Genomic DNA, 57,671 nt, shown 5'->3' with positions numbered 1-57,671 from the left:
AATTAACATTTACAACGAAGAAAATTGAAGCACTTGTAGCAGGTATAAAACAGATTGTAGCAGGCAATAAGGACGCACTTAGCAATATTCATCAGCTTGAAAGTAACGCCAAACAAGTTGAGAATATCATCCAATTGGTTGGTGATATTGCCGCACAGACAAATCTGCTGGCATTAAATGCCTCCATTGAAGCGGCGCGTGCAGGGGAGCATGGAAAAGGTTTTGCCGTAGTTGCTGAAGAAGTACGTCAGCTAGCTGATCAAAGTGCAGCAGCTGTGCAAGGTATTACTGGACTGATTCAAACGATGCAATCAGATGTACATAATGTTGTAGAACAAATGACATCTCAAGTATCTTTTGCGGTGAAAGAAGCCGAGCATGTATCAGAAACGACAAGTGCTGTAGAAGGAATGGCGACGATTGTTCATGAAATGGCCGATTCGGTTGTAGATATTTCACAATTCGTTGAAAAACAATTACGTAATATCGAAACGACTGCACATCAGTCTCAAGAAGTTGCAGCTATAGCGCAAGAAACATCAGCAGGCGCACAAGAAGTTCGTAGTGCAACTGAGGAACAAGCGAAGTCGATTGAAGAAATTGACCAATTATCCAAGCATTTAAAGCAGCAGTCAGAAGAACTATATAAAATGATTTTGCAATTTGATCGCTCTTAACAATATTGGACGGTACATAGTAACTATCACGACAGTCTTTAACGATGCTGTTGTGATAGTTTTTTTTATAATCCAATGAATTTGAATGCCGAGTTATGTCTATATCCGAATTTAAAAGGCTAAAAGGTTAATATATATTCGGTAATTGTCTATAAAATGCTGTGAAACTTACTGTAATGATGAAAAACATTCGTATTTTATGTAATACTTTTATTTAAATAAGGTGAAAAATATGTCTTTCTTTTGCTAGAAGTGGTAAACTATTGTTGAATAAAATTATCGAAAAGAGGGAACTCATTGAAAATTGCGATTTCATCGGACCATGGTGGTAACAATTTACGTAAAGAGATTATGGCACTGCTAGAAGAGCTGGGCATAAACTATGACGATTTTGGTCCACAATCTTCTGATTCAGTTGACTATCCTGACTATGCACTACCTGTTGCAGAAGGCGTTGCAAGTGGTAAATATGATCGAGGTATTTTAATTTGTGGAACAGGCATTGGTATGTCTATCGCAGCTAACAAAGTGAAGGGTATTCGTTGCGCATTAGTACATGATGTATTCAGTGCAAAAGCGACGAGATGCCATAACAATTCCAATATGTTAGCAATGGGAGAACGTGTAATTGGCCCAGGTCTTGCGCGTGAAATCGTGCAAACTTGGTTATCTACAGACTTTGAAGGCGGTCGTCACGTACGTCGTGTTGAAAAAATTGCTGAGATCGAAAACGACTAAGAGGTCCTAACAAAATGAACTTACAACAAACGACAGAGCAACTCCAACAGCTTCTAACTGAGCTAGAGCAACAAGTAACATTCCGTAAGGGGCAACTCTTTGTGGTCGGTTGTTCAACCTCAGAAGTCAAAGGACAAAAAATCGGTACAGCTGGCGGCTTAGAAATAGCAGAAGCGCTTTTTAAACCGTTACATGCATTTGCAGTAAGACACGAATTATCTCTCGTGTTTCAAGGCTGTGAGCATCTCAACCGTGCCTTAACATTAGAACGTCAAGTAGCGGATGACTACCGACTTGAACCCGTTTCAGTTATACCTGTTCAAATAGCAGGAGGCTCCATGTCTACTTATGCTTATGGACAACTTATGGACCCGGTTATTGTAGAAGAAGTACAGGCTCATGTTGGTATAGATATCGGTCAAACGTTAATTGGTATGCATCTTAAAAGAGTGGCAGTTCCTGTTCGCACTTCCGTATCCCATATAGGTGAGGCAGTTGTGACAGTTGCGATAACACGTCCCAAATTAATTGGTGGCGAAAGAGCAGTTTATAATATGAACTAGATTATAGGGGGAATAAGTTAAATGGAAAAACTTGCAGCACGAGACAAAGTAGTATTTGAGGCAATGGAAGCAGAAAAAGCACGTCAACAAGCTAATATCGAATTGATTGCATCAGAAAATATCGTTTCAGAAGCAGTAATGGAAGCACAAGGCTCAGTATTAACAAACAAATACGCTGAAGGCTATCCAGGCAAACGCTATTATGGTGGATGTGAGCATGTTGATGTTGTTGAGAATATCGCACGTGACCGACTAAAAGAAATTTTTGGCGCAGAATATGCTAACGTACAACCACACTCAGGTGCACAAGCTAACATGGCTGTATACTTCACAATTCTTGAGCAAGGCGATACTGTACTAGGTATGAACCTATCTCACGGTGGTCACTTAACTCATGGTAGCCCTGTAAACTTCTCTGGCGTACAATACAACTTCGTAGAATACGGCGTGACAGAAGATACAAATGTAATCGACTATGAAGATGTTCGTCAAAAAGCACTTGAGCACAAACCGAAATTGATTGTTGCAGGTGCATCTGCATACCCTCGTCAAATCGACTTCGCGAAGTTTCGTGAAATCGCTGATGAAGTAGGCGCATACTTCATGGTAGACATGGCTCATATCGCAGGTCTTGTTGCTGTTGGTGAACATCCAAACCCAGTACCATACGCTGACTTCGTAACGTCTACAACACACAAAACTTTACGCGGACCTCGTGGTGGACTTATTCTTTGTAAGGAAGAATTCGGTAAGAAAATCGACAAATCGATCTTCCCGGGTATCCAAGGTGGTCCATTAATGCACGTAATCGCTGGTAAAGCGGTAGCATTCGGTGAAGCACAAGAACCAGAATTCAAAGAATATATTGGGCAAGTTGTGAAAAACGCAAAAGTATTTGGTGAAGCACTTCAAGCTGAAGGCATCAAACTTGTATCAGGCGGTACAGACAATCATCTACTATTATTAGATGTTCGTTCTCTAGGATTAACTGGTAAAGTTGCAGAAGCATTACTTGATGAAGTACAAATTACAGCGAACAAAAACACAATTCCTTATGAAACAGAAAGTCCATTCGTAACTTCAGGTGTTCGTGTAGGTACAGCTGCAGTTACTTCACGCGGGTTCCAAGAAGATGATATGAAAGAAGTTGCTTCAATCATAGCAGACGTTCTGAAAAACCCAGAAGATGAAGCCGTTAAAACAGCAGCACAAAAACGAGTTGCAGCATTAACGTCTAAACATCCTTTATACGTATAATCTAGTTAAGCAAGATAATTTGTTTAATACTAAAACTACTTTTGTTCATACAAAAGTAGTTTTTTTAGTAGATTGTAAGAGAAGTAGCAAAAGAATATATCAAATACGAGATTATTTAAAAAGACGGCTCTGTATTTAAAGGGAAATTTAATTTTTATCCATTAACAAATAGCGACAATTCAGTACAATATATTGCTTGTGTTATTGATCATTTAACATAGAGCATTCAAGACAATTCTTTTATTGGAATTTCAAAACTAGTAGTGGGAGGAATAGAGAATAAAGAAGGGCCAGTAACAATACTTAATCAACTATGTAATATAATAGAAGGAAAAAGTGAAGAAGATATCGGTTGTGGTATTTATTCGAACATAATGATTCAACGCTTCTATCTTTATCAAGCAAATTTTCAATACTAGTTTTTGATTATTGTAAAAGTTGGGTATGTCCGTTTGATAAAAAATGCCGATTGTAGAAAGTGTTCGTGGAGCGGAACAGGCATCAACTATCACCAGTAAAAAATAGGTAGGGTTGTTGGAATTTTTGATGAAAAAAATAATGCAACTAGAAATTGTCGAAGAACTACTCGACAAAATGTGACAAATTTAAAAAACGCAGGTGACTAATAGTCAAACTGCGTTTTTCTGTTATAATAGTCAAGATAAATAAAAGTAGGGAGTGGAATAAATTGGGTAAAGTATACGTATTCGACCATCCATTAATTCAACATAAGCTAACATACATTCGCGACAAAAATACAGGAACGAAAGAATTTCGTGAGCTTGTAGACGAAGTAGCAACACTTATGGCATTTGAAATTACGCGCGAATTACCAACAGAAGAAATTGAAATTAAAACACCAGTAACAACAGCTAAAACACAAGTATTATCAGGTAAGAAAATGGCTATTGTTCCAATTCTACGTGCTGGTATTGGTATGGTAGAAGGAGTATTAAAACTAATTCCTGCTGCAAAAGTAGGCCATATCGGTTTATACCGTGATCCAGAAACTTTAAAACCAATCGAATATTATGCAAAGCTCCCTGCTGATGTAGAAGAACGTGATTTCATCATCGTTGACCCAATGTTAGCAACTGGCGGTTCTGCAATTGAAGCGATTAACTCATTGAAAAAACGTGGCGCTAAAAGTATTAAATTCATGTGCTTAATCGCAGCTCCAGAAGGTGTAAAAGCGATTCATGATGAGCATCCAGAAATCGATATTTACATCGCAGCATTAGATGAAAAATTGGATGATCATGGTTATATTGTTCCTGGTTTAGGTGATGCAGGAGATCGTTTGTTCGGCACAAAATAATTAAAAGGTGGTGCAAGGTCATTGCGTAACAAATGGAAAGTGATGGCTATTTTTGGGACAAGACCGGAAGCGATTAAAATGGCCCCCCTCGTTTTAGAACTGCAAAAGCATTCAGATCAAATCGAAACAATCGTGACAGTAACAGCGCAACATCGACAAATGCTTGATCAAGTGCTAGACACATTCAAGATTACACCAGATTATGATTTGAACATCATGAAGGATCGCCAAACACTTGTTGATGTCACAACTAGAGGTCTAGAAGGTTTAGACCAAGTTATGAAAGAGGCTAAGCCTGACATCGTTCTAGTTCATGGAGATACGACAACAACATTTATCGCAAGCCTCGCAGCCTTTTATAACCAAATTGCAATAGGTCATGTAGAAGCAGGACTTCGAACGAGTAACAAATACTCGCCATATCCTGAAGAGATGAATCGTCAGCTCACTGGCGTTATGGCAGATATTCATTTTTCACCGACCGAACAGTCTAAGCAAAATTTATTGAAAGAAAATAAAGCGGAAAGCACGATTGTTGTAACAGGTAATACAGCAATTGATGCATTAACAACAACCGTTAGCTCATCTTACAGTCATCCAGTACTCGAACAGGTCGGCCAAGATCGTATGATTTTATTAACTGCACATCGCAGAGAAAATCTCGGTGACCCAATGCGTCATATGTTTAGGGCTATAAAAAGACTATTAGTTGAGCATGATGATATACAAGTTGTTTATCCTGTTCATATGAACCCTGCAGTACGCGAAATTGCCAACGAAATACTTGGAGATGAGCCGAAAGTTCATTTGATTGAACCGCTTGAAGTTTTTGATTTCCATAACTTTGCAGCTAATTCATACATGATTTTAACGGACTCAGGCGGTGTTCAGGAAGAAGCGCCTTCTTTAGGGAAACCAGTGCTAGTTCTCCGTGATACGACTGAACGTCCAGAAGGAATCAAAGCAGGTACACTGAAACTGGCAGGAACGGATGAAGAAACTATTTATCGCTTAGCAAAAGAGTTATTAATAGAAGAAAATACGTATAATGCAATGGCGCATGCTTCTAATCCATATGGTGATGGACATGCCTCAGAAAGAATTGTAGAAGCTTTGATCACCTTTTTACAAAAATAACATCAATATAATATTAATAGAAAACTACCTTATGACATGTTATTGACATTTTTGTAAGGTAGTTCCTATTTTAAAGTCCGGAAAAGATAGAAATTTGACAAGACACAATATTGTTGCAAATTTGTCGACAATTTGACAAGGTTTACACCTTTGTGAAGTTTTTCACTCTAACCAATTGACATGAAATATTCACTATTGTATGCTAACTAAGGGTAAGAATGATAAGGGTTTCATGATTGATATAACATTCCGTCACTTCTTGAGTTATCAAGTTTCTACTAGATTTACAACTTAAGCATATCTTGTAAATTTATGCGGTATTGTGCATTATATTAGATGTCCTTATATGCGGTGGTTCTCCATTATTATCTTATCTCTCACATTAATATGGATTCCGATTCATCTCATTTTGAGAGTAGATTACGGCTTCCGCCCCCCGCTAGTAGTTTTGATAACTACTTATCCGGTATCCAACCGGTGGTCAGCTATTACTTCCGCCATTCGAAAATAAGATTCAGGAGATCAAAGACCAATGCTAGAATTGCATCAGATTTTTGCTAAGCAGAAAAGAATGCTATTTTTTTTGCTCGCATTTTGTGCGTTAGGCTGGGCCTTTACACCATATCAAACAGTGTTCGCTGGTCTCGCATTAGGTGCGCTTTTTGGTCATTATAACTTTTGGATTCTAGTCCGAAGAATGGAACGATTTGATCGCTCTATTAGCGAAGGAAAGAAAGTGGCATCACTAGGTTCGGCTTCTCGCTTTGCATCAGGTATTGCTGCAGTGGCGTTTGCTACTATGTTGCCAAAGTATTTTCATTTAATTAGCACGGTCATAGGGCTAATGATTCCGTACGTTCTGCTTTTAGTAGACAGGATCGTATTTCATGTAAAATACCAATAAGCGCATTTGAAAGAGAGGTGAATGCAAAGTGCAACATAAAAATCCACATGAGGAACTGTGGGGATTAAGTTATAACCCAGGTAATGTTTTAATGTTAGTTGTTGCGGCCGTAATTGTTTTCTTAATTGCTTATATTTCGACACGCAACCTAAAATTGAAACCTACAGGTATGCAAAACTTTATGGAGTGGGTTATGGACTTCGTAAAAGGTATCATCAGTAGCAACATGGACTGGAAAACAGGTGGTAAGTTCCATATACTTGGAATCACACTACTTATGTTCATATTCGTGTCGAACATTCTTGGTCTTCCATTCTCAGTCGTAATTTATGGAGAGCTATGGTGGAAATCGCCAACAGCAGATCCAGTCGTAACAATGACACTTGCGGTTATGATTATCGTATTATCTAACTATTACGGTGTTAAAGCGAAAGGAATTAAAGGTTATCTTGGAAGTTTCGCAAAACCAATGTTTTTCTTATTCCCGCTGAAAATTATTGAAGAGTTCGCAAATACATTAACTCTTGGTCTACGTCTTTACGGTAATATCTACGCAGGTGAAATTCTTTTAGGATTACTTGCAGGTTTAGGTACGATGTGGGGAGGATTAGGTTTCTTCGCAGCAGTAATACCAACAATGGTTTGGCAGGGGTTCTCGATTTTCATCGGGTCAATCCAAGCGTTTATTTTCGTTATGTTAACAATGGTTTATATGTCTCACAAAGTGAGCGAAGACCATTAAGTATAAAATGTCTAATTTAATAAGTTAGGCAGCTGGCACACTAAAACAAAAATTACATTTCCAAGGAGGAAACATTCAATGGGTTTATTAGCAGCAGCAATAGCAATCGGTTTAGGAGCACTTGGTGCAGGTATTGGTAACGGTATGATCGTTTCAAAAACAGTAGAAGGTATCGCGCGTCAACCAGAAGCACGTGGCGTTCTTCAAACAACAATGTTCATCGGGGTTGCATTAGTTGAGGCCCTTCCGATTATCGCGGTAGTAGTAGCTTTCATCGTAATGAACAAATAATCGTCTTTAATTGTTTTATGAAAAAAAAATGGCGGAGAATCTTTGTTATAAAGGACAACTTCGCCATTCCTTTATGCCCTTGTGGTATAAGATTCCTTTAGACAATACATCTTACTAAGATTCAATCATATAAGATTTGAACTCTAAGCTCTTGAAGGGAGTGAAACAATCGTGTTTTTAGACTATCTAGTACTAGGAAGTTCTGACCAATTTATTAATGGCGGAGATATCCTTGTAACGTTAGCGGTCTTCGTTATCCTAATGATCGCTTTGAAAAAAGTAGCGTGGGGTCCTTTAATGGGAATCATGCAACAACGTGAAGAATTAGTTGCTAGTGAAATCGAGTCAGCTGAAAAGAGCCGCCAAGAATCACAACAACTATTAGAAGATCAACGTAGCCTTCTTAAAGAAGCGCGTTTAGAAGCACAAACGATTGTTGAAAACGCGAAGAAACAAGGCGACTTGCAAAAAGAAGAAATTACTTCTGCTGCTCGCGCTGAAGCATTGCGTTTGAAAGAATCTGCTGTGCGTGATATCGAGACTGAAAAAGAAAAAGCTATTGCTGCTATTCGTGGAGAAGTGGTTTCACTATCTGTACTTGCTGCATCAAAAGTTCTTGAAAAACAAGTCTCTGAAGAAGATAATCGTGCTCTAATTGAAGAAACGATTGCGAAGGCAGGGGAAACTCTATGAGTCAATCGACTGCAGCGAGTCGCTATGCCAAAGCATTGTTCCAATTGGCACAAGAAAAACAATTACTAGCACAAGTAAATGAAGATTTACGTGAAGTGAAACTTGTTTTTGAAAAAAATCCAGAAATTTTTCAACTTTTGGATTCTCCAAAATTAGAAGACAAAGAAAAGAAAGAACTTGTTTCTAAAGTATTTGCTTCTATTCAACCAATTATTGTGAATGCAATTAAAGTCTTAATCGACAAAAAACGTATTCACGAAGTAGTAAGTATGATTGAGGAGTTTATTCGTCAAGCAAATGATACGCAAGGCGTTGCAGATGCAATCGTATATACTACTCATCCGCTTACAGCAGAAGAAACTGGGCGCATTTCCACAGCATTTGCTGCAAAAGTGGGTAAAAATGCACTTAATATTACAAACGAAATCGATCCAACTTTAATTGGTGGAGTTCGACTTCAAATCGGTAACCAAATTTTTGACAGCAGTCTTTCACATAAACTAGCTGGCTTAAAACGTACGTTAATCGGTTAATTATAAAGAATTTGAGAGGTGAGAAACATGGGCATCAAAGCTGAAGAAATCAGTGGACTTATTAAGCAGCAGATGGAGAATTACCAATCTGCAATGGAAGTTAGCGAAGTAGGTACAGTTATCACAGTTGGTGACGGTATCGCTCGTGCTCATGGCCTCGACAACGTCATGGCTGGAGAATTGCTTGAATTCTCTACTGGTGTACTTGGTATGGCACAAAACTTGGAAGCGAACAACGTAGGTATCGTTATCCTTGGACCAACTAAAGGCATCAATGAAGGCGATGAAGTGCGTCGTACTGGCCGTATTATGGAAGTACCTGTTGGTGATGAATTGATCGGTCGTGTTGTCAATTCACTAGGACTTCCTGTTGATGGTTTAGGACCAATCAACGCTACTAAATCTCGTCCAATCGAAAGCCCAGCTTTCGGTGTAATGGATCGTAAATCAGTACATGAACCATTACAAACAGGTATTAAAGCGATTGACGCATTAGTTCCAATTGGTCGTGGTCAACGTGAGTTAATCATCGGTGACCGTCAAACTGGTAAAACAGCTGTTGCAATCGATACAATTTTAAACCAAGCAGACCAAGATATGATTTGTATCTATGTTGCAATTGGTCAAAAAGAATCTACTGTACGTGGCGTAGTTGAAACACTTCGTAAACACGGTGCTCTAGATTACTCAATCGTTGTAACTGCATCTGCATCACAACCATCACCATTATTATACTTAGCTCCTTATGCTGGTATCTCAATGGCAGAAGAGTTCATGTTACAAGGTAAACATGTGTTAATCGTTTATGATGATTTATCTAAACAAGCATCTGCTTATCGTGAACTTTCATTACTTCTTCGCCGTCCGCCAGGTCGTGAAGCTTACCCAGGGGATGTATTCTACTTACACAGCCGCTTATTAGAACGTGCTGCTAAGTTGAACGAAAAATATGACTGTGGTTCAATCACAGCACTTCCATTCGTTGAAACACAAGCAGGGGATATCTCAGCTTATATTCCAACAAACGTAATTTCTATTACGGATGGACAAATTTTCTTACAATCAGATCTATTCCACTCAGGTGTACGTCCAGCGATCAACGCAGGTCTTTCTGTATCACGTGTAGGTGGTTCTGCTCAAATTAAAGCAATGAAAAAAGTTGCGGGTACACTACGTCTTGACTTAGCTGCATTCCGTGAGCTTGAAGCATTTGCTCAATTCGGTTCTGATCTTGATAAAGCTACTTTAGGTAAATTAGAACGCGGTAAACGTACTGTTGAAGTTCTAAAACAAGATCTTAATAAACCGATTAAAGTTGAAAAACAAGTTACAATCCTATATGCATTAACAAAAGGATTCTTAGATGATATTCCTGTACAAGACATCGTTCGCTTCGAAGCTGAACTATACGCTTGGTTAGATGCAAATGATGAAAGCCACAAAAACGTTTTAAATCATATCCGTACTACTAAAGGTCTACCAGCTGATGAAGATATGGCAGAAACTTTAAATACTTTCAAAAAAACTTTTGCTAAATCAGAATAAGATCTGATAGTTTTACGTCAATATAAAAAAAACGGTAAGGTGGTGAAATACCAGTGGCATCATTACGCGACATAAAAAAACGTATCACATCGACTAAAAGCACTAGTCAAATCACGAAAGCGATGCAGATGGTTTCTTCTTCTAAAATGACACGTGCTGAAGCAAATGCTAAAGCTTACGTACCATACATGGAGAAAATTCAAGATGTTGTAGCTGCAATTGCAGCAGGTACTACAGATGGGTCACACCCAATGTTAGTATCTCGTCCAGTTAAGAAAACGGCTTATTTAGTCATTACTTCTGACCGTGGTCTTGCAGGTGGTTATAACAGTAACATAATTCGTGCTGCTAAAAACGCTATGGAAGAACGACACAACTCAAAAGATGAATTAGTTGTTATCGCTATCGGCCGTATGGCAAGTGAATTCTTTGCGAAACGTGGATATAACGTAGTAGATGAAGAAATTGGCCTACCTGACCAACCTTCATTTGCCGATATTAAACAAATTGCTCGTAAGGCTGTTGGTATGTTCACTGACGGTACGTATGATGAACTTTATATGTACTATAGCCACTTTGTCAGTGCCATTCAACATGAACCAACTGAGAAAAAGGTACTGCCAATTACAGACATCGCAACATCAAGCACAACTGCATCATATGAATTCGAACCATCTGGTGAAGCAATTCTTGAAGTATTGTTACCACAATACGCAGAGAGCTTAATATATGGTGCGTTGCTCGACGGTAAAGCTAGTGAACATGCTTCACGTATGACAGCAATGAAGAGCGCAACCGATAATGCAAACGAACTTATTGGTTCGTTAACACTTGTTTATAACCGTGCACGTCAAGCGGCTATTACGCAAGAAATTACAGAAATCGTTGGTGGAGCTGCGGCCTTAGAATAGGCCCTCTCCAAATGACTGTAATGCAAGTACGATAGGAGGGGAAAAGTATGAACACAGGACACGTTCTTCAAGTAATGGGTGCCGTTGTTGACGTTCAATTCGACAACTCAACATTACCAGAAATTTATAACGCGCTTACTGTAGTAATCAATCGCCCTGGTGAAGAGCCACAAACACTTACTCTTGAAGTAGCACTTCACCTAGGAGATAATGCTGTCCGCACGATCGCTATGTCATCTTCAGATGGCTTACAACGTGGCGCAGTAGTAACAGACCAAGGTGCTCCAATCTCAGTTCCAGTTGGTGACATCACTCTTGGACGTGTATTTAACGTACTTGGTGAAACAATCGACTTAGCGGAAGAAATTCCAGCATCTGAACACCGTGATCCAATTCACCGTGAAGCACCTACATTCGAAAACCTTTCAACAGAAGTTGAAATTCTTGAAACAGGTATCAAAGTAGTAGACTTATTAGCACCTTATATTAAAGGTGGTAAAATCGGTCTATTCGGTGGTGCCGGTGTAGGTAAAACTGTATTAATCCAAGAACTTATTAACAACATCGCTCAAGGACACGGTGGTATCTCCGTATTCGCTGGTGTAGGTGAACGTACTCGTGAGGGTAACGATTTATTCTACGAAATGAGCGATTCAGGCGTTATTAAGAAAACAGCAATGGTATTCGGTCAAATGAACGAGCCACCAGGTGCACGTATGCGTGTAGCTTTATCTGGTCTTACTATGGCTGAACATTTCCGTGATGTACAAGGTCAAGACGTACTTTTATTCATCGATAATATCTTCCGTTTCACTCAAGCAGGTTCTGAGGTTTCTGCGCTATTAGGTCGTATGCCTTCTGCAGTAGGTTACCAACCAACTCTTGCTACTGAAATGGGTCGTTTACAAGAACGTATTACGTCAACAAATAAAGGTTCTGTAACTTCTATCCAAGCGATTTATGTACCAGCCGATGATTATACTGACCCGGCTCCTGCTACAACTTTCGCCCACTTAGATGCAACTACTAACCTTGAGCGTAAACTTTCTGAAATGGGTATCTACCCAGCAGTTGATCCATTGGCTTCAACTTCACGTGCTCTTTCACCAGATATCGTTGGTGTGGAACACTATGATGTTGCACGTCAAGTTCAACAAACGTTACAACGTTACAACGAATTACAAGATATCATCGCTATCTTAGGTATGGATGAATTATCTGATGAAGATAAATTAACAGTTGACCGCGCTCGTCGTATTCAATTCTTCTTATCTCAAAACTTCCACGTAGCAGAACAATTTACTGGTCAAAAAGGATCTTACGTACCAGTTAAAGAAACTGTTAAAGGTTTCCGTGAAATTCTTGACGGTAAGTATGATAAATTACCAGAAGATGCATTCCGTCTAGTTGGTCGCATCGAAGAAGTTATCGAAAAAGCGAAAAGTATGGGTATTGAACTTTAATACTAGGGACGAGGAGGAAAAAATATGAAGACCATTACAGTCAACATTGTCACTCCCGACGGCCCAGTATACGATTCAGAAGTCAACATGGTGATTGCTAAGACTGTAACGGGTGAGATGGGTATTTTACCTGGTCACATCCCTACAGTTGCGCCACTAGTAATTGGTTCTATTCGTCTGGATTCAGACAATGGCACTGAACTAGTAGCAGTTAGCGGCGGTTTTGTTGAAATTCGTCCTGATAAAGTAACGATTTTATCTCCTTCAGCTGAAATAGCAAGCTCAATTGATCTTGCTCGTGCAAAAGAAGCGGGAAATCGTGCTGAGCAGCGACTACAAAGTAAACAAGATAACATTGATTTCAAGCGCGCTGAACTTTCATTAAAACGTGCTATGAACCGTATCAACGTTAAAGAGGGTAACATCTAAGCTTTATTAATTAGAATTGCGGGCAGAATAATATTCTGCCCGCTTTTTTAAGATAGTTCAAAGGGGGATTATTGTAATGGGTATTTCTTCAATGATTGGGCAAAACGCCTTAATTAGCATTGTTTCGCATATTTTTTTCATTGGCATCTCGTTTTATGCCTTGCAAGCCATTATGTTTGAAAAAGTGTTTAAAAAGAACCATGTCTTCCAAATTCAGTTGCTATTTATTTTACTGAGCATTGCTATTGGTTCGACAGTTTCAAACTTTTTCCTAACATTCACAGGCTGGTCAAGTCAACTTCCATATCTCTTCGAGTAACTTGTTTTATATGTAAAAACCAATAATAATATAGTGATTTTAGCTAATCAGGTATTTTTCTGAGACAAGCAAAATATATATAGCTCTTTACAGGGCGAACGCTTTCATTATTATGTGTTATTTGTTATGGTTGAATTTGTGAGAGCATATTATTATTTTTCCATATAGAATAATCATTACCCAGGAAATAATTTGTAGAATTTTGTTTTGCTTAGATAGTAAATTGGTTATTAAATTAGTAGTTCACTTTTGTAAAATTTGACACCATTTGCTATAACTTTGCGTAATGTATAATGTCTATAGTTAATTGTTATCACTTATTTAAAATGGTGTTTTGGATACTTGCCAATGGACCGAAAAAAAGGTAAGATGTTAGATGCTTTGTTCACTAATTATTGACATCATACATTAGAATTTTATTGACTGAAATATAGAATAAATGGATACATTGGGTTCGGAGGGACAAATGGTGGAGAAAATCATTGTTAAAGGCGGTAATACCTTAACTGGTAACGTTCGAGTTGAAGGGGCTAAAAATGCTGTATTGCCAATACTGGCAGCTACATTACTTGCGTCAAAAGGTAAAAATATTATTAAAAATGTGCCAAACTTGGCCGATGTGTATACAATCGATGAAGTATTAAAAAGTTTAAACGTTGAACTTTCATTTTCACCTGAAACAAATACGGTAGAAATTGATGCAACTAAACAATTATCATCTGAAGCACAGTTTGAATATGTACGTAAAATGAGAGCTTCGATTTTAGTAATGGGGCCACTTTTAGCACGTAATGGCTTTGCACGTGTAGCAATGCCAGGTGGTTGTGCTATTGGTTCGCGTCCAATTGATCAACATCTAAAAGGTTTTGAACTTATGGGTGCGAAGATCTCAATGGGACACGGCTATGTTGAAGCAACAACTGAAGGACGTTTACACGGAGCTAAAATCTATTTGGATTTCCCAAGTGTTGGAGCAACTGAAAATATCTTAACCGCAGCTGCATTAGCAGATGGTACAACAATTATTGAAAATGCTGCGAAAGAGCCGGAAATTGTTGATTTAGCTAACTTTATTAATGAGATGGGTGGCAAAGTAGTAGGCGCTGGTACTGACACAATTCGTGTACAGGGCGTTAATGAACTATATGGTACAACTCATCATATTATTCCTGACCGTATTGAAGCTGGTACATTTATGGTAGCAGCAGCGATTACGGGTGGAGATGTACTAATTGAAAATGCCATTGCAGAGCATATGACGGCATTAGTCGCTAAAATGCGTGAAATGGGCGTTGAAATTAGTGAAGAAGGCGAAGGTTTACGAATTCGTACAAACGGACCTCTAAAAGCTGTAGATATTAAAACAATGCCACATCCAGGCTTCCCAACGGATATGCAATCACAGTTGATGGCATTAATGTTAAAAGCAACGGGTACGGGCATGATTACTGAAACAGTCTTCGAAAATCGCTTTATGCATGTAGAAGAATTCCGTCGTATGAATGCTTCTTCGAAAATTGATGGTCGTTCTGTTATCATCGATGGTCCATGCGAGCTACAGGGTGCTGAAGTTGCAGCAACAGATTTGCGTGCAGCAGCAGCACTGATACTTGCAGGATTAGTAGCAGATGGTATTACACGCGTATCTGAGCTTCATCACTTAGATCGTGGTTATGTAAACTTCCATACAAAATTAGCTGCTCTAGGCGCTGATATTGAGAGAGTTTCAACGATAGAAAATGCATCAAAAGAATTTCAAACTAATTAATCTATAATCATATTAACCGCTTAGGAGCTTCATTACTCTTAAGCGGTTTTTTCGTATAACGACGAATTCATCAGCATAGGATGGCATATGAAAAAAATAATAATATTACCCATCAGCCTCCTTATTGTCATAATCCTTTTTGCGATGCCAATCATTAGCAATCATTTGTATCCTAAAAATTTCACGTTAATACCAACAGGGCATCATCCTACATCGAAAACAGATATAACTGAGCCGCCATGTGAAATTTACATTACTGTGGAGGGAATAAAAGAGCCCTTGCCGCTCGAAGAGTATATCGTTGGGGTTGTGGCTGCTGAAATGGGCTCTAGCTTCCAATTAGAGGCGCTCAAGGCACAAGCTATAGCATCACGCACATTCGCTCTTAAAGTAACGGAGAATGGCCAGAAAGCGATAAAAGCGAGCGTTCTTGATCAAGCCTTTAACTCCAAACAGCAGAGAAAGCAAAAATGGAAAGCGGATTTCGAAAAAAACGAGAAAAAATTGCAAAAGGCTGTCAATGCTACAACGGGGAAGATTCTTACCTATGAGGATGAACTTATCACCGCTATGTTTTTTTCAACAAGCAACGGTAAAACTGAAAGTGCAGAAGATTTCAGTGGACAAGATATCCCTTATTTACAAACAGTTGCTGTAATAGGTGAAAAAGAGCTGTCACCAAATTACATTCAAAAAACAGAATTCACTTTAGAAGAATGGAACGCTGCTTTCAATTTCAGATGGACTGCCGAGCAATTCAATGACATTAAACTAACTAGAAACGCCTCTAATCGAGTCCAAATGCTGCAAGTGGGTCATAACAGCTGGACAGGCCGAGACATCCGAGAGAGGCTCAAAATCCCCTCTACAGACTTCACAATCAATTGGCAATCGGAACAAAATAAAATCATCGTCACAACAACAGGATACGGTCATGGAGTAGGCATGAGCCAATACGGAGCTGAGGCACTCGCAAGGCAGGGCGATAAAGCCAAGAGCATTTTAAAACACTTTTATAAAAAGGCTTCTATCACTTTAATAAAAAATAATAAAAACATATGTTTAAACTAAAGCGTTGTTGACCACAATGACGTTGAGGTGATGACAATGAGGGAAGAAAACACACCAAACCCTTCTCCGAAAAAAGGTAGTGTCACAACAAAGCGTTGGTTTTGGCCTACTATTTATGCAAGTTTTTCAATCCTATTAGTAGGACTTGTTTGGGGGTATAGTGCATACACAAACCCAGACACCAACAGCGCTACAAATTTAGCAAGTAAAGACGGGTCAAACACATCAGTCGAAGCAAATGCCAATGCCGAATCTATGAAATATCCATTTCAACAGGATCTTAAAGATGAAGTAGCCATCGTTCAAGAATTTTACGATGTCGAAGCAGATGAAAAAGAGAGAGAAGGCGCATTGCTTGTGTTCAATCAAACGTTCACAACGAGCAACGGTATCTCATTATCGGTTAAAGGTGAACCATTCGAAGTGTTGGCAGTTATGAGCGGCAACGTCGAGGAAGTAAAGGTGGATCCATTCATCGGTAACGAAATCGTCATTGCACATCCAAATGGTATGACGACGAAATATAGCTCTGTAGATGAAATTAAAGTCAAAAAAGGTGACAAAGTATCTCAAGGCGATAAACTAGGTAAAGCAATCGAAAATGATTGGAATCCAACAGCGGGTATTCACCTACATTTTGAAGTTATGCAAGAGGGTGTTGCGATTAACCCGAAAAAACTTTTAGCATTATAAATTTGCCTAAAACAATGCCATTTCTCAACGAAATGAACCATGTCTAGTTCTTAAATGCTCCTCGCAAACATAAGGTTAAGAAACGTTCGTACATTGAGGAAAGGAAGAGAATGTGCACGAACATATTCGCAACCGCTGTTTAAAGCTTGGGTTTATGCTGAAAGAAACGAGGCAAACTGTAAGAGCGATGGCACAAATAACCGGCTATTCAAAAAGCACTATTCATAAAGACTTAACAGAACGTCTCAATGAAGTAAATGAAGAATTGGCCAAGGAAGTAAGTGAAATTTTGGCGTACCATAAGTCGGTACGTCACATACGAGGTGGAGAGGCTACAAGGAAAAAATGGTTAGCCCGACAATCGACTATGGAGAAGGCATCGAAGTAGGTAATCTGCTTCGTTGTCTTTTTTTACTATATTAGGAAAATGCATAAGTTCTTCTACCCCAAACAAGAATAGTCTACAAGGCTGTAATATAGCCAATCTCAATAAAATAAGTAGATGTAATTTCCCCCTTGATATGATAAAATATTCTAGATAATTACATATAAAAAATGTACGTTAAATGTAGGTATATGAAGGAAGGGGCAAGCTCCATGTTTTCAAAGGATATTGGAATTGATTTAGGAACTGCTAATGTATTAATCCATGTTAAAGGTAAAGGGATTGTTTTAAATGAACCATCTGTTGTAGCGATAGATAAAAATTCTAATAAAGTTTTAGCTGTTGGAGAAGAAGCACGTAAAATGGTCGGCCGTACACCAGGTAATATTATAGCTATTCGCCCGTTAAAAGATGGCGTCATTGCAGATTTTGATATTACAGAGGCTATGTTGAGACACTTTATAAATAAATTAGATGTTAAAGGATTTCTCTCAAAACCACGTATTTTAATTTGCTGTCCAACAAATATTACGAGCGTAGAGCAGAAGGCTATTCGCGAAGCAGCAGAGAAATCTGGTGGTCGTAATGTCTTTTTAGAAGAAGAACCGAAAGTAGCCGCTATTGGGGCAGGCATGGATATTTTCCAACCAAGCGGCAATATGGTCATAGATATCGGCGGTGGTACTACAGATGTTGCTGTACTTTCAATGGGCGATATCGTAACCTCTGAATCCATTAAAGTTGCTGGAGATGTATTTGATAATGACATCTTACAATATATTAAAAAAGAATATAAATTACTAATTGGTGAACGTACATCTGAAGCGATTAAAATGACAATCGGTACAGTATATGCTGGTGGTCGAGTAGATGAGATGGACATTCGCGGACGCGATATGGTGACAGGTTTACCAAGAACAATTACAATCGGTTCTGCTGAAATTGAAAAGTCCTTACATGAATCAGTGTCAATGATCGTTCAAGCAGCAAAAGACGTCTTAGAGAAAACACCGCCTGAGCTATCTGCGGATATTATCGACCGCGGTATTATGATTACAGGTGGTGGAGCATTACTACATGGTCTTGACCAATTATTAATGGATGAACTAAAAGTGCCAGTAATGGCTGCGGAGAATCCGATGAACTGTGTCGCTGAAGGAACAGGAATGATGCTAGATAATATGGATAAAGTATCAAAACATATTTGATTTATAGCCGAAATAAAGAAAGTATAGAAATGACATATACTTAAATTTATTTATGAGAGGGTGATTGCAATGTTTCGTGGATTTTATACAGTAGCTACAGGGATGATTGCACAACAACGTCGTACTGAATTATTGTCAAATAATATTGCCAATGCCAATACACCGGGTTATAAAGCGGATCAATCGACAATTCGTTCATTCCCAGATATGCTAATGTCCAATATTACAAAATCGGGTACGAATTTAGAAAATGGTCTAAATTCAACAGCAAACAATCAAATAGGAGCGTTGAATACCGGGGTATACATGCAAGAAACACTGCCAGACTACTCACAAGGTCAAATTACAGCAACTGATTTAACAACGGATGTCGCTTTAGTTGATAACCAATTACCGACAGATGCCCAAACAGGTGCACAAGGCGCAATATTCTTCCGCTTAGAACATCCTACAGAAGGCGAAGCTTATACACGTAATGGTAATTTCACTTTAGACGCACAAGGTTATTTAACAAATGCGCAAGGTCTATATGTTTTATCAGATGAGGGGCAACGAATCCAATTGCAAAATGATGATTATCGAATTGCTGAGGATGGTCGTATTATAGTTGATGGTGAGCGAGAAGAAGCGCGTATTGGCATAGCATATTCAGCACAGCCAGATACACTTATGAAGCAAGATAACGGGCTGTATCGTACATCCAACGAAGAAGATTTACCTTCTGCTTACACAACGGATGGTGTTAGCTTTAATTTAAAACAAGGCTATATTGAGCGCTCAAATGTTGATGCTAGTAAAACAATGACAGAAATGCTAACAGCTTATCGTGCATTCGAAGCAAATCAAAAAGTATTACAGGCCTATGATCGCAGTATGGACAAAGCTGTTAATGAAATTGGGAAAGTATAACAGAATCAGTATTTTTGAAATACATGGGAGGGCTATGATATGCTACGTACAATGAATTCCGCTACAAACACGATGGCACAATTGCAACAACAGCTTGATATGATTGGTAACAACCTGGCAAATAGTAATACGCATGGCTTTAAAGCAAAAGAAGCAAAGTTTGGCGAATTATTATACCAACAATTCAACAACGACAAGCTTGATAAAGCGGAGCGCCAATCTCCAGTAGGAATTCGTATTGGTGTTGGGGCACAATTAGCGCAAGCACAGACTGTTTGGAAACAAGGCAGTATGCAAACAACAGATCGTTCACTTGACTTTGCATTCACAAAGCCAAAGCAATATTTGAATGTAATCATGCCAGAGGGTGAAAATGGCGAACGTACTGTTTACACACGCCAAGGCAATTTATATATATCAACAGATGATTTCAACAATGCAATGCTTGTAACCTCGGAAGGCTACCCAGTTGCAGGCGCTGACGGGAACCCAATTGTTTTTCCTGAAAACGTGAAAGACTTTGGTATGAAAGAAAACGGCGAGTTGAATATTACTTTTGATGACGGTTCACAACGTACAGTGGAACTTGCTGTTACTGAGCTTCAACGCCCACAATTAATGGAGCATATTTCTGGTGCATACATTGGTTTACCTGATAACTTAAACGAATTAGGTGTGACAGAAGCAGATGTCCTTCGTGATTTACAAGGTGCAGACCGTGCAGAAATTGGCTTACAAAATGGTGCTTTAGAAATGTCGAACGTCGATACTTCTAAAGAAATGACAGAGCTTATCAATACGCAACGTTCGTATCAATTTAATGCTAGAACGATTACTTTATCAGATCAAATGTTAGGCCTTATTAACGGCATTCGATAAAGCAACGTTAACAGAGGAGAAAAATAAGTTATGACAAACAATATGAAAGATAACACAACTCAGCGAAGAACTTCTAAGCCTAGGACTCGTAAAGAAGCAAAAATCGAGAGAGAAGTACGTGAAGAAGTTAGTATGAGATGGTGGTCGAAATTACGACTATTTCCAATGGGGATTAGAATCCTTGTCGTACTCATTTTGATTGTCATAGCTGCAGTTTCAGGAGCTATGATTGGATATAGTGTCATGGGAGAAGGCGATGCAATAGATGTGCTAAAAATCTCTACATGGCGTCATATATTTGATATTATGAACGGTGTAGTGGACAAATAATCATTGTTTCCACAAAACCATTAATATAGGAGGACTAAAATGTTAACGGCAGATCAAATTCAAGATATTTTACCGCATCGTTATCCGTTTTTACTTGTAGACCGTATTCTTGAACTGGAAGAGGGGAAACGTGCAGTAGGACTTAAAAACGTTTCTATTAACGAGCAATTTTTCAATGGGCATTTCCCAGGGTATCCTGTTATGCCAGGTGTTTTAATTATCGAAGCACTTGCACAAGTTGGTGGAGTTGCTCTGTTGAAATCAGAACAGTTCCAAGGAAGATTAGCCTTCTTAACAGGAATTGACAATGCACGTTTCAAACGCCAAGTAATTCCTGGCGATCAATTACGTTTGGAAGTTGAATTCGTCAAAATACGCGGTGTCATGGGTAAAGGTCATGGTAAAGCAACAGTTAACGGTGAGTTAGTTTGCGAAGCGGACATTTTATTCGCAATTGGACCAGTACAAAAAGCTTAAAACGTTTCTTTTCAAAAAAAGACAGCACAACAAAGGATAGTTCCTTTCTTTCAGGGCAAGCTACGTTATATCGCACTAGGGTGTGATGGAAACGTCAATGCAGAAAGGAGGGAACTTTTTTATGTGGATAAAACCTGCCGCAGTACTTATGCTTGGTACACTTTTACTAGTAGGCTGTAACAATAATAAGGCACACCAGCCAACATCTAATGAAACACCAATGGAGCGTGTCGAGGAAGATGTTAATCGTGGTGTAGAGGATGTAACACCAAGAGTTAACAGAGAAGAAACTGTTCCGCGTGAAGATGAAATCATAAACGAGAAGACTACTACGGAAAATGGAGTCTTGAACGAAAGAACTACTACAGATGAAAATGTTATTGAAGGAAACCTTGACGAAAGAGAAACTAACAATAGATAAAATTCGTTAACAAGAAAACTCTACATATGCATTGCATATGTAGAGTTTTTTTTGAGTTGAAAAGCATATGAGGAGTATTAAAGGATTCGAGTAGCGCCAAAGAATTCACGAGAAGTGCTTTATAGTTTTAAACGTGGTCTTATCTGCATATCTGCTTTGAATTTATCTAATAGTGCTGGACCTTCGAAGCCATCTTCTATTAGATGAGCTAGCAATTGCTCCGCATATTGGCGACGTTTCGATTTAATAAGTGTCCCTGTCAGCAATACAGAAACTTGATCCTCTATTTCTTTCACTGCATCCACAACAACGTGGAAAGCCGCAGGTTCGTTGTCTGGATAAGAAATAACGGCACGCACCTCTAATATCTCATCAGTACCTAAGAACGGCTCAAAATCAGTTTTATATTGCTGATCCATATACATTTCCAAAACCCATGATCTATGACTATTTTCTTGATTAATAATGACGCCATCTGTTAAAGGATAAGACTTCAACTGATCAGCCTGAAGTAATTCCAAAGAAAGCATTTTAAATGTTTTCACTGACAACAACCACCATCCTAGAAGTAATTTATAAAGTTCATTATAACATATTCCTAAATGTCCCAAATTTCTTTTTCCGGATATTCTATCTACAAAAGAAAAACTATATCTATCAATAGTCTACAGCAAAGTACTTAAATTGACATGTTTTAAAATTGGATTTTGCTCGCCTAAAACAGCTCATAATCCAATTTTACGACTTTGCGTAAATTTCACTTCCCGAATAAGATGAAGATACATTCAAGCAAAAGGAGGTGATACATTGAATCAAGTTTCGCTAGTAGGAAGGATTACAAAGGATCCTGAACTACGAAAATTACAAGAAGGGAGAATTCAAACAAGCTTTATCCTTGCAGTAAATAGAAACTACAAAAATCAAAATGGAGAAATAGAAGCTGATTTTGTCCTCTGTACAGTATGGGGAAGGCTGGCAGATAATGTCGTGAAATATTGTGGCAAAGGATCACTAATAGGGGTTAGTGGCCGCTTACAATCACGATCTTATCAAAAAGAGGATGGCAAAAGAATCTATATAACGGAAGTCATAGGAGAGGACGTTCGTTTTCTCGTTTTGAAAGCTAGGGAAGATGGGAAAGTGCAAGTTGCTACAGAAATTGGCTTAGCAAGGCAAGCAGCAGCTGTCACAGAAGAATTTCATCTACCAAATATTGAAAAAGAACAATTACCGATTGTTTAAACCATACCCCTATTGGAAGACCGCACCAATAGGCACATAATATCTTTATCAAAACACAAAATTATCTACCACTTTATATGGAGAATATTTCAAATATTATGGTATGGACATCGGAAAGAGTACTGCAACTCGGAGAGCAGATGACGCAAATTATACGAATTGTTACGTTGTCTAACGGGCGGATCGCGATTTGAAATATCAGCTTATCTGAGAAGGGGAAGAAAAAGTAGAAATAGCGATAAAATGTGAATAAGATCTAACGGGAGAGATCAAAAAATCCGGCTATCGTTATCATAGCCGGATTTTATATCTATTATTTTATTTGAAACTGAAAGACAGCAGATCGAGTATCTCTTCATCTTTAAGCTCGGTAATCCACTGACTTGATTGGATAAGATCTTCAGATAATGATTGCTTTTCTGTTAGGAGCGTGTCGATTTTCTCTTCAACAGTTCCAGTCGTGATGAACTTATGAACATGAACAAATTGTGTTTGCCCAATGCGATATGCACGGTCTGTCGCCTGATTTTCTACTGCTGGATTCCACCAACGATCCGCATGTAAGACATGATTGGCAGCAGTTAAATTCAGACCAGTACCACCTGCTTTTAATGACAGGATGAAAATCGGGAATTCACCATTTTGGAAGGATTCAACGAAATGATCGCGCTGTTGCTTAGGCATACTGCCTGTTAAAAACGGTACATCTATATCATACAGCTCGGAGAAGCAGTATTGTAATAAGTGACCCATTCCAATATATTGCGTGAAAATTAAGCATTGCTCATTATTACTCGCAATTTCCGAACCAAGGGTTACAAGACGATCTAGTTTTTCAGAACGCGTAAGCATATCTTCGGCATTATCAAAAGGCTCTTTTAAATACAAAGCTGGGTGATTACATAATTGCTTTAATTTACTAAGCATTTTCAAAATCAACCCTTTGCGCTCAAAGCCCGATAATGTCTCAAGTTTATGCATTGTTTCTTGGATAAAACTTTCATAAAGCACAGCTTGCTCCTGCGTTAATGGACAATATTCGCGCTGCTCAAGCTTATCAGGCAAGTTCAGCATAAGTGCAGGATCCTGCTTCGTTCTTCGTAACAGGAATGGTTGAATTTTTTTACGTAACTTTTGTTTATGTGCTTCTGAATCGTCTCGCTCTATCGGAGCGATAAAATCTTCCTGGAAGCGACGTATACTACCTAGATATCCTTTGTATATAAAGTCGAAAATAGCCCAGAGCTCTGACAAACGGTTTTCAACAGGTGTTCCTGTTAAAGCAATATGATGCTCACCACGTAGCTTACGAATCGCTCTGGATTGCTTTGTTTGCATATTTTTAATATTTTGCGCTTCATCAAGCGTAATACAAGCCCAATCCAATGTCTCAAGAACATCTGCATCTTGCGTAACAGTTCCATAAGTTGTCAACACAACTTGAGGGGATTGCTCTTTAAAATAGCTTACAAGTGTGTCTTCCTTCAGGCGGCCTGCACCATAATGTAAATAGACTTTCAAAGAAGGGGCAAAGCGCTCCAGTTCCTTTTGCCAGTTGCCTAAAACAGAAGTTGGGCAAACAATTAAAGTTGGTGGTTTTTCTTCTTCATAAACATGGCATAAATAAGAAATAAGCTGAACCGTCTTACCAAGACCCATATCATCCGCTAAACAAGCACCAAATTGCTGCTCACGCATGAATGTGAGCCATTCATAGCCTTCTTGTTGATAAGGACGTAAAGAGGCTTGTAGCTTATCAGAAACAGCAACAGCGGGCAACCCTTTTTTATCCTGTAGCTTTTTCACATAGTCCTTCAATGTTTTCTGAATTTCAAACTGGAAGAAAGGATCATCCGCAGCTTCGTCCTCATCCTCTTCCACTGGTACAACAAGCACTTCAGGCAACTCCTGGAATAGAAGATCTCGCACGGTCCAATTTTCATTTTCAGCTTTATCCATTAGCTGGCGAATTTCTTGCATCCAAGCCGCATCCACACGCACCCATTCTGTACCAGCGCGTATAAATTCACGATTATCATTGACCATCTGCTGAAATTGCTCCATAGTCAGCTCTTGACCATTCAATGACAGCTTCCAATTGAATGTCAAAATTTCTTGTAAACCAGCAGCTGATTTATAATTCGAAGCGGTGCTCGCATTTGCTCGAACTTTCACCCGAGAATCTTTAATGTTTTTTAACCAAGCAGGTAAAATAATTTCAAAACCGAGTGCTTGTAAGCGAATAAAGTCTGACCGTAAAAATTGTCTAACATCGGTATCAGTTAACGTTAATGACAAGAAGATGCTTGTATTGGCATCATCCATATAATCATGCATATGCAATAAATTAGACATTTGCCCTTGTAACTGCTCTATTCCCTCGGCATGTTGCTTCCACTTATCAGGCAGCGCGTTTTCGATTTTTAAAGCGCGCTTGCGCATAGGTGGTGCCCAATATGTGGCACTTTTTTTACCACGAATAACCGTTTCTAAAATCCAATCCTCAGACAGCTCTTCAGGTTCACGTAAACGTAATGCCACAAAAATTTCATCATGGACATTTTTGGCTGTAATCGGCCATCCGCCGTTACGGAAGAAAGGTATTAGCGGTGGTAAATCCGCGAATAGTAGCCCAGCCTCCACAAGTTTCTGCATTAATGCATTTTCTAATAACTGAGAAGCCGTTTCTTCTAGTGATACACGGAGCTGTAGTTTCTGTTCTGCTTCATCAAGTGAAATAGAATCCCATAAGCGCGGAGAGTACCAGAAAGCAGCAGCTTCATTTGCAGCAGTCATCAACTTCGTTGAAGCCATGTCCACGCCTTCATACTCGACAAATGGATGTTGTTCCTTAGTGGAAAATAACTCGATCAATTCCAGAGGCGTTAATGTTATAGTTTCTTCTGAATAATTTGCTGTTAAACCATAAAAGGCTGCTTCATATTGGAAAAAGAGAAAAGGAAGCCACTCATGCGTATGCATAGGTTGCCCATCAGATCTAAAAGCCTGCAAAGTGAAAGCTTGATTTGACTCAGTTTGAATGCCAAGAGTGATGGACTTCATGAAAGTAGTTGGCACTTTTGAAATAGTTGTCATAGCTTCAGATTTCCTTTCTCAATTTCTTCTTGTAGTGCACGTAGTCGTTTATATTGCTGCCGAATCATATCGACATATTGATTCCAAAATTCATTTTTTGCACTTTTTTTCGAAGCAGCTTTCATTTTCTTCCAAACACGCACAGCCTGCTTATAATGCTGTCGGGATTTTTGAGAAACTTCCTCTAACGCAAGCGAATGATAAAGTGGGAGCAGTACCTCAGGTTTATATTCAAGCACATCCTTCACCCCGCACAACTCCAAATAAGCTAATGAAGAAGGGAATCGATGATGCAGTGCAGCCCACTCTAAAAAACGCTTCTTCTCAATTAAATATCGCGAAAATGGCTGCATTCCATACATACCAGAAGCCGCAAACAGCATCTCGGCCTCTTCATCAGTCAATTCGATTTTTGTACAAAGGCGATTAAATGTATTGACGAGATTCGAACGATATCGCGTTGCTAGCCAGTTATTGATGAACTCATCTAAATGGAGAAGCATTGCGCGAACAATCATTTTCAGCGCTTCTGAATCCTCGTTGCGCTCAGCAAAATGGGCAAGGTCAAGCCAAACGAGTAACTCAGGGGCCTTGATCTGTGCCAAAGATAGCTGCAAATCATCATACTTTTTCAGCATAACGAAGAACATAGCACGAATTCCTTCTAAGCTAACGTCGCTTGCAAATTCTTTTTCCAAGCGGAGCATTTCAAGCTCCCTCTCACGACGTGTTTTCTCATTAAACATAGATTCCCAAAATAACGTGTAAATGTACAAACGCTCTTCAAAATAGCCTTCCTGTTTTACAAGGAAATAATGCGTCATTTGCTGCAAAGTATCATAAAATGGATCCGTAGCAAAAAGGCGCGACTTAGTAGCAGTTAAACGAATATAGTCCTTTAATGACTGGCTTTCCTGCTCAATAAAATTCGCCATATATGAGCGCGTCGATTCATTAGCTGACAATAAGTGCTTCCAAGTATGCGACAGTAGTGCCATATGCGTAAACAATTGATATAAGCTACGCCATTCTCGTTCGAGCGGCATATACCTTGCAATCTGAGATTGCATATCTGAGAAAATACTCTCAATCAAATAAGGACTTAACGATTCCTGATCATATAAATTTACTTTATAAATATTTTCTACAAGCTTCAGCCAATTTTCGGGCGTGCGCTCATCTTTAAATAAAGAAAGCTGATTTAACTTCTGAGAACGGAAATTCTCGAGCCAACCAGACAATGAATCAACATATTGATATAACACGAACATCGCCGCTAATTTATGACGGCACCATTTTTTATTACGACAATCACATGTAAACAAATCGTCGTTTATATAAAGAATCGCTGTTGCAGGTGTAGCATCCTGTACAACAAAATGAAGTATATTTAGTACTTCACTATATGATGAAATCTTTACATAGTTATGGCGCGCTAAAAAAGCTGCTCTTCTGACAAGCTCTTCATCTTCAGGGACCGATGAACTCAGCTCTAACTCAATTGCAGCCATACTATCTCGAATATAGTCTTCATATTTATTGGCAATCTCTGAAATATTTGTATTCATACATCTCGCTCCTGCAAAAAAAAACTTTCCTTTCATTATACGGCTATTTCAGGTCATCCGTAAATGCATAAGGACAGTCTTTATTATTTTAGATAAAAAATAAAATATTCTTCAGTATAAAAATGCAACTTAGCATGCATTCTTTTATTTTTTTATAGTTCAAATTGTCGATTTTCTAAAGTGAAAACAACTAGAATAGTCAAAAAAACAAGAAAATTGGGTGCTTTTTAATTATGTTGTTGAATTTTTTACAGAATAATGTAAAAATATATATAACTAAATATTTGAATAAATAAGAATATTAGGACGGTGATTAGTTGACGCGCTATATTATACGTATTCCTGATTTCAAATGCTCAATTCATTCAGTTAAAACATTTAAATGGTACTTAGTCCATGCACCGAAAAACAGTTCAAAAAAAGTAATCATATCTTCCGAGGGAAAATTCGAAGAGCGCCATGGCATTTACATCGGCAATTTCTTTTTCGATACGGTTAGTGTCGACCTCACTCGAAAGTATATTAGTTTACATCAGCGTAAACTTCCATATGAGCAAGGCGAGAAAAATCTAAAAGCCATTTTGTCAACAATTTATGTAATTGCTGAGCCAAATGCTTTTTATTTTTTTACATACGGGAAGAAGAAAAATAGGTAAATTCTAAACAGCAAAAGAATTTTGTTCTTTTGCTTTTTTCATTCACCAAATGTCCATTTTATGTTATTATATTAATAATCAGAAAATTCTATAAAAAGGAGTGGTCTACATGTTACATGTGCGGAGGATGGAGCCTTTTTATACTAAGAAAGAGGGGATTCGGCTTAAAATGGTATTTGCTTACCAATATTTTTCCATTACAAAAGATGAAGAGCTATATCATTTCATCCCAGCAGAGGGCAAAGAGATCGTTCTTAATCTCAACAGTTTACAAGTCGAAAACTTATCTGAAGTATTTGTTTTCCAAAAGGGTAGTCGTTTCATCCGCTTACCACTATATCAATTGCTGCTCATATCTAACATCCATGATCATTTGGAACAAATACTAGAGGGCTTAGAGCTTAAAAAGGAAAGTGCCCCAAAAGAGTATTATAAAAGCTTAAATAAGGACATCAATGACTTAATTAGCCAACTGGAAAACGCTAACACGCTACGCCTCATCGACCATGCACTCACAGTTCGAGATGAAAACCTATTCTACATACTAACAAATAAACTATAACATCGTATCAATGGAGGCATTACAATTGGATAACCAAACCACATGAAAAGCACCTATCATTTATCAATCGATAGGTGCTTTAAAAATGCTTTCACAAACTAACTCAATGCGTTAACACATACACAGCAATAAACAAAAATGCAATGAAAATCCCAAATACATTAATAACAACATCATAGAAATCGAGCTTCACATTCTTCGATTGCTTCAACTTACCACGTCCTCTTCAAATGAATGCCCAAACCACGTATAAAAAGCTTAACCGTACCCCTTTAACTTTAAACATCCGGTTTTACGAAGGTAAATCAAGAAAACAAAAGAAATAATCAATTACACAGAAAATATGTAAAAAAAGGTAACAATTTCAATGAAAGAATCGTGGCCAAAGCCGATATAAATTGAAATACACAGAAAGGACTGAAGGCTATGAAGATAGGATCCTGGTACGCTCAAGGCCTCTCTATATTAAAAAGTATGAATAACAATTGGAATATGGGGAGCAAAGCACTTGAACGTCTTTCAACGGGTTATCGTATTAACCGGGCGGGCGACGATCCAGCTGGTCTAGCCATCTCTGAAAAAATGCGTGCCCAAATTCGAGGCCTCAACATGGCCAGTAAAAACATCCAAGACGGTATTTCAATGGTCCAAACAGCAGAAGGTGCACTTAACGAAACACATGCCATGCTTCAACGTATGCGAGAACTAAGTATTCAAGCATCAAATGACACATTAACTGATGAAGATCGACGCCTGCTTGATCTCGAATTCCAAGAGCTCAAAAAAGAAATCACACGAACATCAACAGACACAGAGTTCAATACAAAAAAGCTTTTAGACGGAAGCTCTTCAAAAGATTCATTGAAAATTCAAGCAGGTGCCAACTCGGGTCAAACAATTGACATGTACATTAACGACATGAGCAGTGCAAGTCTAGGTATTAACGGTCTATCCATCGACACACGAGAGAACGCCGAATCAGCCATATCAGGACTTGGTGCAGCTATCAACAAAGTATCCGCCGAACGCTCACGCTTAGGCGCATATCAAAATCGTCTCGAACACGCCTACAACAACTCAGTCAACATGGCAGAAAATCTAACCGACGCTGAATCTCGCATCCGCGACACAGACATGGCCAAAGAAATGATGAATTTCGTCAAAGCCAACATACTTCAACAGGCAGCCCAATACGCCCTAAGCCTACACATGCAACAAGCACAATCCATCTTAGAATTACTTCGCCCACCAAAACAATACCCAAGACACTAAGGCCCGGCAAACTGTCGGGCTTTTATAATGGAAAGAAAGCTTTGATGCGAGCGGGGAATAGATTTTTCGAGTAACGCCAAAGCTCTTCATCCAATATTTTCTCTGGAATTTAATATACATATTAAATGTATTTAAAGTGCATAAAAATCCAATATAACACTTTAAATATTAATTAATGTGTATAAAAACTCAATATATATTAATTTTTATGTAGACTTATGAATAAAAATAAACTATAATTCAATTTATCAACTTAATCTAAAATATAATTAAAGAGGGGTATAAATTATGAAAAAATGGCTGGCAGCATTAATGATGATCACAATGCTAATCGTTGCTGGATGTGGCAACGGTGGCGATTCTGGTTCAACAGCAGGAGCAAGCAACAATAATTCAACTATACAAAAAGTAATCAAAGCAAAAAAATTAGTAGTTGGAACAAACCCTGGATACTACCCTTTTGAAATGGTCGATACAAAAGGTAAATTCATCGGTTATGATATCGATGTTGCCCAAGCAATCGCAGACAATTTAGGCGTTAAACTTGAAGTGAAGCAATATGGTTTTGACGGACTTGTTCCAGCATTACAAACTGGCGAAATCGATATGATCTTCGCAGGTATGTCCATTACAGGTGAACGTGCATTAGCAGTCAGCTTTGCGAATCCTTACTACAAAACGGGCCAAAGTATCATGCTTCAAGCAAACGATAATACGACTAAATCATATGAAGACTTAGATAAAAAAGGGACTAAAATTGCTACTCAAATTGCAACAACAGGCTCATTACTTGCAAAAGGCATATACAAAAACGCAGAAATTAAAGATTTCGAAGATTTTCCAGCAGCAGCACTTGCATTACAATCTGGACAAGTAGATGCGGTCATCTATGACGAGCCAGCTATCCAAGTTTACAACCTGCAACAAAAGGGGAAAGTAAAAAAAATGGACGGCGTAATCTCAGCAGATAACTTAGGTCTTGCAGTTCAAAAAAACGACTTTGAATCATTACAATGGTTAAACTCATTCTTACATTCATATATCGACAGCCCAGCTGAGTTAGAATCACGTGCAAAATGGTTTGAAAAGAGCGACTGGTTAACTACAGTTAAAGAATAATAGAACAGTAGTACTTTGAAACATTACATACGACGCAGCTGAACATGAGAGAGTACGCCTCTTACATGTTTGCTGGCGTCGTTGTAATCTTTTATCGAAATAATAACCGATCAAAGCAATTGATCGAGGAGGGTATTTTCATGAATAACCAACTAGACTGGAGCGTCATCCCAAATAATATGGATGTCTTCATTCAAGGAGCCATACTAACATTAGAAATTTCAGCAATTTCATTATTACTTAGTATTCCATTAGGTATCATTTTCGGGATTGGGCGTATTTCACGTAACCCGATTATTCGTTTTATTTCCGGTGCTTATGTAGAAATCATGCGTGGCGTACCATTACTTGTTTTATTAATGTGGATTTACTTCGGATTAGGTCAATTTTTCTCATTAGGTTCATACTGGGGTTCTATAATTGGTCTTGCAACTTTCTCGGGTGCCTTCCTAGCTGAAATCGTTCGCTCTGGTATCCAAGCTGTCCCAAAAGGTCAAATGGAAGCAGCTCGTTCAGCTGGTATGTCCAATTTCCAAGCAATGCGCTTTATTATTCTGCCGCAAGCATTCAGAAGAATTTTGCCGCCAATGGCATCTCAATTTATCATTTTAATTAAAGATTCATCGTTAATCTCTGTCATCGCAGGCGTAGACTTAACGTTAAAAGCAAAAAATTTAGCAGCAACATCATTCCGTTATATTGAAATTTGGACATTTGTTGCGCTTGTATATTTCATCATGACATTCAGCTTATCTTTAATCATCCGCGCTATCGAAAAGCGTATGTTGAAAAGTGAACAATAAGGAAGGAGAGAAGACCATTGATCTCTATCAAAAATGTCAATAAAAGCTTCGGCGATCATCACGTATTAACAGACATCACATTAGAAGTACCAAAATCCAATGTTGTCGCACTAATCGGTCCAAGTGGAGCTGGTAAATCAACACTAATCCGCACCATCAACGCACTCGAAACAATCGACACAGGCGACATAATCGTGGACGGAATCTCCATCCATGACAAAAAAACGGACATCAACAAAGCGCGCACGAACATCGGCTTCGTATTCCAAAGCTTCAACCTATATCCATTCTTAACAGCACTCGAAAACGTCACAATCGCACCACAAAAAGTAAAAGGTTTATCCAAAGCGGATGCCGAAAAACGAGGTAAAGAACTACTAACATCTCTAGGACTAGGCGACAAATTCGACGCCTATCCAGGACGCCTATCCGGTGGTCAACAACAACGTGTAGCCATAGCTCGTGCACTTGCAATGGACCCACAAATTATGCTCTTTGATGAACCAACATCAGCCCTAGACCCAGAAATGGTCAAAGAAGTACTAGACGCCATCCGAAAACTTGCAGGCGACGGCATGACAATGGTAGTCGTAACCCACGAAATGGGCTTCGCCAAAGAAATTTGTGACCAAATCGTCTTCATGGCAGAAGGAAAAATAGTAGAAATCGCACCACCAGAAAAATTCTTCACCAACCCAGACTCTAAACGTGCACAAGACTTCCTATCCGTCGTCTTAAACCATTAATCACCCGCCAGCCGCTCAAGCAGCTGGCTTTTTTATGCTCAAACCCTAATCTAGATGAATTTGTGTAGCCAATGGGTGAGTCATAAAAGAAGAATCCACTTCATATACGACGGAATTTTCTGTCTATTAAATTGAAAAAATGCCTAACAAATGGTAAAGTACAATAGAATATACAATAAAAGGAGAGGGTAATAATATTTGAAAAACGCTCAAAACCAGTAAGCTTTGATGCATATCTGCGACTCCTAATGCGGCTCAGCCCGTCATCCCCTAAAATAGGAGAAATCGAAAAATACTTAGACAACATCCAAGCGGGTTACAATGGTGAATGTCGAGTTGATCAGCTAATTCAAGAAACCCATTTCAAAATCCCCTTTCATATTCTCCCAAACGTTGAATTACAAGCTTCCCAAAATCGCTTTACCCAAATTGACTCTCTCATTATCACAACTAGTTATATATGTATCCTAGAAATAAAACATTTAAAAGGAACACTGACATTTCAAGAGAATCCATACCAATTAGTACAAGTAACCAACGGAAAAATTGTTAAATACGTTTGTCCACAACAGCAAATTTTGCGAACTGAAGATAGTCTAAAATTTTGGCTACAGAAACAGCTAGAGATTGACATACCAATTCACAAAGCGATCGTGTTACCGAATAAACAAACATACATCGAGAGTCCACCAACAAAAGTTAAACTATTAGGTCCAAAAGAAGTTGCACTTTATTTGCAAGAACTAAATAATCTACCAGCTAAAATTACGAAACACCAATTTGACAATGTCATTTCGAAAATTAAGCAAAGTAATAAACCATATAAATCCTTTCCCTTAGCGATTAAATATGATATCCCAACAAACCATTTAAAAATGGGAATCATTTGCCCATGCGGAGGCAGTGGTCGCAGAATTTCCCAGCGCTCGTGGCAATGTACTTACTGTAAGAACAACATAGAAAATGCCATCACTCAAGCAATGCAAGATTGGTTTTGGCTCTTCAAAAACAGCATAACAAACGAAGAATGTCGGAATTACCTACAAATAAACAACAAAAGTAGCATCACAAGAATCCTAAAATCTATGAATCTAACCCCAATCGGTCACACATCTTCAAGAACATACTACTATCATTACCAAAAACCGTTATTTAAAAAGTCTATCCCTCAATCAGTGACATAATAAACTAAAGGAAATAAATTCGGAGCAGCTACCTTTGCTGAAAAATTAACAAAGGCAGCCGCCCGAGTCATAAAAGAAGAGCCGCGAGTCATAGAAGTTGATGTCTGAGTCATAGAAGAAGAGCCGTGAGTCATAGAAGTTGATGTCTGAGTCATAGAAGAAGAGCCGTGAGTCATAGAAGCAGATCTGAGTCATAAAAGAATAGCCGTGAGTCATAGAAGTTGATGTCTGAGTCATAGAAGAAGAGCCGCGAGTGATAGAAGCTCATCTGAGTCATAAAAGAATAGCCGCGAGTCATAGAAGCTCATCTGAGTCATAGAAGAAGAGCCGTGAGTCATAGAAGTTGATGTCTGAGTCATAGAAGAAGAGCCGTGAGTCATAGAAGCAGATCTGAGTCATAAAAGCCGAGCAGTGAGTCATAGAAGTCGATGTCTGAGTCATAAAAGCTACACCGCGAGTCATAGAAGCCCCTGCCCAAGTCAACAACCCCCACCTCAAAAAAATCCTAAATCTATGAAATAAAATATTTAAGTTTTCAGAATTTGGTAGTATAATAAGATACAGTGAACAAATATGTTAAATATATGAAAGAAGGGTTACCAAATGTCTTTATCCCTTAACACAAGAGCAAAAAAAGGCGGATTACCCGGAATTCGCAAATTCTCAAACCAACTTATAAACTACCCTAATGCCGTTAACTTAACAATCGGTCAACCAGACTTCCCAACACCCGAAACAATCAAACAAGCAGGCATCCGCTCAATCGAACAAAACCTAACAACATACTCGCATAACGCTGGCCTAATCGAACTTCGCGAAGCAGCAGTAGCGTTCTTCAAAGAAAAATACGAATGTAATTACAACGCCCAAGATGAAATCATCGTCACAAACGGAGCAAGTCAGGCAATCGACTCAGTATTCCGCACAATCTTCGAAGAAGGGGATGAAATCATCCTACCAGCACCAATCTACTCAGGATACGAACCAATCATCCAGTTTTGCGGAGCAAAAGCAGTTTACCTAGACACAACAGACACAAACTTCCAACCATCCGCTGAGCGCTTAGAAAAACTCATCACACCTAAAACAAAAGCAGTATTATTCAACTTTCCATCCAACCCAACCGGAGCAACAATCTCTCCTGAACAAATGGACGCGTTAGCAAAAGTACTAGCTAATCAGGACATCTTTGTCATCTCAGACGAAATATACAGTGAAAACACATTTGAAGGCGAGCACCGTTCATTTGGCTCATATCCTGAACTAAAAGACAAATTGTTCTTAGTTCATGGCCTATCAAAATCACACTCAATGACAGGTTGGCGTATCGGATTCCTCATGACATCTGCGAAGCTAATTAAAGAAGTTGTGAAAATCCATGCATTCAACGCAATCTGTGCAGCACTGCCAAGTCAATACGCGGCTATTGAAGCACTCACTAACTGCAAAGAAGTCCCAGCCGAGATGAACAAACAATATATCATACGCCGCGACTATGTATACGATCGACTAATTGCAATGGGCTTCGAAGTTCAAAAACCGACAGGCGCATTCTACATTTTCCCATCGATCAAGAAATTCGGCCTATCATCTGAAGAATTTGCGATACGCCTTATGAAAGAAGGGGGTGTCGGCGTCATCCCAGGCTCCGTTTTCACACCATATGGCGAAGGCTATTTGCGCATCACATACGCTTATGCACAGTCAACATTAAATGAAGGTCTAGACCGTATTGAAGCCTTTATCCAAACGCTTTAATCCTAAAAATAAAACATAAACAAGTCCAAAATGCCAAGTGAAAATTTCTCACTTGGCATTTTTATTTGCAACATTCCTATAAATTGAAACGTCAAAATCATCCTAAATTAACCTAATCTACCGGGGGAACCAGCTTGAAGGAAACTGAAAAGAAGAACATGATGAGCTGACAATACAAATACTGGCCTTCTAAATTCATCTCCAAAATAGAATGAATCTCAAGTTATTCAAAGAACTTTTCATCATAAGAGATGCACGTCAAATTATTTTTGACAATTATTATTTGCCAGTCTAGCTCATGGTGCTATTTCACCTTGAAAATAATTGAATTTTCAACCCAAAACAGAGTATAGTAGACCTTAACAAACACGCCCAAAAAGAAAGTAGTGAAACAATGAGAAAAATATTCATGGCAATTTGGGATATTGATGTGGACAAATATGGAGTAAATAGCGTTATGTACAAACGTGCAAGCCTATTAAATAATGCCGACTATTGCTCGGAACTTATCACACTAGATTATAAAAATAACTATCCTGAAATAGAATTACAACTAAAAAAAGAAGGAAGGCTTGTCGAAAACGTCAAAATTACTAATATATATGATTACTATAAAAAGCGCTACACAACGAGTGGTCCAACAGAAGAAAGTATCAAAAACTACCGCCTAAATAGTGAAAAATTCGAACCCGACTTCCAAGTAGAAGACTGCGGTGAATCCGCACATTACTTCCAAAATGGTGCATATGTTAAATACAAGTGCTGGGATAAGGACGGAAGACTTTGCTACATAGACTATTTCACGTCTGAGAATGACCGTCTCAAACGTGAAGAATTCCATAACGATGGCTACATGAACCGCGAACTCTATTACCACCCAACTAACAATGAACTCAACCAAGAGCTCTATCACACACCAGATGGTTTTTGCTATTTAACAAAATGGTACAACAATAAAACAGGTAAGCAACAAAAAGTTTATCTATTTAACTTGGATACAAAAGAAACATTAAGCTTTGCTAACAATAAAGAACTCCAAGTGCATTGGCTAAACGAAATATGCAAAAATGAACCTGAAAAGCCAATCATCATCTGCGATGGCCCAGGCTCATCAAACAGAATTCGCAGTATGGAATCCGACCTAGCTCATCGTATTTATGCTATTCACACCAATCACTATGAGGCACCGTACACATATGGTAGTCCACTCAAGGAAAAATATATCGGCATAATGGAAAATGCTAAAAATGGTGATCCTATAATTGTCCTTACAGACAAGCAAAAAACTGATATCATCAAGCAGTTCGGTGAATATAACAATATTCATGTTATACCAAATGTTGTCGAAGCACGAGACGTCGACATAGCGAAAAAAGATCCATTACTCGTAACAGTAGTAGCAAGACTAGATGAAGGAAACGCCGTTGAAGAAGCGGTCCATGCCTTTGTTAATGTCATCCAAGAGGTACCTGATGCTAAGCTCCACATTTACGGAGATGGTCCAAAGCGTCGTTCACTAGCAGTGCTTATTCGAAAGTTAAAATTACGAAAAAATGTTGAACTAAAAGGCTACACAACAAATTCTGATGCGGCTCTAGCAAAAGCTACTGTCACAGTCGTAACAGCAAAATACGAAGGCTTCAGCCTAGCCGCCTTAGAATCTTTTGCAAACAAAACGCCTGTTGTTATATACGACACGAATTACTATATCGAAGAATTCCAATCAGCTGGCAAAAATGGCTATGCAGTCCCAAACAACGATCGCGAGCAACTAGCAGACAAAATCATCTACCTGCTACAAAATCCCGATGAGGCACAACAAATGGGGGGAAATGCCTACCACACCATCCAAACCAAATACACACCTGGACACCAATACAAACAATGGACCAACCTTTTCAATAGCTTAACAACCTAAGACCGCATTAATGCGGTTTTTTTTTCTAAACTCTCCAAAATAAAAACCACCCATTCCATTAAAGGCGTGGGTGGTTAAATAAACTAAAATTATTATTTTGCAGCTTGAGCGTTTAAATCTTTTTTAATTTTTGTTGTGGAAATACCTTCAGTACGAGGTAAGTAAATAACTTCACAATAATCCGACAGGAAATCGAATTTCCCTTCCCAATCATGACCCATGACAAAAGTATCGATGTTATGATCCTTCACATCCTGGATTTTTTGCTCCCAAGTATGCTCAGGAATTACTTCATCCACATACTCGATTGCCTCAAGAATTGTCTTACGATCCTCAAAACTATAGTAAGCTTTTTTACCTTTTAGAGCATTAAACTCGTCTGAAGAAATAGCAACAACTAGATAATCGCCTAAATCTTTCGCGCGACGAAGAATATTAACATGTCCTACATGCAACAAGTCGAATGTGCCGTACGTAATTACTTTTTTCATAATGTGCCTCCATACATAATACTAAATGGTATTATATTATATTTAGCTAGAAATGCCAAATTCATTCAGATAGTAAAATTCCTTAATAGGATAATAAACGACAAGAGCCCATACAAGGTTCCCATTTCCAAGCAGCCAGCCAACAAACCCAAGCGCTAAATCCCTATTTCATCAAATACTCGGCCAATTTCTCACTAGCATGACCATCTGAATATGCATTCCAAACAGCTGAAAAAGCTTCAATCTGCGCTTTTTCAAATACATGATTTAATAAAATATTTACTAATTCATCATCATTCGAGACAACTGGACCGGGAACAAGTTGCTCATAATCCGTCCAAAAACCGCGTTCCAACTCATAAGCCTCTAAATCATATGGATAAAAAATCTGTGGCTTCCCAAGTAGCGCAAATTCAAATGGAATCGAAGAATAATCACTGATCAAATAATCCGTCACAAACAGCAACTTTGAAATGGATACATCGTTCGCAACGGATACAATCGCAGGATGAGAAATCTCTCCAATACTATGAGCAACAGCAGGATGTAACTTAATCACCAGCGCAAAATCTTCACCTAAAGACTTCATAATCCCCGTAAAGTCTAATGGTATCGTCTGTTCATTCAGTTGCTGATCGCGAAAAGTCGGCGCATACAAAATCACCTTTTTCCCAGTCAACTGTGGATACAATCGGAAAATTTCATTTTGCACTAAAATTTCTTCAGACTGATTAAAATAAAAATCAGTACGCGGAATGCCAAAACGTAAGAACTGCTCACTTCGCATCCCAAAAGCCGCCTCGAAAATTGGCTCCATCTCATCCGACCCCACAACTGCTTTCGTCATCCGACCATAAACTTTCTCAAAACGCTTCACAGCGGCAGGGGACCGAAACGCAATACTCGGATCTTGTAACGCGAACTTTTTAATCGCGCCAGCTGCGTGCCAAAGTTGAATACATTCAACATTATCTCGAAACGGTGTCGCACTTAAAACAGCAAAATAATTATCAACCAAAATTTTACGGCCCGTCGCAAGATGATATAACCCTTTCAAATAGGCGCCAACATGCGATACACGGAAATCTAACACATGTCCAGTAGCCAATCCCAAATCAGCAAAATTATCCTTGCATTTACCCGACTTCAGTACATAAATCTCCTCAAACCCGCGCCCTTGCAGTTCCCGCATCACAAAACGTGCATTATCCCCAAAGTCGCACAAAAACACAATCTTATTCTTCTGTTGAAAAAGCTTAAAAAACCCAAACACTAATCGATTCAAAAATAAAAATACATGTATAAGTAATTCCTTTAACATCCAGTCACCTAATTCTCCAAATTCCAAAGTATAATCACTAACAAATTTCGACACCTTAATAGAAAAATTGTTTACCAATAGCTTTGTACAACGTATTTTAAATGGAAAATTCGCTACAAACAACTTTCTATTAGTATAACTGAAATAAAAGCCTCACAACAAAGAAAAATTTGTCGTAACAAAATATATAAGTATATAGAATTTTATTGTTATATGATATTATCTATTTGAGTTGAAATCGCAAAAAAATATGGAAAATTCACGATAAATGATAAAAAAAGTATTTACACATCCTCTAAGTACCAATCATAAAAAAGTGCCTGTTTAACAGTTAAGAGTTCTATTTGTTTTGTGAAACGTATTGAAATAGATGTGTGGATCTAATGGAGAGGTAAATTTATGGATAAGTTCGTTTCAGTCATCGTAACCGTATATAATACAGCTGAATTTTTAGAAGAATGTTTAACATCAGTGACAAATCAAATTTATCAAAACGTAGAAATAATCGTAGTAAACGATGGTTCGACAGATGGATCTGCTGAAATCATTGAACAGTTTAAAAAAGCAGATTCTCGTTGCCAAAGTATCGATCTACATGAAAATCACGGTGTTGGTTTTGCAAGAAATCGTGGGATCGAACAAGCAACAGGGGAGTATATATATTTCGTAGATAGCGATGACTTTTTAGAACATCGTGCTGTTGAAAATTTAGTCCAAAGCATCGGAGAACTACCATTTATATTAGGCCGAAATAAAAGAGTGTCTAATAAAGAAGATAGTTTAATAGAGATAGATGATTCGGAGATTAGAGTGAGAAGACATAAAAAGCTATTTAAAGTATTCCAAAACTTAACTGTGTTGAATAGCTTGTTTTCTATGGAAATCATTCGTGAACACAGCCTTCGCTTTTCAGAGGAAACAGATTGTTATTCCGAAATGGCGTTCCTTTTGCCGTTATACATAGAATACAAAAATGTCTATTATGTAAGAGAAAGTGTTTATTTCCTCCGTGTTCGTAATGACCCGATTTCAAACCCATCTCTTACGCAGCTAGGGAGAGAAAAACTGTTAACGGATTTTGTAGTCGTTTATAAACAACTGAAAGAGCAATATAAAGGAAATAATACAGCCGAGATCCTATTAGATAAAATACTACTCCACCTTTATCGTTCTAAGTTCATTCTCATAATGCGTGATGCTACTAAAATCAATAGCAGCTTTGAACAACTTGCATCAGCAATGGAAAGAATTGATCCAGAGCAATATAAAGGTCAAAATATGCTAGTGCGACGTGAATTGAAAGCACTTAGCAAACAAAATCTGAAAAGCTACAAAAGATATATCAATTTTCACCATTTTGCTCGAGAGACGAAGCAGTCGCTTTCTAGCAAAAAGAAAATGTATCGCCAAATATATAAAGACGTTTTCCTAAAAAGACCATTGAAAGAAAAAACAATCGTTTTCGAAAGCTTCCTTGGTAAAAATTATGCGGATAGTCCGAGGTATATTTACGAGTATATGGTGGAAAACTACCCAGAATACGAATTTGTTTGGTCCTTTAATGAAACAAATCACGATCTTCCAGGAAATGCGAAGCAAGTGAAGCGCCTTAGTTTAACCTACTACTATTACATGGCAACGGCGAAATACTGGGTTAGCAACATGCGTCAGCCGCTTCATCTTCAAAAACGTGAAGGAAATGTATTTTTACAAACATGGCACGGTACACCATTGAAAAAGCTAGTATTTGATATGAACGAAGTCTATTCAGCCAATCCAAAGTATAAACAGCAATTCTATGAGCAATCACGATTATGGGATTATTTAATCGCATCAAATCCATACTCATCTGATATTTTCAAAAGTGCATTCAAATTTGATAAAGTTATGCTTGAAGACGGTTACCCTCGTAATGATACGCTGTACATCAACAACAACTCGGACTATATTACGAAGATGAAAACGAAATTAAATATCCCATTAGATAAAAAAGTAATCCTCTATGCTCCGACATGGCGTGACGATGAATTTTATGAACCAGGGAAGTATAGATTCAATTTGAAATTTGATCTAAATAAACTAAAAGAAAAACTTGGTGACGAATATGTCATCCTACTCCGTATGCATTACTTCATAGCAGATGATCTAAATATTGAGGGCTATGAAGATTTTGTCTATAATATGTCTACGTATGAAGATATTGCGGATCTATATTTAATTTCAGATATCCTAATTACCGATTACTCATCTGTATTCTTTGACTATTCGAATTTGCGTAGACCCATTTTATTCTACACATATGATCTTGAAAAATATCGTGACCAACTACGAGGTTTCTACATCGACATCGAAAGTGAAGTACCAGGACCACTAGTTAAAACAACAGATGAAATTATTGAAGCTGTACTCAACATCGACGTAGTAACAGAAGATTACAAAGAAAAATATGATGCCTTCTATGACAAAATCTGTAGCTGGGAATCAGGAAATGCATCAGAGAAAATCGTAAAGAAAGTATTCCCAAAGCAATAACATGATAAAAAAGCGATCACACCCATCGTACGATTGACGGGCAGAGCGCTTTTTTTATAGTTAAAAAAAATGAAATAAATTGTTTTTTCTTATAATGCTTAGTGTTAAGATATAATGTGGGACAATAGTACGTCCAAAAAAACAAAGAATGTAAATATGAATGGAAAGAGTGGATTCTGTTGTTAAAAAAAATTAAAAAAAGTAAATATACAAAAAAGCTAATTGCAAAGGCTTTCTCATTCCTAGCTAGAACACCGAGAAAGAAAAACTTAGTTGTATTCGAAAGCTTCCACGGCAAACGCTACAGCGATAATCCGCGTGCAATTTACGAATATATGAAAGAAAATAATCCAGAATTCAAACTCATCTGGAGCATACAAAAAAGCAGTATTCCTCTATTTGAAGAAATGGGCGTTCCGTATATGAAACGCTTCACCCTGAAATGGTTATTCACGTTTCCACGTGCAGAATACTGGGTGAACAACGTCCGTCTACCAAAATGGATGCCAAGACCTAAAAAAACAACATATCTACAAACATGGCATGGTACACCGCTTAAAAAACTTGGTATAGACATCGAAGAAGTGCATATGCCAGGCACAAAAACAACAACATACCGTAAAAACATCATTAATGAATCTAAAAACTGGAATTATCTAATAGCGCCAAACGCATACTCAGGAGAAATTTTAGCACGTGCATTCCACTTTAATGGGGACGTCATTGAATCAGGCTACCCACGAAATGATGCATTACAAAATACGGACCTAAGCAAAATTGATAAAATCCGTAAATCATTGAATATCCCTGAAGGTAAGAAAATCGTTTTATACGCTCCAACATGGCGTGACGACCAATTCGTCAAAAAAGGGAAGTACAAATTCGAATTCCAATTTGACATACAAAAACTAAAAGAACAGTACGGAGATGATTTTGTTCTCCTAGCTCGTATGCATTATCTAGTATCGGAAAGCTTCGACTTCGCACAATACGGCGACTTCATCAAAGACGTTTCCAACTACTATGACATCGCGGATCTATACTTAGTCAGTGATATTCTAATCACAGATTACTCATCCGTATTCTTTGACTATGCTATTCTAGATCGCCCAATCATCTTTTACATGTACGACTTAGAAGATTACCGAGATCGCTTACGTGGCTTCTACATCGACATTGAAGCCGACGCACCGGGATTAATCATCAAAGAACAGGACGAGCTATTTACTGAAATTGGTCGCGCCCTAACAGAAGGCCACCATTCAAAAGAACAGTTCGATCGTTTCTCAGAACGTTTCTGCGAATGGGAAGACGGCAAAGCCTCAGAACGCGTAGTCAACCACGTTTTCAAAAAATAACGCAAAAAAGACGTTTCCATCTTAACTGGAAACGTCTTTTTTATGTGAAAAATTCCCTCAGAACGCTTATAAACCGCTACCCCCTAAAATCCACTCTAAACCTCCAAATAATCACCCCAACCGACACCATTCTCCATCTTGGAAAACTCTCATAAATCCATCCTAAATCTTTACATTTTCCAAACAGAACAAATACACATTCTATGGTATACTATGTTGTAAGTTTTTATGGTAATATAAGAAAATATTTGGTCTACCAAAAAGCGGATTCGAGACACTCTTATGGTAGCAAAGGACAGCCCGCCAAAGCTTACCAACACTGGGAATTCAAACGACAATTCAAAACAAAGTGCATCCTTTTAAAGCAAAATATCGTTCTAACTATTAATGTGACGAAACGAAAATTCGATGATGCATAAATGACATCAAGAATGATAGAAAGTCGATTTTTTTTGCAAAAGTAAATGATGCATCAAAACCAACCCTTAATGAAATTCAAGGAATTGAGGAAAATAACAATATGAAGGCATTTATTAATATCATTAAAGAACAAGTGAATTCTTTTTATATGATTCAGAGATTGGCTAAATTTCAACTTAAAATCGACAACCAAAACAACTACCTTGGCTTCTTCTGGGAAATTCTTAACCCTGCGATTCAAATGGCTATGTACTGGTTTGTTTTCGGTTTTGGTATACGCGGAAGCGCAAAAATAGATAATGTACCATATGTTTACTGGATGCTCGCGGGTATCTCCATGTGGTTCTTTATTAACAAAGCAATTTTAAATGGCTCAAAAGCGATTTATCAAAAGTACTCCATGGTCGCCAAGATGAATTTCCCGTTATCAGTTCTACCGAGCTATATTATTACAGGTAAATTCTATGGCCACTTAGCGTTAGTCGGCATTATTATGGTCGTCTTTTGGATTTCGGGGTATTATCCGAGTATTTATTATATCCAGCTCATTTACTTCATGGCGATGAGTTATCTTCTAGCCTTCAGTATTACATTACTTACTTCAACACTGACAGTTGTGGTGCGAGATGTTCAGATGATTGTTCAATCAGTGCTACAAGCGATGTTCTTCTTATCACCAATCTTATGGGATCGTACTGGGAAGATGCCTGAATGGATACAAGAGATTTTAAGGCTAAATCCATTTCACTATCTAGCAGAGGGTTATCGTGCATCTCTTCTGAAAAACGAATGGTACATTGTAGCGGAATGGCAATTGACGTTGTATAACTGGGGACTTATTATTTTCCTTTTAATAATTGGTTCATCAGCACACTATAAATTCAGAAACCGTTTCTCTGACTTTATCTAACCGTAATATGGAGGACATAAAACATGGCAGAATCAGTCATTATTAAAAACGTCACAAAAAAATACCGTATGTATAAATCCAAAAAAGAACAAATCGGTGACTTACTCTTTCCTGGAAAAATGGGCTCAGATTTCAACGCAATAGATGGCATCTCATTTGCTGTGGAAGCAGGGGATGTCGTTGGACTTGTAGGCATTAATGGCTCCGGTAAATCTACACTTAGTAATATAATTGGCGGCATCGTTCCACCTTCATCAGGCGAAATCATCGCCAAAGGGGAAGTCAATGTTATTGCCATTAACGCAGGGCTGAACAATCAGCTGACAGGTATCGAAAATATCGAATTCAAATGTCTACTAATGGGCTATAGCAAAGAGAAAATCGCTGAAGTTACACCGCAAATCGTCGAATTCTCTGAGCTCGGTGACTTCATCTACCAGCCTGTCAAAAAATATTCAAGCGGTATGAAATCTAAACTCGGTTTTGCGATCAGCGTCACGGCAGACCCTGATATTATCATCATCGACGAAGCGCTATCTGTAGGAGACCAAACCTTCGCAGACAAATCGTTAGCCAAGATGAATGAATATAAAAACCGCGGCAAAACCATTTTCTTCGTCAGCCATAACCTAAGCCAAGTGCGAAACTTCTGCAACAAAATCGCTTGGATTGAAGGCGGCCAACTAAGAGAATACGGCCCAACAAATATTGTCATGAAAAATTACAATAACTTCATTAAGCAATACCACAAGCTTTCATATGAAGAACAAAAAGCTTTCCAAAAAAAGCTTGCTGACCGACGTAAATACGGAAAAGCAAAAGTGAAAAAATAGATAGCTACGATAAACTCTAGTGACTTTCATCTGAAAAAGGGTGTGAAAACGCATATGAAAAAGAAATTATTCATGACTGTATGGGATATGGCTGTTGAAAAAGGCGGCATTAACAAAGTTATGTTACGCAGGTCCAGTTTATTTTCAAATGAGCAATTTGAAAGTGAACTGTTAACCTTCGATTACAAGCCTAACTACGGAGAAATTGAAAAAGAACTAAGACAAACAGGTCAATTAGCAGCTAACTGTAAAATCACAAATGTATATGATTACTATCGTGATAAGTTATCGCAATCTGAAATGACTTCACAGCAAAAAGCCTACTACGAAAAAGCATCCAAATTATACGAAAATGATGATTACTGGGTAGAAGCGGAAGATAACTACGCACGATATTTCTTAAATGGTATGTATATCAAATATAAAAAATGGAACGATGATCGTGTCATAGAATTTATCGATTACTTCACCGACAATCGTATTCGTATACGTCGTGAGGAATTCCATAAAGATGGATATATTAATCGTGAAACGTTTTATCACTCATCAAACAACAAAAAAAATCAGGAACGCTACTATACAAAAGATGGCTTTTGCTATTTGAATATTTGGTATAACCATATTAAAGGCAATCAACAACGACTATTTTTATTTAGTCCACATTATCAAAAGGCGCAGTCCTTTGCTAACCGAATCGAATTCCATACTGCTTGGCTAAATGAAATTTGTAATTTAGAGCCTGTGAAGCCAATTGTTATTTGTGATGGAGCAGGGACTGCTTCTAGAGTAATTGGTATGGACGATTCTTTAGTGGAAAAAGTATATATGATGCATTCAAATCACTTTGAAGCGCCTTATACTTTAGGAAGCAAATATAAAGAAAACTTAAACGAGATCATTGAAGTCATTCCAAAAGGATATACAACCGTTGTATTAACAAAGGCACAACAGTTGGACTTGCATAAAGAGATTGGTAATAGAGGCAATATTCATGTCATACCAAACTTTGTTGAAGTGAATGATAAGGAAGTAGAGAAAGACCCTCTACTTGTTACGATGATTGCACGTTATAGTCCTGAAAAGCGAATTGATGAAGCCATTCATTCATTTGCGAAAGTAGTCCAAAACGTGCCAAAAGCTAAACTTGAGGTTTATGGTGCAGGTGCTGAAAAAGAAAAGTTAGAAGAGCTCATTAAAGAGTTAAAACTAACGAACAATGTATTCCTTAAAGGTTATACAAATCACGTCCAAGATATAGTAACTAAAGCCTCTGTATCGCTCATTACATCATCCGATGAAGGAATGAGCATTGCTTTAATTGAATCACTAGCAAGCCGTACGCCTGTCATAAGCTATGACATTAACTATGGTCCTTCTGAAATTATAGAGAATGGTGTAAATGGTTACGTAGTGCCGAATGGTGACAAAGAGCAATTAGCGGAGAAAATCATTCATTTACTTAATCACCCAGAGGAAGTAGCAACTTTAGGAGCCGCTGGACAAAAACTTGTGGCAACGGAATACACACCTGAAGGCTATTATGAAAAATGGCATGACCTACTTCATAACCTACCAGAACTAGAAGTTTACTAATAGCATTAAAAAAAGTCCAATGACCGATGTAGCTAACTTGGTCATTGGACTTTTCATTTGTTTTATTTTATCCAGCAGGGTCCAAACCCCGGCGGATGCCACAGATTTTTTAGAAGAATTTATCGAGCAAGCTCGATAAATTCTAGGCTAAATGTTTTCTGATGATTAATCGCCAGAAGTAAAGAGACTTTCAAATTCTCGAATAGATTGCTCTCTAGGTTTAGAGAAATCATATTTTCTGAACGTATGAGGGTTTTTCATATAATCGATCAACCCATCATAAATTCCTTCCTCACTATTTTCAACGATAATCGCTTCGTCACCTTTAAAATCACGAATAGTTGGTGGTAAATTCACCGTGATTAAATCTGTATCGACAGCCAATGCTTCGAAAGCAACTAGACCAAGTCCTTCATATATAGAACTCAATACGAATGCATCACAATATTTTAATAATGCATAAGGGTTACTAACGCGACCCAAAATATAGATAGAGTCCCGACTTGCTAAAGAACGAGCCATTTTAATCGTTTCTTCTTTCAAAGGACCATGTGGCGCAATAATGACAAGTGAAGTATTAGGATACTTCGTATGCATATTATCAAAGGCAGTCAGTAAGCGAAGATGGCCTTTTTGATGGTCATAGCGACCAATATTGATAAATACTTTTTTCTCAGGATTGAAAATGTCATCCAACAATCTTGTTTTAGAAATACGTAAATTTCTTTCAATCACTTGAGGAGACAGATCTTGAATACTATCCATCATAATCGTTTTTAAATCGCCTTTAGAAATATATTCATCTGTATAACCAAATTCATCAAAGTTTTGTTCGAAAGCTTGTACGAAAAGATCTTTGTTTTTAGCAAGGTAAGGAGCTTTCTTCTCAAAAGCTACATCCTCAAGACGCTCAATATCTAATTGGTCAATATTCACCGTAATATTGAGTTCGGGATTTTGTGCTACGGTTTCTTTTAAATAGTTTTTATAAATGACATTCTTTTGGTTTTCAGATAAAGAAGTAAATGACATCTGTTTTAAAGCTTTTTTAAAGTTTTTCAACATATTATAAAGCTGGATATAATCATCATTTGATGTCTCTAAAATCGTATTATCATTGTAACTATAATCTACCTGAACATCTCCGAGTGTGGAAATGAGATTAGCATTAGACAAATCTTTAATACGGTCTTCACCTAAGAAGTTATTCATCACGACTAATTTATCTTTTGTAAAAGGTAATCTTTTAACGAAATCATCTACTAGCGTTTCGTTTACAATGGCAATAGCAGTAGCGTTTTTATAGGCATTAAAGATAACCTTTTGACTATAGTTCGCTTTAATATCATATTCCATGAACATATCTGTATGTACATACATAACAGATTTAACATCAATAGAACTAATCATTTGAGCATATTTTCTTTCAAAACCAGGGTAGTGAACCATCCAATCTATTTTAAGGTCACCAAACACACGTTTAAATTCAATTTTATGAAGCTCTTTAACGATGTTAGCCATCCATTTCGAAGTAACCTTTTCATTAAATAAATAACGTTTGTTAACGGCTAGATCAAGAGGAGAACCGTTCAAAGCGCCCGGAACAGGGTAAAATAATACATTTTCCGGTAGGTTTCTTAATCTGAAATAATGTTGTGGGTCTAACTTTTTACGACCAAAGAAGATTAAGTAATTGCGCTTAGAAGTATCAATATTTTCAAGTGTATTGATCAATGCAGTTGTAATACCATTATCCCAGAAACCACCGCTTAAAATAGCGACTGTTTCTTTGCCGTTGTGAATGCTTCTAGGATGAACTAACGCATGTTCCTTATTAGCAAATAGATAGTCATTCAAGATGGCAGTACCTTCTAATCCATCAAGATGACAAAACTTCTCTTTTAAAGAATCATAATTTGCAGCAGGTGTTTCTTTCAGTAACGATATTAATTGTTTCACGGTTGTAGCGATAGGTAGCGGGTAATTCTGAATATCTTCATAGGCACCACGTGTATCATAGTATTCAGCTTTATCATATGCATACAGTACTACGGAGCGACCTGTATTTAAAAAGTCATACATAATAGAAGAATAATCTGTGATTAATACATCTACCGCCGTTAAAAACTCATAAAGTTCAATATTGTCAGGCATTAGATGGATATTATCGAAGTTACTCAAATCTATATTGCTTTGGAAAGGATGTAGTTTAACGAAAAAACTTTCATGGCTTTCTAGATTTTTCGAAATTTTCTCCAGGTCATTTAAAATTTGTTTGTTACTATTTTTCACTTTTCCTACATTACCACGCCAAGTCGGCATATAGAAAGAGACTTTTTGATTTGTTAATTTATATTTTTTGCGAATTCTATCTCGCACCTTCGTATCAAATAGAATCGAATTTCGAGGTGATGGGGCAGTGACCATTGTTCCTGGGTAGATGCCTTTTAAATTATGCGAATCGATCAGTATATCTTCTGTATATTGGTTACTAGTAATAATATAGTCTGCCATATAGAAATTACGTTGTACATTACTGACATCAACAATATTGGGCATATCTTTCCCTAAATGCTTTAAAGGGGTACCATGCCAAGTATTGATATACGTTTGACCTTCTTTTTTATTAAAGAAAGGGTAGAAACTTGTATCGTTAATAAGTATTTCACAGCTAGCTAGTAATTTAACATAGTCAATGGAGTTATGTTCAACAACTGTAATTTGAGAAAGCTTCTGTTTTTTTAAGCTTTTTGAAATAGCGTTAACATCTCTGGCAACAACGTAAATAGTAAATTGCGGGAACCTAGCAACGAGGTCTTTTAACATATAGAACATATGGCCATTAAATGCGCGGCCTTGAGTAGATTCCATTAATATCGTATTTTTAACGATTTTTAGCTTTTTATAAAAGTGGTGGTATTGTTGTAAATGGTCTTTTTTATTGAAAGCATTTTGAATTGTTTTTATCATTTGTTTAACTCCCAAAATAGTCTAATTTAAAATAATGTATCAACATAGGCTGAAAATTCTTTTTTAAAGAGTTCTAACCGCGTATTACTTGCCTCTGCAGAAGGTCCTTTTACGCCGAAATAATATTTAATCTTCGGTTCAGTCCCACTTGGGCGAATACAAATCCAAGTACCATCAGCTAAGAAGTACTTCAAAACGTTTGATTGAGGGAGATGAATGGCTTCCTTTTCACCTGTCGCATGGACAAGACGTTCGCTAGACAAATAATCCTCCTGCTGAGTAACCGTAGTGCCAGCAATTTCTAGTACAGGTTGTCGGCGTAATTGTTCAAGTACAGATTGAATGGCATTTGAACCCTCAACACCTTTTTTCGTAACAGATACTAATCCTTCTACGAAATAGCCATGCTCAGCATACAAGCCTTCTAATACGTCTAACAAAGTAAGTCTTTTCTGCTTATAAAAAGCTGCCGCTTCAACGAGGATTAAAGCGGTCTGAACAGCATCCTTATCACGCGAAAAGTCTTTGATCAAATAGCCATAACTTTCTTCATAACCAAACAAGAATGTGTATGCACCTGATTTGTTATATTCGTTAATCTTCTCACCGATAAATTTAAAGCCAGTTAGTACATCTTCTGTAGATACACCGTATTTTGCAGCAATAACACGTCCAAATTCAGAAGTAACAATGGTTTTGAAAATGCGGCCATTCTCTGGTAAATGATTATTTGAAGCAAAGTTAGACAACAAATATTCGATTAAAATGGCACCTGTTTGGTTACCAGTAAGTAGCTGATAGTCATCACCTTTACGCACCGCTATGCCAACGCGATCACCATCTGGATCAAGTGCTACTAACAAGTCGGACGATTCATCCCTACCTTGCTGAATGGCTAATGCAAAAGCAGCTGGTTCCTCAGGGTTAGGGGAATTGACTGTTGGAAACTCGCCATCTGGTTCGATTTGTTTAGCTACATAAGAAAGAGAATAACCCATTTTCTCGAACATACTACGAACAGTAGAGCCTGAAGCCCCGTGTAATGGTGTGAAGATTGTTTTTAAATCAGTCGTTTTGAACAATTCAGGATACATTGGCATAGCCATTATTTGGGCGATATAACGCTGGTCAATAGCTGAAGATAGAATATCAATCAGCTTATTTTGTTGCAGCGTATGAAAATCCTGCACCGCAATTGAAAATTCGTTATCAATCACATTAATATACTCAATTACAAGATTGGCATCTTCTATATTAAGCTGTGAACCGTCTTCACCATAAACTTTAAAGCCATTGTATTCAGGTGGATTATGGCTAGCTGTTATCATAACACCCATAAAGCAGTGGAGGTCTCGGATTGAAAATGATAACTGTGGCGTTGTACGTGGTTCGTCATAGACATATGCTTTAATCCCGTTGCTAGCAAGTGTTGCAGCAACTTCTTTAGAAAATGTCTTCGATTTACGACGACTATCAAAAGCGATAACAACACCACGTTCTTTCGCAGCCTGTCCATGCTTTGCTATATAGTCGGCGATTCCTTGTGAAGCTTTACGAATAGTATAGATATTCATGCGATTTGTGCCTGCACCTAGTTCACCACGCATGCCACCAGTGCCAAATTCAAGGTTTTTACTAAAAGCATCTTTTAGCGTACTTTCATCACCTTGCATAACTTGAAGCTCTTTTCTTAAGTCAGTATCTAACTCTTTAAATTGTAGCCATTTATCGAATTGTTTCATATAACCCATTTTCATGCTCCTGACTTTAACTAAGTTTATATTCTTTTGAAGTTGAATTTAATAAGGATGAGATATTCTTTTTATATTCTTCAACACCTGGCTGATCGAATGGATTTACATTTAGTAAATAAGCACTCATTGCACAAGCCTTCATAAAGAAATAAAATAAATAGCCTAAATGATAAGCATCAAGCTTTTCAATATTAAGCTCAATAACAGGAATGGCCCCATTAGCATGTGCTTTCATTGTAGCGTCTTTCGCAATCGTATTGATTTCATGAAGCGATTTATCAGTAAGATAGTTTAGCGCATCAAAATCATCTGCTAAAAAGGGAACTGTAATATCTTGCTCCGGTTCTGCAATACTCAAAATTGTTTCAAATAAGAAACGGCGTCCATCTTGAACATATTGTCCAATTGAATGTAAGTCAGTCGTATAAATTGTAGAAGTAGGGAAAATACCTGTATGATTCTTACCTTCACTTTCACCAAATAATTGTTTCCACCATTCCTGAAAATACTTCAATTTGGGTTCAAACACTGATAAAATCTCAACTTGATGCCCCTGATTTAACAAGATGTTTCGAATGACCGCATACTGATAGGCCGGATTAACATCCAAATTAGGAGAAGATAATTCCGTTGCTGCAGATGAAGCACCTGCTAAAAGATCTCGAATATTAACTCCGCATACAACAGCTGGTAATAACCCCACTGGCGTTAAGACAGAAAAACGGCCTCCAATATTTTCGGGGATTGTCAAATGTCGATAATTATTTAACTCACTTGCCTTTTTTAGTAATCCGTTTTCTTGATCAGTAGTAACAATGATATGCTGCTGTGCATAAAAGCCATATTTTTTTTCTATAAATTCACGTATGATGCGGAAATTGATAGCAGGCTCTAGTGTAGTACCTGATTTAGAAATCACGTTCACGTATACTTCTTTATCTTGAATATAGTCCATTAGCTGGTTCAAATAATCGCTACTTAACTGATTGCCGATGAAGATTACTTCGACATCGTCCTTTTTTGTAAAGTAACTACCAAGTGCATCATGAATCGCCTTTGCACCGAGGTATGATCCACCAACTCCGATAACGATAAGTATATCTGATTTACGACAAATTTCGCGGCTAATACACTCGATTTCGGCTATTAAATCTTGGTTAGCCTCTAACGGATCTTGCAACCAACCCGTAGGAATATTCTCTGTATCGGAACTGATAGAGGCATGTAAGTGTTGATGAATTTCAGATACTTGTTGTTGATAAGAACGAATAGCATTGTCATTGGCGTATTCTTCTATATGTTGTGTTCGTAATACAATTTTTTGCATTTATTTTATCCTTTCCATATGTATAACAAAAGGAAACTAGACACGAGTACGTTCAGTAGGATCATGTCTAGTCTTATTGTTAAATGAAGAATCAATTTAAAGTTTTAAGGTTTTAATATATTCTGCTACATCGTCTTTTATATCAGGGTGTTTCAAAGCAAATTCAATAGTAGTTTTCACGAAACCGAAAATCTCACCTACATCATAGCGCGTACCACTAAAATTATAAGCATAGACATCTTGTTCCTTATTCAGCTGTTCAATAGCATCAGTTAGTTGAATTTCTCCGCCTGCACCCGGTGTTTGACGTTCTAAAAACTTGAAAATTTCAGGCGTAAATACATAGCGGCCCATAATAGCTAAATTAGATGGTGCTGTACCTTGCTTCGGTTTTTCAACGAAGCGCTCTACTTTATATAAACGGTCTAACTGTTCAGAAGGGGCTACAATTCCGTAGCGATGTGTTTGATCTTCCGGAACTTCCTGTACACCAATAACGGAACTATTCGAAGTTTCATATTGCTCCATTAATTGTTTTAAGCACGGTTTATCATTTTCGACAATATCATCACCAAGTAATACGGCAAAAGGTTCATCTCCTATGAAGCTACTAGCACATAGAACAGCATGTCCAAGACCTTTTGGCTCTTTCTGACGAATATAATAGATATTCGCTAAGTTTGAAGCATGTCTAACCTTCATCAATAATTCGTCTTTCCCTTTTTCGATTAAGTTAGTTTCTAACTCCAAAGAATTATCGAAATGATCCTCAATAGCTCTTTTCCCTTTACCAGTAACAATAATAATATCTTCAATGCCAGAAGCAATGGCTTCCTCAACGATATACTGGATCGTTGGTTTATCGACAATAGGAAGCATTTCCTTTGGCATTGCTTTAGTGGCTGGTAAGAAACGTGTTCCTAAACCAGCAGCTGGAATAATCGCTTTTTTAATTTTCTTATTCAAAATATATCCTCGCCTTCAATTAGTACATCTATTATACGCGTTCTTTAAAAATCACACTATTAAACTATATTATTTTAATATATATACATATTAAAGTGTTTCAAATGAAAGATAAACGTTCTTTTCACAAGAAATGTAATTAATTAATAATAAAACTCCAAAATAACTACATTGCTTTAATGAAAAGGGTATCTTTAGTATTGGTTTAAATAACATTTTTTTCCTAACTAAAAGTTCCTAATAATACAGAAAACGCTTAATTTTTAGCAAATTATAGAAAGTTACCAAAGTTAGCGCGAGTATCCCCAACTTCTGAGAATAGCACCAAAGCCCACGAGAGTAAAGCCGAAGCCTCGGATGTTAGCACCAAATCCTTCGCGAATAGCATCAACTCCTGCAAGCAGCACCAACCCGAAAATCTTGTAACATAATCGTAAAGTAAATCTCTACTACAAATACGATATACTTAACAAGAATAGGGATAGGTCCATATACATATCAGATAGGGAAGTAAAGTTCATTACAAAATCTCTGCTTAATTTATAGTTTATCGACAAAAAAGTGAGTCATTAGACGCTATTAGGAGCTACGGGTTTAAAAAAGCTACCCAATCCTAAAACGCCTTCCGATATTTTCAAAGGAAGGAAAGTCAACAAGCTCTATAAAATAAGGCAAAAGTCTACGGCTAGCAAACTTAAAATTTCCACACAAAATAGTAGATTACCAACATTTATGGGAGCTAATCACAAAATAACCACCCCTTTTTGTCGCCGTAACACAAACACACCAAAAGAAATGAGCATTAAATTCAACCGAATCCAATCTTCCACTTGCAACAATTAGGCACTATGTATAGTCTGATTAGTATATGAATCTATCATTGTGAAACAGAAAGGAAGTAGAAAATGTTAAAAAAACACGCATGGACACTCATTTGCACATTACTACTAGCTATTTTTATCATCGGAACAAATGGCGCCCAAGCAGCTACAAGCTACAAAACAACAGCTATCAGCAAAATAGGCGTCATCAAATCGACTAAAGCGAAAATCTACAAACAGCCAGACGCAAAGGCAACAAGTAAAATGGCAACAAAAGCACAAACAACACAAGTTATGATGAGCAATAAAAAAGTAAAAACGAACGGCGTTACATACTATGCCATCCACAAATACGGTGACACAAAAAAAACACAGCTAGGCTGGGTCAAATCGACAGACATCAAAATCCGAAGCTATAGTGTCACATCAACAAAATCGCAAACCTTCTATATAAAAGGCTCAGGTAGAGGTTATGTCAGCCCTTGGGGTAGCACAGACTACACATACAAATCTTTAAAAGCATATAAAAATGTTAAATTCACGGCTACAACAACAATCGCTTCAACAAGCAAATGGTATAGAGGGAAACTAAATGGCAAAACGGTATGGATTCATAGTAGCTATCTCTCAACAAAAAAAGGTGCTGCGACTCTCAATACGGCAGCGAATAATTCAACAAAACCAGTAGAAAAAAGCATTAGCTACGTAGCAAAAGTAAGTAGTAGCTCTGCTAAAATTTATAATGACGTTCAAAAAACAGCAGCATACTCAAAAGCAGGCACTAAAAACACAAACACAGTACTCTATGTCAAAAAACAATCAACATATAAAGGAATCACATATTACTTGCTAAGTACACAAGCTAGTGCAACATCAGGTGTCGTTGGCTGGATCAAAAAATCAGACGTCACAGCTTATAAACATGCAGCAGTGAGCACAAAGTCAAAAACACTATCTCTAATAGGTACAGGCTCTGCCTATACGAAAATTTGGGGTGGCACAAACGACATCTCCATCAAAAGTTTAAAAAGCTACAAAAACAAAAAAATTGTCGTAACAACAACAGAAAAAGTAGGGAAAACGGATTGGTACAAAGGTAAAATCGGTACAAAAACAGTATGGGTTAGTTCATCAAAAACACAAAAAGCAGCCCAAACTGCATCAGAGCCAACAGAAAAAACAGCAAGCTTCGTCGGTCTCCTAAAAAGTAGCACAGTGAAAATCTATAAAGACGTTACAAATCTAGAAGATTTCGTTCTAGCAAATGGGACATACACAAACGAAACATTCTATATTAAAAAAGAAGCAACATTAGATGGTAAAGAATATTACCAAATTAGCCGTACAAATGGCACAGCAACAACAGTAGTAGGCTGGGTAGCAAAAAACGATGTGACAATCACCTCAAACAGCCTAGTCGATACAAAAACATTTACAACATACATTGCAGGTACAAACACTGCTTATAACATTCCAAACGGTACAACTAAAAACGTCGTTTATGACTTGAGCAAATACCGTGCGAAAGCATTCAAAGTTATCCGCACTGAAAAAGTGGGCACGAGCATTTGGTATCAAGGTACATTAGCAAACAAAACTGTATGGATTAACTCACTTTATGTTGAAACAAACCCATACATCGCTGTAAACTTACGTAAATCGACAGACTTAACAGCAGCAGAAATGCGTTCATTCCTTTTAAGTAAAGGGAAAACAACAGACAATGTCCTATACAAACTTGCTCCAACCTTCATTGAAGTTCAAAACGAAGTAGGCATTAACGCACAATTCATGTTAGCTCATGCCATTTTAGAAACAGGCTGGGGTGGTTCTACGATTTCGCAATACAAAAACAACTACTTCGGCTACCAAGCATATGATACATGTGCCTTAACATGTGCGAAGTATTTCCCAACAGGCAAAGACGGCTTAAATGCCTATGCATTTAAAATCTATCGTGACTACTTAACAACAACAGGAGCCTACTATAATGGGGCAACATTATTAGGTATGAACGTTAGATACGCAACGGACAAAGAATGGAGCCGTAAAATCGCGAACTTAATGACACAAATGAAAGCGTATAAATCAGCTGACTACAGCAGCAAAACAGCGAGTACGAAAGTCATGAAAGCGCCAATAGAATACGATCATATTCTGCCAGAGTCAAAATCACAACCTGCACAATTCGTAAAACTACCAAGCGATGTAACAGCATCAGTCAAAGCATCGAGTGGGCTGGGCATTTACAATATGCCATACGCCTTCGCAAAAAAAATTGGCACATACGGTAAAGCACAAGTGATCACATTAAAGGCCTATCACACAGACGTACGTGATTTTAAAAACAACAGCGGTAAAAACACACGTTGGTTACGCATCACATACAACGGTACACAAGGATGGGTACGCACGGACGAGATCACGCTCGAAAATCTATCATTCACAAAAGACGAGTCTAACCTACGTTCAATTGCAGGCTCAACGGACAAAGATACAATTAAAGAAGTAGTACCAAACAATGCACCTCTTAAACACGTCTACACAATATTCGGAAACAAAAGAAAGAAAACAGAAGGCAAAACCACATGGTACCAAGTATACGGTCCTAAAACAGGTAAAGAGCTTTGGGTCAGTGAAACACTATTAACAACATTCTAGTATACTAGCCCCCTGCTGCAAAAGCAGGGGGTTTTTAATTTGTAAATTAATGTTGGTTTAGAATGAAGTTTGATTAAAAATCACTCTAAACTCTTGATTTTACTGCATATAAAAAGCTATTGTTTTGAA

51 protein-coding genes (1 of these 51 running past the window's edge) are annotated in these 57,671 nt (G+C 37.8%); 42 read left to right on the top strand and 9 right to left on the bottom strand.

The features are described from left to right. The 26 genes from JFL43_RS12420 to JFL43_RS12295 all read left to right on the top strand — a co-directional run. Nucleotides 1-677: the 3' portion of a methyl-accepting chemotaxis protein gene (locus JFL43_RS12420; protein WP_100794840.1), read on the top strand. 619 nt of this gene lie to the left of the window's left edge; the window shows 677 of its 1,296 coding nt (coding positions 620-1,296); its start codon lies beyond the left edge, outside the window; the stop codon is at nucleotides 675-677. A 297-nt stretch (nucleotides 678-974) separates the two neighbouring features. Further along, nucleotides 975-1,415, top strand: coding sequence for a ribose 5-phosphate isomerase B (gene rpiB, locus JFL43_RS12415; protein ID WP_100794839.1), 441 nt, complete (start codon nucleotides 975-977; stop codon nucleotides 1,413-1,415). Between the two features lie 14 nt (nucleotides 1,416-1,429). Beyond that, nucleotides 1,430-1,978: a TIGR01440 family protein gene (locus JFL43_RS12410; RefSeq protein WP_200749282.1), complete on the top strand. Its 549-nt coding sequence runs from the start codon at nucleotides 1,430-1,432 to the stop codon at nucleotides 1,976-1,978. Nucleotides 1,979-1,999: 21 nt separating this feature from the next. Then, entirely contained in the window at nucleotides 2,000-3,235 is a 1,236-nt protein-coding gene (glyA, locus tag JFL43_RS12405) for a serine hydroxymethyltransferase (protein ID WP_100794837.1), read from the top strand. Between the two features lie 688 nt (nucleotides 3,236-3,923). Next, nucleotides 3,924-4,553 carry a uracil phosphoribosyltransferase gene (upp, locus tag JFL43_RS12400; protein WP_200749281.1) on the top strand — a complete coding sequence of 210 codons (630 nt, stop codon included), beginning with the start codon at nucleotides 3,924-3,926 and terminating at the stop codon, nucleotides 4,551-4,553. Nucleotides 4,554-4,574: 21 nt separating this feature from the next. Further along, nucleotides 4,575-5,690 (top strand): non-hydrolyzing UDP-N-acetylglucosamine 2-epimerase, encoded by a 1,116-nt coding sequence (gene wecB, locus JFL43_RS12395; protein ID WP_325166677.1) that lies wholly within the window; start codon nucleotides 4,575-4,577, stop codon nucleotides 5,688-5,690. Between the two features lie 532 nt (nucleotides 5,691-6,222). After that, nucleotides 6,223-6,594, top strand: coding sequence for an ATP synthase subunit I (locus tag JFL43_RS12390; RefSeq protein ID WP_100794833.1), 372 nt, complete (start codon nucleotides 6,223-6,225; stop codon nucleotides 6,592-6,594). A gap of 28 nt (nucleotides 6,595-6,622) precedes the next feature. Next, nucleotides 6,623-7,336, top strand: a complete 714-nt coding sequence (gene atpB / locus JFL43_RS12385; protein WP_200749280.1) for a F0F1 ATP synthase subunit A — start codon at nucleotides 6,623-6,625, stop codon at nucleotides 7,334-7,336. A gap of 78 nt (nucleotides 7,337-7,414) precedes the next feature. Then, entirely contained in the window at nucleotides 7,415-7,627 is a 213-nt protein-coding gene (atpE, locus tag JFL43_RS12380; protein ID WP_200749279.1) for a F0F1 ATP synthase subunit C, read from the top strand. A 171-nt stretch (nucleotides 7,628-7,798) separates the two neighbouring features. Next, complete coding sequence (gene atpF / locus JFL43_RS12375) at nucleotides 7,799-8,320, top strand: F0F1 ATP synthase subunit B (RefSeq protein WP_200749278.1); 522 nt, start codon at nucleotides 7,799-7,801, stop codon at nucleotides 8,318-8,320. Continuing rightward, complete coding sequence (locus JFL43_RS12370) at nucleotides 8,317-8,853, top strand: F0F1 ATP synthase subunit delta (protein WP_100794829.1); 537 nt, start codon at nucleotides 8,317-8,319, stop codon at nucleotides 8,851-8,853. The genes atpF and JFL43_RS12370 overlap by 4 nt, the downstream gene beginning before the upstream one ends. Nucleotides 8,854-8,880: 27 nt before the next feature. Further along, the gene (gene atpA, locus JFL43_RS12365) at nucleotides 8,881-10,398 is read left to right on the top strand and encodes a F0F1 ATP synthase subunit alpha (RefSeq protein ID WP_100794828.1); all 1,518 of its coding nucleotides are present in this window, start codon (nucleotides 8,881-8,883) and stop codon (nucleotides 10,396-10,398) included. 53 nt (nucleotides 10,399-10,451) lie between these two features. Then, entirely contained in the window at nucleotides 10,452-11,309 is an 858-nt protein-coding gene (atpG, locus tag JFL43_RS12360; RefSeq protein ID WP_100794827.1) for an ATP synthase F1 subunit gamma, read from the top strand. A gap of 47 nt (nucleotides 11,310-11,356) precedes the next feature. Beyond that, nucleotides 11,357-12,772, top strand: coding sequence for a F0F1 ATP synthase subunit beta (gene atpD, locus JFL43_RS12355; protein WP_100794826.1), 1,416 nt, complete (start codon nucleotides 11,357-11,359; stop codon nucleotides 12,770-12,772). 24 nt (nucleotides 12,773-12,796) lie between these two features. After that, nucleotides 12,797-13,201 (top strand): F0F1 ATP synthase subunit epsilon, encoded by a 405-nt coding sequence (locus JFL43_RS12350; protein WP_200749277.1) that lies wholly within the window; start codon nucleotides 12,797-12,799, stop codon nucleotides 13,199-13,201. 76 nt (nucleotides 13,202-13,277) lie between these two features. Beyond that, nucleotides 13,278-13,520 (top strand): DUF1146 family protein, encoded by a 243-nt coding sequence (locus tag JFL43_RS12345; RefSeq protein ID WP_100794824.1) that lies wholly within the window; start codon nucleotides 13,278-13,280, stop codon nucleotides 13,518-13,520. 469 nt (nucleotides 13,521-13,989) lie between these two features. Beyond that, nucleotides 13,990-15,288, top strand: coding sequence for a UDP-N-acetylglucosamine 1-carboxyvinyltransferase (gene murA / locus JFL43_RS12340; RefSeq protein WP_100798033.1), 1,299 nt, complete (start codon nucleotides 13,990-13,992; stop codon nucleotides 15,286-15,288). A gap of 87 nt (nucleotides 15,289-15,375) precedes the next feature. Beyond that, nucleotides 15,376-16,359 (top strand): stage II sporulation protein D, encoded by a 984-nt coding sequence (gene spoIID / locus JFL43_RS12335; RefSeq protein ID WP_200749276.1) that lies wholly within the window; start codon nucleotides 15,376-15,378, stop codon nucleotides 16,357-16,359. 36 nt (nucleotides 16,360-16,395) lie between these two features. Continuing rightward, on the top strand, nucleotides 16,396-17,052 hold the full coding sequence (locus JFL43_RS12330) for a M23 family metallopeptidase (RefSeq protein ID WP_200749275.1): 657 nt from the start codon (nucleotides 16,396-16,398) through the stop codon (nucleotides 17,050-17,052). Nucleotides 17,053-17,164: 112 nt separating this feature from the next. Further along, nucleotides 17,165-17,440 (top strand): sporulation transcriptional regulator SpoIIID, encoded by a 276-nt coding sequence (locus JFL43_RS12325; protein WP_038180010.1) that lies wholly within the window; start codon nucleotides 17,165-17,167, stop codon nucleotides 17,438-17,440. A gap of 209 nt (nucleotides 17,441-17,649) precedes the next feature. Beyond that, on the top strand, nucleotides 17,650-18,645 hold the full coding sequence (gene mreB, locus JFL43_RS12320) for a rod shape-determining protein (RefSeq protein WP_100794821.1): 996 nt from the start codon (nucleotides 17,650-17,652) through the stop codon (nucleotides 18,643-18,645). 69 nt (nucleotides 18,646-18,714) lie between these two features. Next, entirely contained in the window at nucleotides 18,715-19,554 is an 840-nt protein-coding gene (locus JFL43_RS12315; protein ID WP_200749274.1) for a flagellar hook-basal body protein, read from the top strand. 39 nt (nucleotides 19,555-19,593) lie between these two features. Then, nucleotides 19,594-20,433: a flagellar hook-basal body protein gene (locus tag JFL43_RS12310; RefSeq protein WP_100794819.1), complete on the top strand. Its 840-nt coding sequence runs from the start codon at nucleotides 19,594-19,596 to the stop codon at nucleotides 20,431-20,433. 30 nt (nucleotides 20,434-20,463) lie between these two features. Then, on the top strand, nucleotides 20,464-20,763 hold the full coding sequence (locus JFL43_RS12305) for a DNA-directed RNA polymerase subunit beta (protein ID WP_234447756.1): 300 nt from the start codon (nucleotides 20,464-20,466) through the stop codon (nucleotides 20,761-20,763). Nucleotides 20,764-20,802: 39 nt separating this feature from the next. Next, nucleotides 20,803-21,240 (top strand): 3-hydroxyacyl-ACP dehydratase FabZ, encoded by a 438-nt coding sequence (gene fabZ / locus JFL43_RS12300; RefSeq protein WP_100794818.1) that lies wholly within the window; start codon nucleotides 20,803-20,805, stop codon nucleotides 21,238-21,240. Nucleotides 21,241-21,361: 121 nt separating this feature from the next. Beyond that, nucleotides 21,362-21,661 (top strand): hypothetical protein, encoded by a 300-nt coding sequence (locus tag JFL43_RS12295; protein WP_100794817.1) that lies wholly within the window; start codon nucleotides 21,362-21,364, stop codon nucleotides 21,659-21,661. Nucleotides 21,662-21,780: 119 nt separating this feature from the next. Here JFL43_RS12295 and JFL43_RS12290 read toward each other — a convergent pair whose 3' ends face one another. After that, entirely contained in the window at nucleotides 21,781-22,206 is a 426-nt protein-coding gene (locus tag JFL43_RS12290) for a YwpF family protein (protein WP_200749273.1), read from the bottom strand. A gap of 262 nt (nucleotides 22,207-22,468) precedes the next feature. Here JFL43_RS12290 and JFL43_RS12285 point away from each other — a divergent pair, with 262 nt between their 5' ends. Beyond that, complete coding sequence (locus tag JFL43_RS12285) at nucleotides 22,469-22,903, top strand: single-stranded DNA-binding protein (RefSeq protein WP_200749272.1); 435 nt, start codon at nucleotides 22,469-22,471, stop codon at nucleotides 22,901-22,903. Nucleotides 22,904-23,221: 318 nt separating this feature from the next. On the opposite strand, the gene JFL43_RS12280 is transcribed toward JFL43_RS12285, so the two are convergent. After that, a complete protein-coding gene (locus tag JFL43_RS12280; protein ID WP_200749271.1) occupies nucleotides 23,222-25,999 on the bottom strand; it encodes a DEAD/DEAH box helicase in 2,778 nt (925 codons plus the stop codon). After that, nucleotides 25,996-27,567 carry a hypothetical protein gene (locus JFL43_RS12275; protein ID WP_200749270.1) on the bottom strand — a complete coding sequence of 524 codons (1,572 nt, stop codon included), beginning with the start codon at nucleotides 27,565-27,567 and terminating at the stop codon, nucleotides 25,996-25,998. The genes JFL43_RS12280 and JFL43_RS12275 overlap by 4 nt, the downstream gene beginning before the upstream one ends. Nucleotides 27,568-27,884: 317 nt before the next feature. On the opposite strand from JFL43_RS12275, the gene JFL43_RS12270 reads away from it, so the two are divergent. The 9 genes from JFL43_RS12270 (at nucleotide 27,885) to JFL43_RS12230 (ending at nucleotide 37,585) form a co-directional block, all read left to right on the top strand. Beyond that, complete coding sequence (locus JFL43_RS12270; RefSeq protein ID WP_100794813.1) at nucleotides 27,885-28,223, top strand: hypothetical protein; 339 nt, start codon at nucleotides 27,885-27,887, stop codon at nucleotides 28,221-28,223. Between the two features lie 109 nt (nucleotides 28,224-28,332). Continuing rightward, on the top strand, nucleotides 28,333-28,785 hold the full coding sequence (locus JFL43_RS12265) for an IDEAL domain-containing protein (RefSeq protein ID WP_200749269.1): 453 nt from the start codon (nucleotides 28,333-28,335) through the stop codon (nucleotides 28,783-28,785). 426 nt (nucleotides 28,786-29,211) lie between these two features. Then, nucleotides 29,212-30,057, top strand: a complete 846-nt coding sequence (locus JFL43_RS12260; protein ID WP_200749268.1) for a flagellin N-terminal helical domain-containing protein — start codon at nucleotides 29,212-29,214, stop codon at nucleotides 30,055-30,057. Between the two features lie 288 nt (nucleotides 30,058-30,345). Next, a complete protein-coding gene (locus JFL43_RS12255) occupies nucleotides 30,346-31,176 on the top strand; it encodes a transporter substrate-binding domain-containing protein (RefSeq protein WP_200749267.1) in 831 nt (276 codons plus the stop codon). Nucleotides 31,177-31,316: 140 nt separating this feature from the next. Then, entirely contained in the window at nucleotides 31,317-31,979 is a 663-nt protein-coding gene (locus JFL43_RS12250; protein ID WP_100794809.1) for an amino acid ABC transporter permease, read from the top strand. Nucleotides 31,980-31,996: 17 nt separating this feature from the next. Beyond that, nucleotides 31,997-32,725: an amino acid ABC transporter ATP-binding protein gene (locus JFL43_RS12245; RefSeq protein ID WP_200749266.1), complete on the top strand. Its 729-nt coding sequence runs from the start codon at nucleotides 31,997-31,999 to the stop codon at nucleotides 32,723-32,725. A 248-nt stretch (nucleotides 32,726-32,973) separates the two neighbouring features. Further along, a complete protein-coding gene (locus tag JFL43_RS12240) occupies nucleotides 32,974-33,909 on the top strand; it encodes a nuclease-related domain-containing protein (protein ID WP_200749265.1) in 936 nt (311 codons plus the stop codon). Nucleotides 33,910-34,512: 603 nt separating this feature from the next. Then, nucleotides 34,513-35,667, top strand: a complete 1,155-nt coding sequence (locus tag JFL43_RS12235) for an aminotransferase class I/II-fold pyridoxal phosphate-dependent enzyme (RefSeq protein WP_200749264.1) — start codon at nucleotides 34,513-34,515, stop codon at nucleotides 35,665-35,667. 394 nt (nucleotides 35,668-36,061) lie between these two features. Beyond that, nucleotides 36,062-37,585, top strand: a complete 1,524-nt coding sequence (locus JFL43_RS12230) for a glycosyltransferase (protein ID WP_200749263.1) — start codon at nucleotides 36,062-36,064, stop codon at nucleotides 37,583-37,585. 92 nt (nucleotides 37,586-37,677) lie between these two features. Here the strand turns inward: JFL43_RS12230 and tagD are convergent, their stop codons facing one another. Together tagD and JFL43_RS12220 are read right to left on the bottom strand one after the other, a co-directional pair. After that, complete coding sequence (gene tagD, locus JFL43_RS12225; RefSeq protein ID WP_100794804.1) at nucleotides 37,678-38,076, bottom strand: glycerol-3-phosphate cytidylyltransferase; 399 nt, start codon at nucleotides 38,074-38,076, stop codon at nucleotides 37,678-37,680. Between the two features lie 163 nt (nucleotides 38,077-38,239). Continuing rightward, nucleotides 38,240-39,424 (bottom strand): CDP-glycerol glycerophosphotransferase family protein, encoded by a 1,185-nt coding sequence (locus JFL43_RS12220; RefSeq protein WP_234447755.1) that lies wholly within the window; start codon nucleotides 39,422-39,424, stop codon nucleotides 38,240-38,242. A 372-nt stretch (nucleotides 39,425-39,796) separates the two neighbouring features. On the opposite strand from JFL43_RS12220, the gene JFL43_RS12215 reads away from it, so the two are divergent. From JFL43_RS12215 to JFL43_RS12195, 5 genes are all read left to right on the top strand, one after another. After that, nucleotides 39,797-41,929 carry a bifunctional glycosyltransferase/CDP-glycerol:glycerophosphate glycerophosphotransferase gene (locus JFL43_RS12215; protein WP_200749262.1) on the top strand — a complete coding sequence of 711 codons (2,133 nt, stop codon included), beginning with the start codon at nucleotides 39,797-39,799 and terminating at the stop codon, nucleotides 41,927-41,929. Nucleotides 41,930-42,108: 179 nt separating this feature from the next. Beyond that, a complete protein-coding gene (locus JFL43_RS12210) occupies nucleotides 42,109-43,287 on the top strand; it encodes a CDP-glycerol glycerophosphotransferase family protein (protein WP_200749261.1) in 1,179 nt (392 codons plus the stop codon). Nucleotides 43,288-43,807: 520 nt separating this feature from the next. Beyond that, the gene (locus JFL43_RS12205; RefSeq protein ID WP_100794801.1) at nucleotides 43,808-44,617 is read left to right on the top strand and encodes an ABC transporter permease; all 810 of its coding nucleotides are present in this window, start codon (nucleotides 43,808-43,810) and stop codon (nucleotides 44,615-44,617) included. A 23-nt stretch (nucleotides 44,618-44,640) separates the two neighbouring features. Next, complete coding sequence (tagH, locus tag JFL43_RS12200) at nucleotides 44,641-45,450, top strand: teichoic acids export ABC transporter ATP-binding subunit TagH (RefSeq protein WP_200749260.1); 810 nt, start codon at nucleotides 44,641-44,643, stop codon at nucleotides 45,448-45,450. A gap of 54 nt (nucleotides 45,451-45,504) precedes the next feature. After that, nucleotides 45,505-47,043 carry a glycosyltransferase gene (locus tag JFL43_RS12195; RefSeq protein WP_200749259.1) on the top strand — a complete coding sequence of 513 codons (1,539 nt, stop codon included), beginning with the start codon at nucleotides 45,505-45,507 and terminating at the stop codon, nucleotides 47,041-47,043. Between the two features lie 165 nt (nucleotides 47,044-47,208). On the opposite strand, the gene JFL43_RS12190 is transcribed toward JFL43_RS12195, so the two are convergent. The 4 genes from JFL43_RS12190 to galU all read right to left on the bottom strand — a co-directional run bounded on the left by JFL43_RS12190 (nucleotide 47,209) and on the right by galU (nucleotide 54,060). Further along, nucleotides 47,209-50,013 (bottom strand): CDP-glycerol glycerophosphotransferase family protein, encoded by a 2,805-nt coding sequence (locus JFL43_RS12190; protein WP_200749258.1) that lies wholly within the window; start codon nucleotides 50,011-50,013, stop codon nucleotides 47,209-47,211. A 26-nt stretch (nucleotides 50,014-50,039) separates the two neighbouring features. After that, nucleotides 50,040-51,764 carry a phospho-sugar mutase gene (locus JFL43_RS12185; protein ID WP_200749257.1) on the bottom strand — a complete coding sequence of 575 codons (1,725 nt, stop codon included), beginning with the start codon at nucleotides 51,762-51,764 and terminating at the stop codon, nucleotides 50,040-50,042. A 16-nt stretch (nucleotides 51,765-51,780) separates the two neighbouring features. Next, entirely contained in the window at nucleotides 51,781-53,094 is a 1,314-nt protein-coding gene (locus tag JFL43_RS12180; RefSeq protein ID WP_200749256.1) for a glucose-6-phosphate isomerase, read from the bottom strand. Between the two features lie 96 nt (nucleotides 53,095-53,190). Continuing rightward, nucleotides 53,191-54,060 carry a UTP--glucose-1-phosphate uridylyltransferase GalU gene (galU, locus tag JFL43_RS12175; RefSeq protein WP_100794795.1) on the bottom strand — a complete coding sequence of 290 codons (870 nt, stop codon included), beginning with the start codon at nucleotides 54,058-54,060 and terminating at the stop codon, nucleotides 53,191-53,193. 905 nt (nucleotides 54,061-54,965) lie between these two features. On the opposite strand from galU, the gene JFL43_RS12170 reads away from it, so the two are divergent. Next, a complete protein-coding gene (locus JFL43_RS12170; protein ID WP_200749255.1) occupies nucleotides 54,966-57,542 on the top strand; it encodes a glucosaminidase domain-containing protein in 2,577 nt (858 codons plus the stop codon). Nucleotides 57,543-57,671 lie beyond the last annotated feature (129 nt).

It is taken from the genome of Viridibacillus soli (assembly GCF_016612995.1).
In the GTDB taxonomy this organism is placed as follows: Bacteria; Bacillota; Bacilli; order Bacillales_A; family Planococcaceae; genus Viridibacillus; species Viridibacillus soli.
This window is presented reverse-complemented; position numbering and strand designations above follow the sequence as displayed.

Coding starts and splice junctions, on each gene's coding strand:
- JFL43_RS12185 (WP_200749257.1), bottom strand. CDS start 51,764: ATGGGTTATATGAAACAATTCGATAAATGGCTACAATTTAAAGAGTTA.
- JFL43_RS12315 (WP_200749274.1), top strand. CDS start 18,715: ATGTTTCGTGGATTTTATACAGTAGCTACAGGGATGATTGCACAACAA.
- JFL43_RS12170 (WP_200749255.1), top strand. CDS start 54,966: ATGTTAAAAAAACACGCATGGACACTCATTTGCACATTACTACTAGCT.
- JFL43_RS12265 (WP_200749269.1), top strand. CDS start 28,333: ATGTTACATGTGCGGAGGATGGAGCCTTTTTATACTAAGAAAGAGGGG.
- JFL43_RS12280 (WP_200749271.1), bottom strand. CDS start 25,999: ATGACAACTATTTCAAAAGTGCCAACTACTTTCATGAAGTCCATCACT.
- JFL43_RS12295 (WP_100794817.1), top strand. CDS start 21,362: ATGTGGATAAAACCTGCCGCAGTACTTATGCTTGGTACACTTTTACTA.
- tagH (WP_200749260.1), top strand. CDS start 44,641: ATGGCAGAATCAGTCATTATTAAAAACGTCACAAAAAAATACCGTATG.
- JFL43_RS12240 (WP_200749265.1), top strand. CDS start 32,974: ATGCGGCTCAGCCCGTCATCCCCTAAAATAGGAGAAATCGAAAAATAC.
- JFL43_RS12260 (WP_200749268.1), top strand. CDS start 29,212: ATGAAGATAGGATCCTGGTACGCTCAAGGCCTCTCTATATTAAAAAGT.
- JFL43_RS12230 (WP_200749263.1), top strand. CDS start 36,062: ATGAGAAAAATATTCATGGCAATTTGGGATATTGATGTGGACAAATAT.
- tagD (WP_100794804.1), bottom strand. CDS start 38,076: ATGAAAAAAGTAATTACGTACGGCACATTCGACTTGTTGCATGTAGGA.
- JFL43_RS12195 (WP_200749259.1), top strand. CDS start 45,505: ATGAAAAAGAAATTATTCATGACTGTATGGGATATGGCTGTTGAAAAA.
- JFL43_RS12275 (WP_200749270.1), bottom strand. CDS start 27,567: ATGAATACAAATATTTCAGAGATTGCCAATAAATATGAAGACTATATT.
- JFL43_RS12345 (WP_100794824.1), top strand. CDS start 13,278: ATGGGTATTTCTTCAATGATTGGGCAAAACGCCTTAATTAGCATTGTT.
- mreB (WP_100794821.1), top strand. CDS start 17,650: ATGTTTTCAAAGGATATTGGAATTGATTTAGGAACTGCTAATGTATTA.
- JFL43_RS12250 (WP_100794809.1), top strand. CDS start 31,317: ATGAATAACCAACTAGACTGGAGCGTCATCCCAAATAATATGGATGTC.
- JFL43_RS12330 (WP_200749275.1), top strand. CDS start 16,396: ATGAGGGAAGAAAACACACCAAACCCTTCTCCGAAAAAAGGTAGTGTC.
- JFL43_RS12180 (WP_200749256.1), bottom strand. CDS start 53,094: ATGCAAAAAATTGTATTACGAACACAACATATAGAAGAATACGCCAAT.
- JFL43_RS12410 (WP_200749282.1), top strand. CDS start 1,430: ATGAACTTACAACAAACGACAGAGCAACTCCAACAGCTTCTAACTGAG.
- spoIID (WP_200749276.1), top strand. CDS start 15,376: ATGAAAAAAATAATAATATTACCCATCAGCCTCCTTATTGTCATAATC.
- JFL43_RS12235 (WP_200749264.1), top strand. CDS start 34,513: ATGTCTTTATCCCTTAACACAAGAGCAAAAAAAGGCGGATTACCCGGA.
- JFL43_RS12370 (WP_100794829.1), top strand. CDS start 8,317: ATGAGTCAATCGACTGCAGCGAGTCGCTATGCCAAAGCATTGTTCCAA.
- JFL43_RS12390 (WP_100794833.1), top strand. CDS start 6,223: ATGCTAGAATTGCATCAGATTTTTGCTAAGCAGAAAAGAATGCTATTT.
- JFL43_RS12310 (WP_100794819.1), top strand. CDS start 19,594: ATGCTACGTACAATGAATTCCGCTACAAACACGATGGCACAATTGCAA.
- JFL43_RS12255 (WP_200749267.1), top strand. CDS start 30,346: ATGAAAAAATGGCTGGCAGCATTAATGATGATCACAATGCTAATCGTT.
- glyA (WP_100794837.1), top strand. CDS start 2,000: ATGGAAAAACTTGCAGCACGAGACAAAGTAGTATTTGAGGCAATGGAA.
- JFL43_RS12305 (WP_234447756.1), top strand. CDS start 20,464: ATGACAAACAATATGAAAGATAACACAACTCAGCGAAGAACTTCTAAG.
- JFL43_RS12215 (WP_200749262.1), top strand. CDS start 39,797: ATGGATAAGTTCGTTTCAGTCATCGTAACCGTATATAATACAGCTGAA.
- atpD (WP_100794826.1), top strand. CDS start 11,357: ATGAACACAGGACACGTTCTTCAAGTAATGGGTGCCGTTGTTGACGTT.
- JFL43_RS12205 (WP_100794801.1), top strand. CDS start 43,808: ATGAAGGCATTTATTAATATCATTAAAGAACAAGTGAATTCTTTTTAT.
- JFL43_RS12190 (WP_200749258.1), bottom strand. CDS start 50,013: ATGATAAAAACAATTCAAAATGCTTTCAATAAAAAAGACCATTTACAA.
- JFL43_RS12350 (WP_200749277.1), top strand. CDS start 12,797: ATGAAGACCATTACAGTCAACATTGTCACTCCCGACGGCCCAGTATAC.
- atpA (WP_100794828.1), top strand. CDS start 8,881: ATGGGCATCAAAGCTGAAGAAATCAGTGGACTTATTAAGCAGCAGATG.
- atpE (WP_200749279.1), top strand. CDS start 7,415: ATGGGTTTATTAGCAGCAGCAATAGCAATCGGTTTAGGAGCACTTGGT.
- fabZ (WP_100794818.1), top strand. CDS start 20,803: ATGTTAACGGCAGATCAAATTCAAGATATTTTACCGCATCGTTATCCG.